We start from the raw sequence: 57,671 nt of genomic DNA, 5'->3' as shown, positions 1-57,671 counted from the left end.
AGGATGTTTCCCAGGGCCGCGATGATCCGGCTGTTGCCGCCCTGGATGCAGTAGGCCTCATTGCTTTCACCCAGCACTTCCACGTTGTCTCCGTCCACCCTTGGCAGGGTATAGAGTAACTGGAGCGCGGAGGCATGCTCCGGTTCGCTGCCGAATTCAGTGCGGATGGAGGTCTCGACCAGACTGCGCACCCAGGGTTGGGGAATCAGGTCGCGATGGCGATCCAGGTAAGCAGTCACCGACAATTGATCGAAGACCGCGAGATGGCGGTGCGGGTCCTCGTTCACCAAGGCGGCGTCGGCCGCGATCTGTGCCGCCAGGGGCCCCAGCAGCCGGGCCAGTTCGGCCGGGTCGCGGCGTGCCCCGCCGAAAAAAAAGGCGGTATTGGGGTAGCGGCTGCTCGCCGGGGACTCGGCGCGATTGTAGACCTTGAGCCCGAATTCCCGCGCCAGATCGAGCATGTCGGTGTGGGCTGAATTGATGAACTCACCGCCGAACTCGGTCACCAGGCCGGTGCCGACCGCATCGGCGCGCGACAGGATGCGTCCGCCGAGTCGCTCGGCGGCCTCGTAGAGATGGACGTTGACGCCGGCTTTCAACAGCCGGTGCGCGGCATTCAGGCCGCTGAGCCCGCCGCCGACGACCGCCACGCGATGGACCTTGTAGCCCCGTGCGGACTGCGGCCCGCCCGGTCCGGACGGGTCGCCCAGCGCGAGCGCCGGTGCCGCGAGTGCGGCGGTGCCGAGAAAGCGGCGGCGGCTCCAGCACGCCCCCGCGCCGGCGCCGGGGGCGTCCGCGCGCGCTCCCGACAGGTGTTCACGCCGGGCCGCATGGAGTGCGCGCAGCAGGGTACGGTAGACTGGGGTATGGGCCATGGAAAGGATTCCCCAAGGGTCAGGCGATCCCGCGGTGCCGCGGCGGCGGGCCTCCGCTGCGGATTATTCGCCGGCGATTGTCATCTCACCGATCAGCCAGGAGCCGGTGCGGGTGCTGCCGGGGAAGTCGCAATCGTTACCCACGGCGACCAGACCCGCGAACATCTCCTTGAGATTGCCGGCGATGGTGATCTCCTCCACCGGAAACTGGATCTCACCGTGCTCCACCCAGAATCCGGCGGCGCCGCGTGAGTAGTCGCCGGTGACCGCGTTCACGCCATGACCCATGAGTTCGGTGACGAAGAGTCCGGTCCCCATGAGCGCGAGCATCCCCGCCCGATCCAGTTCACCCATGTCGATGCTGAGGTTGCGCACGCCGCCGGCATTGCCGGTGGTCGGTAACTTCAGCCGGCATCCGGAATAGGCATCCAGCAGATAGGTGCGCAGCACGCCCTCGCTCACTAAATCCTTGGACCAGGTGGCCACGCCGTCGCCGTCGAAAGGTGCGCTGGCGAGCCCGCGCGGCAGCAGGGGCTGCTCGTGGATGCGTACGAAATCGGGGAAGATGGTTTCATTCAAGTGGTCGAGCAGGAAGCTGGAGCGCCGGTAGAGGCTGCCGCCGGAGATGGCGGACACCAGGCTGCGCAGCAGTCCGGCGGCCACCTCGGCGCGGAACAGCACCGGGGCCTTGCGGGTGTCGATCTGACGGGCGCCCAGGCGGGCGACGGTGCGCTCCGCGGCGCGCTCGCCGACGCCGCGGGCCGGGTCGAGATCGGCCGCGCAGCGGGCGCTGGTCCACCAGTAATCCCGCTGCATGGCATCCCCGTCCTCACCGACCACGGCGCAGCTCAACCCGTGGCGGGTGCTCGGATAGCCGCCGATGAAACCGTGGCTGTTGCCATAGACCTGGAGCCCCATGTGGGTGCTCAAGGACGCCCCCTCGGAGTTGACGATGCGCGCGTCGTAGGCGCGAGCGGCGTCCTCACAGTCGGCGGCGATGCGGATGGCCTCATCGACGCCGAGCGGCCAGGGGTGGTAGAGATCCAGGTCGGGGATCGTGCGGGCCATCAAGGCCGCGTCGGCCAGATGGGCGCAGGGGTCTTCCTGGGTCTGAGCGGCGATCGTGCAGGCGGCGGCGACGGTATCGCGCAACGAGGCCGGGCTCAAATCCGTGGTGCTGGCGGAACCCTTGTGATGGCCGAAATAGACGGTGATGCCGAGCCCGTTATCGCGCGTGTGCTCGACGGTCTCCACTTCGCCCAGACGCACTGAAACCTCCAGGCCGGCGCTGCTGCCGACCGAGGCTTCGGCGGCACTGGCGCCGCGGTCTTTGGCCTCCCGCAAAAGATCCTCGATGTGCTGCTGCAAGCGCGCCAGGCGCTCGGCCGTGTCCTCGGTGGCGGTGATGGTCATATCAAATCCTTAACGGTAACTGGTGTCAGGCCGGCGTCAGGCAGTGGTCCCGCCGACCGTGAGGCTGTCGATGCGCATGGTCGGCTGGCCAACGCCAACCGGGACACTCTGGCCCTCCTTGCCGCAGGTGCCGACGCCGGCGTCGAGCGCGAGGTCGTTGCCGATCATGCTGACCCTGGTCAAGACGTCCGGCCCGTTGCCGATCAGGGTCGCCCCTTTCACCGGTCGGCCGATCTTCCCGCCCTCGATCAGATAGGCCTCGCTGGTGGAAAAGACGAATTTGCCGGAGGTGATGTCCACCTGTCCACCCCCGAAGTTTACCGCATAGAGCCCCTTGTCCACCGAGGCGATGATCTCCTGGGGGTCGCGGGTTCCGGCCAGCATATAGGTGTTGGTCATGCGGGGCATCGGCAGGTGGGCATAGGACTCGCGCCGTCCGTTGCCGGTGGAACGCACTCCCATGAGCCGGGCGTTGAGCTTGTCCTGCATGTAGCCGCGCAGAATGCCGTCCTCGATCAGGACAGTGTTCTGACTGGGGGTGCCTTCATCGTCCATGTTGAGCGATCCGCGCCGGCCGGCCAGGGTGCCGTCGTCGACGACCGTCACCCCGGGGGCGGCCACCCGCTCGCCCACGCGGCCGGCGAAGGCCGAGGTCTCCTTGCGGTTGAAATCCCCTTCCAGGCCATGGCCGATCGCCTCGTGCAGCAGGATGCCCGGCCAGCCGGCGCCCAGCACCACGGTCATGGTTCCGGCCGGGGCCGGTTCCGCCTCCAGGTTGGTCAGGGCCAGACGCACCGCCTCGCGGGCGAATCCCAGGGCGCGGTCCTCCAGCAGTAGCCAACCCAAGTCGGCCCGCGCGCCGCCGCCGCTGCCGCCCTGCTCGCGGCGGCCGTTCGCTTCGGCGATCACGCTGACGTTCAAGCGCACCAGCGGGCGCACATCCGCCGCCAGGGTGCCGTCATCGGCCAGGACCATGACGATATCCTGAACCGCCACGACGCTCGCGCTGACCTTGGTCACCCGCGAGTCCATGCGCCGCGCCTCCGCATCCACCCGTTTGAGCAGCGCCACCTGATCCGCATCGGGCAGACTCACCAGCGGGTTGATGGGCTCATAGAGCCGATGAACCGCCGCCTGATTGGCGATGCGCACCTGGGCGTGCTGGCCGGCGCCGGCAATGGCACGGGCGGCCTCGGCGGCCTGTGCCAGGGCCGGGAAGGTGATTTCATCGGAGTAGGCGAAACCGGTTTTTTCGCCGGAGATGGCGCGGATGCCCACGCCTTGCTCGATACTGAAATTGCCGTCCTTGATGATCCCATCTTCCAGCACCCAGGATTGCAGGCGGCTGTTCTGGAAGTAGATGTCGGCGGCATCCAGCGCCGAGCCCGCGAGCAGGCCGAGCAGCCGGTCCAGGTCGTGCTCGGTGAGTCCGGCCGGTGCCAGGATGCTGTCGCGGGCGATGGTGATGGGATCGTTCATAGGATGAGTCGGACTCGCTGTCGGTAAACTGGTCATGGCGCCGTTGCACCCCGCTCGCGGGGTCAGTCGACGCATCTTCACTTAACCCTCAATCGTGCGGGTCTGGAGCGCGCATTTCAAACGGCGGTGCGCGATGCAGGGAAAGGAGCGGCGCACGGCGGCTTGATGTTCCGCATCCACGAAACCGTGGATGACGCCAACTTCTCGCGGCAACAGTGCCAGGATACTGCCCCAGGGGTCCACGATCATGCTGTGCCCGTGGGTTTCCCGGCCGTTGTCGTGAACGCCGACCTGAGCGGAGGCCAGGACATAGACCAGGTTTTCGATGGCCCGTGCCCGCACCAGCGTCTCCCAATGGGCTTGACCCGTGACGGCGGTAAAGGCCGCCGGAATGGCGAGGACCTCCAGACCCGCGTCGAGCATCTGCCGGAACAGTTCCGGGAAGCGCAGGTCATAGCATACCGCCAACCCCAGCCGGCCGCAGGGACTGTCGATCACCAGCGGCTGGTTACCGGGCGCAAAGGTCGCTGATTCCTGGTAGCACTGCGCGATCCCAGGCACGGACACGTCGAACAGATGAATCTTGTCGTAGCGGGCAACCCGCTGACCGTGCGCATCGAAGACGAGACAGGCCGCGCGCACCCGGTCGGCCTCAGGTCCCGCCAGCGGGATGGTGCCGCCGACGAGCCACACCCGCTGCTGTGCGGCGACCCGTGACAAAAAGGACTGGAGCGGACCCTGGCCGTCCGGTTCCCGCAAGTCGCATTGGTCCTCCGCGCGCATGCCCATGAAGGCGAAGCACTCGGGCAGCACCACCAGGTGCGCGCCGGCCGCCGCCGCCTCCTTGATCAGCCGCTCCGCCTCCAGGAGATTGGCCGCGACATCGCGGCCGGTCGCCATCTGTACTGTCGCCACCTTGCATTCGCTGCTCATGGGGTCACTATCGTTGTCGTAATCGTAATCGTAATCGTAATCGAAGCAGCGATTCATTCCGGGCATGAGCAGCCCGCTGTCGATCGGGTAGAATAGAGAAGAAAGCCTCTCACAAAGACACAAAGATAGCGAAGCATTTCATGGCTTCTTATCTCTCTGTTTCTTCTTCGTGTCTTTGTGTCTTTGTGAGAGCGTCTTCTTTTTCGGTGAGAGCCCGTGGCCGGGAGGTCGGGGTGAGCGAGAGCGAACCCCAACGCTTCCCTAGTAGCGAAATGCCCGGAGAGCCCCGTAGCCCCTTGAAAGCAAGTTCAGGAGACGATGGGTTTCAACGGGTTGGCGAAGTCGCCGCCAGTGTCCGTTCCTCACCGCATCCTACAATCCAGCCCGCCAATCGCCCGAATAACTGAGTACGTGCGAGTCGACACTAGCATGGTGGCATGTTGTGTTCAATCGCCACCGAATGGCTGGGCCGGACATACGGACGGGGTGCGCGTCAGCGGGACGGTGATCGACCGCGCGGTGGCAGGCGTCGGCGTGCCGACGGGATTGACCCGCCGACCGGACACCTGAACAATGCCCAACCGACCCTGGTGTTTCCTATCCATCCGCATCTCGACACCGAGCGTGACCCACTTGGACACAACCGACGCCGCCACCCAGCCCGCTGCCCCGCCGGAACCGGAGCCGCTGCGCAGCGTGCATACCGCGAGCTTCCCCGAGCTTTTGCGCACGCTGGGCTGCTCGCTCCTGATCACGACCTATCAGGCCGGCAAGCTCATTGTCGCGCGCAATGACGGCGGGGTGCTCAACACCCATTTCCGTGCCTTCGCCAAGCCCATGGGATTGGCCGCCAACCCGCGGCGGTTCGCGCTGGGCACCGCCCGGACGGTCGAAGACTATGTCAACATGCCCGCGGTGACCCGCCGGCTGGACCCTCCGGACCGGCACGACGCCTGTTACCTCCCGCGGCATAGCCATGTTACCGGAGACATCGATATCCACGAAATGGACTGGGACGCCGGCGGCCAACTCTGGTGTGTCAATACCCGGTTTTCCTGTCTTTGCACCCTGGACCGCGACAATAGCTTTGTCCCGCGCTGGCGGCCGGCCTTCGTGTCGGCGCTGAGCCCGGAGGATCGTTGCCATCTCAACGGACTGGGCATGGCCGACGGGCGCCCCCGCTATGTGACCGCGCTCGGGGAGGCTGATGCGCCTCAGGGCTGGCGCGACAACAAGGCCGCGGGCGGGGTGTTGATCAACGTGGAAACCGGCCAACGGGTCTGTCGGGGGCTCTCCATGCCGCACTCACCGCGGTGGCACGCGGAGCGGCTCTGGGTGCTCGAATCGGGCAATGGGAGTCTGGCCACCGTCGATCCCGACTCGGGCCGGCTGCACACCATCGCGCAAGTGCCCGGCTTTACCCGGGGCCTGGATTTCTTTGGGCCATTCGCCTTCATCGGGCTGTCGCAGGTCAGGGAGAGCGCCATGTTCAGCGGCCTGCCGCTCACGGAGCGGCTGAAAGAACGTACCTGCGGCGTTTGGGTGGTCGACATTCGTAGTGGACAGGTCGCCGCCTTCCTGCGCTTCGAGGCGGCGGTGCAGGAGATCTTCGCCGTCAAGGTGTTGCCCGGCATTCGGTTTCCCGAGATCCTGGAGCCCACGGACGAGCGCATCGCGGCCTCTTACATGCTGCCTGACGAGGCGCTGAAAGACGTTCCCGCGGAGCGCCTGAGCTAGCAACTCAGCCGCCGCACCTGACCGGCCTTCCGGCGGCCGGAACGACGACTAACGCGGGGTGCGATGCCGCGTCTCACCGATGCCCTGCTCATTCAAGAAAGGAGTTATCACCGCTTGGGCGCGGCTTGGTGGTTGGCGGGTTCGGGCGGACCGCCGCGGCGGCGCCGGTCTTCTCTCCCTGAGAGTCGCCCGCTCCGGCATTCGCGGCTCCGGGCTCCGCGCCCCCTGCGAACGGCTCCCACCCGATCCGGGTGAATTGCGGCTTGGCCCAGGGACCGGTCATCCGGTATTGATAGCTGCCCAGCCGGTCGAGGGCGCCGCCGGAGACGCGGTCGAGCAGGTAGACGGCCGCCCCCACCACCGGGCCGCCGGCGACGGTACTCGCCAGGGCGACACTGGTACCGATGCTGGGTTCGACGGTGACCGTCTGGTCAAAGGTGCGGGCGCGCAGGTCGGTGAATCCGCTGACGCTGATATCGCTGGCTGGGCCATCGATCTCAAAGCGTTCCAGTCGCGCCTGGGCGTCGGCGATGTCGATGCGGCCCAGAATGCTTTCGAAGACGAACCCTTGCTCATAGAGATCGCTGAAGTCCAGCGTGAGACGGCGGCCGATCTCCCCCAGGTTGAGAAAGCCGAGCACCCGGCCGACGCCGGGCTCGACCGCGAGCAGCCGTCCGGGGCCGATATCCAACTCGATCCGGCCCTGGGAGCGCGCCAGATCGAAGGATTCGAAACCGCCCGGCCAGCCGAGGCGCAGGCGTGCGTTCACGGCGGCCGGGCTCAGTCCAGCCGAATAGTCCAGGGCGTGCAGCAGGGGGCCGGTATCCGCTGCCGCGAGGTCGAGGGACAGCCGGCTGCGGCCGCCCGCGGGGCTCTCCATCCAGTCGGCATCCCCTGTCACCTGGGTCTCGCCGAGGCCGTCGAAGCGGATGCGCGAGCAGCGCAGCCCGGCCACGTCGGGCCGCAGGTCCAGGCTCAGCCGGCCGAGCCGGGCCTCGCCCCAGCGCAGGTCCGCCACCCGCAGATCGACCGCGGGCAGGCGGCGGGCCGGGGTCGCGGGGCCGGTATCCTCCGCTGTCTTGGCGGGCAGCAGGGCCTTCAGGTCCAGACGTTCCAGATCCAGATTCAAGGGAGCGGCGGACCCGGTGACCGGCAGACGGATGTGCCCCGCGGCTTCCTTGGCGTCCAGCTGCAAGTCCCAGTGCGTGGCGGCAAGCCGGGCGGTCTGGACCCGGGTGTCGGTCAGACGCGGCCCGCCGAGGTCCAGGGTAGTGATGCGCAGATCGACGGACAGCGGGTCCAGGCGCGATCCGGCGTCCGCGTCCGGCGCGGCACCGAGCGGCGGGCCGACCCGCTTCCACCAATCGGACCAGGTTGGCAGGCTCAGCTCCGTCACCGTGCCGTCGATGACCAGGCCGCGGGCCGGTGTCGGCGACTGGTCGGCGGCGGACGCCGCCGCGTCCGGCGGCGTGCCCAGGGTCACCCGACCGCGTTCGAGTCGCGGTGTGGCCGGCCCCAAGCCCAGGTCGAGGTCCAGGGCCAGCCCATCCAGACCCCCCTGGATGGTCAGACTGCGGCCGGGGACCAGCGCGCCGGTCAACTCCAGAACGCGCAGTTGGTTCGCGGTCTTGCCGAATGGCGGCGGCAGGTCAAGCCCGAGGCCGCGCAAATCCGCGTGCAGTCGCAGCGCAAGCGGCTGGCCGGGTTCCTGGAGATCGGCGTTGCGCAGATCGACATCCAGGTCCCAGTCCAGGTCGCCGGAGGCCAGGCGCCAGGCGGTGGTCGGGAACCGGGCGGCCAACTCGGTGACCGGCATCCGCCCGTGCGCACGGATTTCGGTGGCGGCCGATTGGGCCGCGCCGGGGTTGCGGGTGGCGATGGCGACGGTGACCGGCCGTCCCCAGAGCTTGGCGCGGATGGCCTCGGTTTGCAGTGAGTTGCCGGTAAAGCGCAGTTCGCCGTTGAGTTCGCTCAGCGCCACCGGGGTGCCGGTCAGGCTGAGGCTGGCCGGTTCGAGCCAGGACAGTCGCCCGTCGACGCCCAGGATGCCGCCTTTGATCAAAGGGACGTCCAGGTCCAGGACGAGTTGCGAACGGCCCTGGACCGCGAAGACGCGGGCGAGCGGTCCCAGGTGTCGTGCGAGAGGGCTTTCGCCGAGGAGACGCAGGCCGTCGGCGAAGGGTCCAGCCCCTTCGCCGTGGATCAGCATCCGCGTCGGCCTCCAGAGGTCGGGGATAGCGGTGCGTCCCTGGGTCAAGACGGTGTCGTAAATGCGCCCATTGTCCATCCGGATATCGAGCCCCTGATTCAGGAACCGCAACTCCCCGGCGGCCGCGACGATGGGTGGCCACCCGAGCTGGTAGTCGAGCACCAGGTCCTGGTAGTCCAGCAGCAACTCGAAGCGCCCTTCCTGTTCACGAAAAGGGTATTTCTTGAGCGGGCCACGGATCAGGAGATCGGCTTGGGGCACCCGTCCCGCTGCCAGGGCGCGGGTGAGCCAGCGGGTGAGTTCCGGTTTGATCACGCCGACCGGCAGATAGCGCCGCACCTGGGCGACATCGGCGTCGGACAGGTGGGCGCGCAGGTCGAGGACTGGCCCGGTCGCGGGGTCGGCGGCGGGTGCGGGCCAATCCAGGGCGAGGCGTGCACGTCCGGACAGGTCGGCGTTCTCCAGCACCAGATGGCGGCCTTGCACCTGCACCCCGCCGGCGGGATCGTGCTGCCAGGTCAGGAACCCGCTGAATTGATCCAGGTGGATGGGTTGATCCAATAGTGGCCGCAAATCCAGGTCCAGCGCGGTGCTGCCGAGTTGCAGGCCGCCGCCGTCTTGATCCGCCCGCAGGCGAGCGCTCAGGCCGGCGAAACCGGGGAGGCGCGCGCGCTGCTCCAGGGCGAGTCCATGGCCCAGGGCCGCCGCCCGCCAGGTCGGCGGCTCCCCCGGCGTGACCGCGAGTTGCAAGGCCAGCCGTTCGATCCGGCCGCGCGGGCCCAAGGCCGCGAGCAGATCGCGGTTCAGGGGGGACGGCCACGGCGAGGCGCGCAGCAGTTTGGTGATGGTTGCCAGGTCGAACTCGGCGGCAGTCAGGTCCAACGCCGGCAGGTTGCCCTGAGCGGACAGCCGCAGGTCGAGGTCCAGGTCGTGGAGCGCGGCCCCGTCGACCCGCAGTTCCAGGTCAGCGACCCCGATCCGCCAGCCGTCGGCCAGCGGGGCGACGCGGATCAGTCCGCCAAGTTGCTCCACGGTGACCGCTGCCGATCGAGCCGCGGACCGGCGCGCGGAATCAGCAGGCGCTGACGCCAGGTCCGCAGCCGTGCCGGTCGCTCCGGGGGGCGTCAGCGTGAGGCCGCTGACGTCGATGCGGTTGATACTCTCGGTGAGCGCGCCCGCACGAATCTCGTTCCAACTCTCCAATCGGACGTCGGCGGTGTGCACCCAATCCGGATCGACCAGCGTCCGGGGCAGCCAGGCGGCCGGATCCGCTGCCGCCAGGTGGAGATAGACACGACCACCCCAGCCTCGCAAATCCCGCGCATCGCCTTGCAGATCGGCGAGTACCCGCACGCGGGTGGCGGGCGGATGCGTCGCGCCGGAGTCCGCGGGCGCGGTCGGTGCCTGGGCGATCAGTTCCAGTTGGTGGGTCAACCCCGTGTTGTGCAGACGCAGCCGCACGTCGGTGAGGCGGATCCCCTCGCTCCCCAGTGCGTCGTCGCGGATCAGGACCTCGCTCTCGGTGAGATTGAGCCGTCCCTGGTCCAGGAACAGTTCCAGGGTCCGCGGGTCATCGGTGTGGAGCGCGCCCAGTCCAGCCACGCTGACCCGCCCGTCCGGCTTGCGCTCGATGATGAGCCGGGCGCCCACCAGGGTCAGTGCGTGAATCTGGGGCTTCCCGGTGCGTAACGACGCAATGGGTTCCAGGTCCAACTCCAGGGCCTGGAGACGCAGGAGGTCGCTGCCGTTCTCAGGGCAGGTGAGCGCGGCGTTGCCGAGCACCAGCCGGGGAAACCAACCGGACAAGCGCAGGGTCAGCGTCTCGACCCGCAGCGGGTAACCGAGCCGTTGCGACAGCGTTTGTACGATCGCGTCGCGGTAGTGATCGGTGATCGGCAGTGCCAGGCGCAAGGTCGTCATCAGCAGCGCCAGCAGGATCAGGCCGGCCAGACCAATCCACGCGAGTCGGGTGAGCAGGTGGTCAGTGAAGTGCATCATCGGGGCGGGTCGCAGTTCATCACCGTGCGGTGTCGGGTGGCCGGGAGGTCCATCATCAATGGGTACCGCGCGCCTCATCAATAGTCGAAATTCCAGTCAACGCGGCGCTCGACCGGGTCCAGGAGGACGCGTTTGGCCCCCGCGTTCTCCAGCGGGCCGGACCCCACCACCAGTTGAATGTCGGCACGCCGCGCGAACCAGCGCGTCAGTTCGCCGGGGGCCGGCAGGCTGATCCGCCGCTCCGCGCGTGCCATCAGTTCCAGCAGTTCGCGGCGGGCGGCGTCATCGGGTTGCGCGGCCAGGGTGTGGGCGATCGGTTGCGGGCAGAGCAGGAACAAGCCGGCCGCGGCGCGGTCCAGCGCGAGACGGGTGATCAGGCGTGCGCCGGGCTCGGCGAGGGTGGCGGCAAACACCAGCGTACGATCCGGATAACGCGCGGCCAGCCGGTCCAGCACCTGCTCGGCCAATCGCTGCAAGCCGGCGGCGACGGCATCCGCGGGGAGCGCCGTGTGCGGCTCGGGGATGCCCAGGATCAACATGCGGACCACCCCGAGTTCCGAGCGGGCCAACAGGGTCGGTACACCGCGCACCGCGAACCGGTCCAGGTCTTTCATGGGTTCGCTGAGATCCCGGTAGGGGATCAATTGCGGGTGATGTTTGCGGGCGTTATCACGCACCGGGGCATAGCTCCAGCCGTCCAGATGGCGATCCGCGGCCCAGCGCAGATGCTCGATGACCGCCAGCCGCTCGGCCTCCAACGGGGCGAAGGCGAAGGATCCGCCCCGTTCTTCGTGCACGGCGCGGCAGTCCATCACGGCGAGTTTTGCCCAGATATGATCCGCCTGATGCCGATTGGCATCCCGGTAGGAGGCGGTGAGTGCGGGCCAGGGCCGGCCGGCCGGCTCGCGCTCCGGATCGCGTCCTTGCGCGGCAATGCTGTCGGTGTAGTGTTCGTGAATGGTTTGGGCGAGCGCGTCGCCGCGACCGTCCAGGAGCACCTGGGGACGGCACGCCTCGTCGAGATAGGAAAAGGGAAAGGTCTGGCCATCCCAGTCCGCCAGGCTGCCGTCCGGGATCGCGTCTCCGACCTCCAGCAGGATCGGCGGGGAAACCCCCTGGTCCGCGGCGAGCCGTCCGGCGAACCACTGGGCGAGGGCGATGGCGTCGTCCGGCCCGGCGGCGGACGCAGCGGCGCACACCAGGACTTGGGTGACCGGCGGCAGCGCGGCGGGACCTCCCAGGTCCGCAGCAATCCAGCGCAGGTCCGCCACCTGGCCGGCCTGTGGATAGGCACCGGCAAAACGTGCCTGGATAGCGGGGTCAGTGCCGATGATGGTGATCGCGGGCCGCTCCTCGCCGTAGGGCATCAGCCGCAGCGCCTGCACTACCAGGGCGCGTGCCGGGGGCGCGAACCCGACGACCAGCAGGTGAGGGCGCTGGTCGAAGCAGGGGTCCAGACCGCAGTGCAGTGGCCAACGCTCCAGCAGCACCCGCGCGGCGCGATCTTCGATGGCGAAGGTCTCCAGCGTGATCGGCCCGGCGGGGTCCAGCTCCGGCAAGGGCGGCGGCGGGTCGGCCTGAACCATGAGGATCAACCGCAGCGGGGCGGGCCGGCGACCGCGCCCGCGACTGCTGCCCAGGCGGTGGATCAGGCCGGCAACCAGGCTTTCCGGTTCCGGCGGATCGGCCAGGACCAGGGTCCGGCAGGCGCCTGATTTGAGATCGGTCAGCTCGGTGAGGGCGACGGCACGGACGCGCCGCCCCGCGCGGCGCAGACTGTCGAACACCCGGCCGGCCAGGGGCGAGGCGCCGGCGACCCACACCGGCGCCTCACCGAAACGCTGCAAGAGCTTCATTCCGTTGGCTTAGTGTCGCGGTGTGTCGCGTCTTCAACGCCCGTCGACAGTGACGCGGTGACCTGGGTCATGGCCGCGGCTGGTCGGCGGGGGCGGTTCTTGGCGTCGCGGGTGCGGCGCACACCAGCCGCGCGCCAGGAGTCCGGATCGGCGGCGAAGGCCCGCCAATCGCCGCCCTGGATCACCCGCCGATCACGCCGCCGTCCGCGGTACAGATAACACCAGGCGCGGCCATAGGCGGTCGGGATCAGTTGGCGGTCGTAGAGCCTGGGATACTCTTCAAGCCGGTCGAGCCGATGCAGCCCGGCGGTGTCGACCCGAAACACTTCGCCCTGGATGGCGCTGCCGCCGCCGCGCACCGCGCCCGGATAGGCGCCGACCCGCAGCAGGGTGAAACAGGGTGCGGTGCGGTGCGGGCCAAGCCACTCGGCGCCGCTCAGCAAGTGGTGATTGACCTCCCCGCGCAGCAAGGTGCCATAGACGAATACTTGGTGATCCATGAGCGTGCAGTAAACTATTGATCGGGCCAATGACAGCAATTGCCCGAGTGGTCACTCGGTCAGGTCTCGATGCGCGTGCCCAGGACCTCCAGGAACTTGCGCATCCACTCGGGGTGGGCCGGCCAGGCCGGGGCGGTGACCAGGCGGCCGTCGGTATAGGCGTTGGAGAAGGTCTCGTTGACCTCGCACCAGAGTGCGCCGGCGCGCTCCACATCGGGTCGCACGGCCGGGTAGGCGGTGCAGCGCTTGCCGTCCAGGACCCCGGCCGCCGCCAGAATCTGCTGGCCATGGCAGACCGAGGCAATCGGCTTATCCGCGGCGGCGAAATGGCGCACGATTTCGATGACCCGCGGGTTCAGCCGCAAGTATTCGGGGGCCCGGCCGCCGGGGATGACGAGCGCGTCATACCGCGCCGGATCGACCAGTGAGAAGTCCGTGTTGATCGCGAACAAGTGCCCAGGTTTCTCACTGTAGGTCTGGTCGCCCTCGAAATCGTGGATGGCGGTGCGGACCCGGTCGCCCGGTTGCTTATCGGGACAAACCGTGTGGACCTTGTGTCCGACCATCTGCAACATCTGGAGCGGGACCATCGCCTCGTAGTCCTCGACGAAGTCACCGACCAGCATCAGTATCGTTTTCGCCGCCATGGGACTGTCCTCCGGATTGTTTTGGGTTGGTTGCAGCGAAACTATAACATCGCCTCCCGTCCTCACGCTGGATCGGCGCAGGCCGGCGTCGGCAGCGCGGCTGATGGCGGGTGCGCTGCGCTGATCCACCCGACGAAACCGGCTCCACTGTGGGTGAATCAGGCGCGCCGCTCGGTGTCACGGACCCGGCACGTCGGTCGCGCGTGCCGGCCTTGATCGTAATCCCGGCCAGCGGGGTGCGTCGTCAGGGCTTCCAGCCCTGACGGTGTCAGGCCAGGATGGCCTGACTACGCACCCGGCGAGCCCAAGTGGCCGGAATCTTGATCAAGGCCCGCGCGCCGCATCCACCAGGGGGCGCGCGATGCGGCCCAAATTTGGAATAGCCGGCGCCCGCTGCAGCGCCTTGTCGGTCGTCGGAGCGAGGCGTAACATGGTCTCGAAATGCGATGTCAGTTATATGATTTTCTTAATATTTATAAGAGGCAGCACCTGAGTGAGCACGCCGAACAAGTCCCTGAAGAGCGAGCGCCCGCTGCGGGTCGACGGCGCATTTTGGCTCGACGTGAATGATGTTGCTTTCCTTGGGGAAGAGCGCATCGCCCTGCTGGAGCAGATCGGTGAACGCGGTTCCATCACCCAGGCGGCCAAGGGCGTCGGCGTCAGCTACAAGGCCGCCTGGGACGCCGTGGATGCGATCAACAACGCGTCCCCCAAACCCTTGGTGGAGACTGCCACCGGCGGCCGGGGCGGCGGCGGTGCCCGGCTGACCGACGAGGGTCGGCGCCTGATCGCGGCCTATCGCACCATCGCCGGCGAGTATCGGCGCTTTCTGGACGGCATCAACGCGGCCATGGGCGACTCGGGCGCGGCGCTCGACCTGCTGCGGCGGCTCGCCATGCGCACCAGCGCCCGTAACCAGTTTTTCGGCCGGATCGTCGCGGTAACCGCGCGCACCGTGGATGCGCAGATCGAAATCGAGATTCAGGGCGGCGACCGCCTCAGCGCGGGGGTCACGAACGAGAGTGTCGAATCCCTGAGCCTGCGCCCCGGGCGCGCGGTCTGGGCGCTGATCAAGGCGGTCGCCGTCGGCATCGGCCGCGCACCGGACCCGCAGGCCCGGCCCGGCACCAATGCCCTGTGCGGCCTGGTCCAGCGCATCACCCGCGGTGACGGGCCGGCCGAGGTCGTCATCGCCTTGCCGTCCGGTGTCACGGTCCGCGGAGTAATCACCGCGGACCTGCTCGACCGCCTGGAAATCGCCGAGCAAACCCCCGCCTGCGCCATCTTCCCGGCCTCCAGTGTCATCGTTGGGGTGGATAACTGAGTAAGGAGTCGGGGCGTCCCGCCCCGACAAGCTAGGGCCGCTCGGGACCAATGAGGGCGGCGACGCTATCGGCATCACACCTGGTTTGATTCTTGTATTGTTTTCGGTCGGCGGCGGTCGGCGACCGACCGCCGCGGCGTCCCGCAACACGAGGTCGACGATGCACCGGCGGCTGAGTCGAGCACGGTGCGGCTTGCGCGAGCAGTGGTACCGGCCAGCCGCTGCCGCGGGGCGGCCAACAACCAACGTCAAGAGGTCAAAACCCCATGGAACTCCAAGCGCGACCAACCGGGTTCGTCAGTCTTCCCCCGCGGGCCTCCTCCACGACGGCTGTCGACACGGCCCTTGAGCCCGCGTCCGATCGGGCCGCGGCGCCCTCAGTTGGTGCAAATCTGTCGGTGCAGGCTGATCAGACCCTGCTGCGTGTTGCCCGCGATCCGACGGATCCGCTGACCCTGGCTTTCGCGGGTGTGATCGGGCGGGCCCTGGCCGCCGGTCAGTGTCCGTTGATCCGCGGATTGCCGGAGTCGGACTTTCGCCGACTGCTGGACACCTACTTCCCGGCGACCGAGCTTAAGAATGGCGATCCCGGCCGTGACGCTGCCGCGCTGGACGAACTTCAGGATCTCTTGGATCTGCTGTTGGAGTTCCGGCGGGAGCCGAGCGAGCGGCTCACCTGGCTCAGCCACGCGATTGCGTCCGCGGCCATGCGGGACAATCACCTGTGGCAGGATATGGGGCTGCCGAACCGGCCCTTGTTGACCCGGCTGATGACGGAGCACTTTCCGGAGCTGGCAAAGCGCAACGTTGGGGACATGAAATGGAAGAAGTTTTTCTATCGTCAACTTTGTGAGCGCGCCGAGGTGCCGATCTGCAAGTCGCCCAATTGTGCTGACTGCGTCGATTACCAGGTGTGTTTCGGCCATGAGCATGGCTCAACCTGAACCGCGTCGTCAGCGCTGAAAGGAACATCAGCCACCCCCGAAGATAAATGTCCCCCGTGGGAGCGGCGTCCCGCCGCGATGCGGTGCCGCGGTGACCCTTAACGCTGTGGCTACGCGCCGGGTCCCGTCGCGGCGGGACGCCGCTCCCACAGGGTCGCTGCGCGACTTTCACGGTCAAGCCCTGAGATCCAGTCTTTTTGCGGCGGGACCAACGATCGAGCCCTCAGAACGAACTGTGCTTGCGCCCGGAAACCGCGATAATCGCCGACAGGATCGGCCTGCTCCGCTCAACCACGCGGGAATCAAGGTATGCGATCATTCTTTCGCGTTAACGCGCGCTCATGCGCGGCTACACGTGCTTCATCCGGTGTTCAGGTGCATTTTGTCGGAGGTCGTATGCGACTGTCGGGACTGCTGCGGACCAAATCGATCAACGCGGATCACAGCCTGGGCGGGCCGGCGCTGCGCCCGGTGCTCGGTCCGGTGGACCTGACTCTGCTCGGGATCGGTGCCATCATCGGCGCCGGCATTTTCGTGCTGACCGGGGTCGCCGCGGCGACTCAGGCGGGACCGGCCATCATCCTGTCCTATCTGGTGGCGGGAACGGCCTGTGCCTTCAGCGCTCTGGCCTATGCGGAACTGGCCGCGTCCATCGGCGGCTGCGGCAGCGCCTATGGTTACAGCTACGCGGGCCTGGGCGAGATCGTGGCCTGGATGATCGGCTGGGACCTGATCCTGGAATATTCGGTCGCGACCTCGGCGGTCGCCATCGGCTGGTCGGCTTATGCGGATAATGCACTGGAGGCGGTCGGGCTGGCGCTGCCCGCTGTCCTGCAGCAAGGTCCGCTGGAGGGCGGTTGGATCAACCTGCCGGCCGCGCTCATCGTGCTGACGCTGGGCGTGTTACTGAGCATCGGGGTGCGCGAAAGTGCGCGGGTCAATGCGGTGATGGTGTTGGTCAAGCTGTCCGCCATCGCGGTGTTCGTCATCGTCGCCGCATCCCATGTGGAGCCGGCCAACTGGAGCCCCTTCATGCCCTTCGGCTGGAGCGGCGTGATGGGCGGGGCCGCGTTGATTTTCTTTGCCTATATCGGCTTCGATGCGGTCTCGACCGCGGCCGAAGAGGCGCGCAATCCCCAGCGTGACCTGCCGATCGGCATTCTGGTCTCGCTCGCGGTGTGCACTGTGATCTATATTCTGGTCGCCGGACTGCTGACCCTGGTGGTCGCTTACCCCACGCTGAACGTGGGCTCACCGGTGGCGGATGTGATGCTGCGCCTCGGCTATCCCTGGGCGGCCGGGGTGATCGCGGCCGGAGCCATTGCCGGGCTGACCACGGTGATGCTGGTGCTCTATTACGGGCTGACACGAGTGTTTCTGGCCATGTCGCGCGACGGGCTCCTGCCCCCGCTCTTTGCCCGGGTCAACCCGCGCACCGCGACCCCGGTCCGCGTGATCCTGCTCAGCGGACTGTTGATGGCGGCCATCGCGGGGTTCACCCCGATCGGGCAGGTGGCCGAACTGGTCAATATTGGCACCCTGGCCGCTTTCTTTCTGGTGTGCCTGGGCGTGATCTGGCTGCGTTATACCCATCCGGACCTGCCACGCCCCTTCCGCACCCCTTGGTCGCCGCTGGTCCCGCTGCTCGGTGCCGCCGCCTGTCTCTACCTGGCGTTGCAACTGCCGCTGATCACTTGGCTGCGCTTCGGTCTATGGTTGGCGCTCGGGCTCGTCATCTACTTCGCGTACTCGCGCCGGCATAGCGCGCTGGCGGTGGCGGAGTCGGGCGCGTAGAGCCGTCGTACCTGATTTGGTGTAGGGGCGGGTTTGAAACCTGCCCCTACGGCCGCAACGACGATCGCGGCCGCCGCGAGGACGCCATCACCCCGCGCTTTACCGCGACCGCGCCCTGAGTCCATCATCGCCGTTTGGCGCTGGGCCGGCCGCGCGGTGTGGCGGCGGAGCGGTCCCGCGCAATCCCTGTCGATCTCAAGAAAATCTGGAGAATCCGTATGCTGGACAAGAATCTGCTGGAGATACTGGTATGCCCCGTGACCAAGGGGCCGCTGATCTATGATAAGGCGCGCTCGGAGCTGATCTCCTGTTCCGGCCGTCTCGCCTATCCGGTGCGCGACGATATCCCGGTGATGCTCGAAGAAGAGGCGCGTCCGCTGACCGCCGAGGAGGCGGAAGCGTATCGCAAGGGTGGGGTCGCCGAGGCGGGTTGAGGGCGCGGCGGCGCTGGAGGGGCCGGGCCGGCTTGTCATCGCGGCCGTGTCGGATCAGCGGTGTGGCCTCCTCAATGCACGGTACAAACCATGCAGGGATCGAACGATCGCACGATATGTTGGACGCTGATGGGGGTGCGTTCGCCCGGGCGCACCGGGGCGCCGATCAGGGCTTGTTCGAGCGCGCCGGGGATGTTCCCCCGGTCGCGGGGCGAGAAGTTCCAGGTGGTTGGGGCGATGATCTGATAGCTGTGGATGCGTCCCTTGCGCACCCGCAGCCAATGACCCAAGCTCCCGCGGGCGGCCTCCACCAGACCGGCGCCCTCCGCCTCGTCGGGCAATTCGCCGTGGCTGCAGAAGGGTTCGCCCGGCACCAGCCGACGTATCCAGTCGTCCATGGCCAGGGTCACCCGGGCCGTTTCCAGCAGGCGTGCGATCACGCGATTCTGCACATTGCCGCCACTGTGTGCCACCAGATCGCGGATCAGTGGATGCCCGTCGACCATCTGGCGGGCCAGGGCGCCGACCTCGACCACCTGTCCATCCAGTCGCGGCGCCTTGCACCAGGTGTAGCCATCCGGGCGGTCCAAGTCCGGCAGGGTGACCCCCTGGGACGGATGCAGGGGCGCCTCGCCGCCCAGCATCCGGCTGTGGCTCAGATCCTCGGTGATGGTCGCGAGATCCAGGTGCCGCGGGCCCTGGTCCCACAGGCCGTAGCGCAGGAGCCGCCGGGCGCCGATCAGATAGTTCCCGAAGCTCATGAAGCGGTCGGTCGCGCGGCCGAGCCGGTCCAGGCCGAGCCGGCGGGAACAGTGCAGGAAGTGTCTGAAGTCGCTGCCGTGCGGCGGCCGGGCAGCGGCCCAGCGTTCCAGGGCCGCGCCGCTGTCCAGGGCGACGATGGCGTCGAGTGGATCGCCGAAGGTCCGGGTCTCCAGGAATCGGCGGAAGGCACCGAGAATGGCCAGCAGCCGCAGCCGCTCCTGGGCCTGGACCGGCCGGGTGGAGCCGCCCGGTTGCAGGCTCAGCGAGTGCGGCCACTTGCCGGCCAGGAGACCCAGCAGATGCAGGAACTGCGCGCGTGCGGGCGGCCACTCGCGGGCCGCCGTGCCGCTGTGGGCGCGGAAGCGCGCCGCCGCTGGTCCGTACCAGGGCTCGGCGGCATAGACCGCGCGCGCGAAGTCCGGCATGAAGAAAAGATAGAAATGGGTGAGATGATCGGCCAGGTTCTCGGCGGCCAGGATGAGATTGGTGGCCAGTTCGCCATTGGGCGGCATCTGCAGGTTCTTTGCATCGGCCAGGGCATAGGCGGCGGCCATGGATTGCGAGACGGAGCAGATGCCGCACAGGCGTGGGGTCAGCGCCAGGGCGTCGCGCGGGTCCTTGCCTTGCAGGATCTGCTCAAAGCCCCGGTACAGGGGCGCGTTGGCCCAGGCCTGGGTGACCTGCCCGTCGGCGATCTCGAGCCTGACCTCGAGATCCCCCTCGACCCGGTTGAAGGGGCCGACGGTGATCAGTGCCACGCGGGATCACCGTGATGGCGCGGTTTGTCCATTAGGGGACGCCTTTGGTGTTTCGGTCGTTGTCGTTGTCGTAATCGTCATCGAGTTTATCGCAGCGCCCAGGCTGTCCTCGCAGGTGTTGATCATTGATCCGGCAAGGCTTCGGGCGTCGTGCACTGGAGGTCGAGGCTTCAGCCGGACGAGGGCCACGCAGACGCGGTGTCGACCGGCTAACGACCATGGCGCCCGCGCCACCCCGGAACATGAAAGTCTGCTCGACCGCTGCGTAGTCAGGGCTTCCAGCCCTGACCGTTCCNGTCCCGACGCCGTCAGGCCAGGATGGCCTGACTACGCACTTTCACGGTAAAGCCTCGGCCTCCGGTCGTCCGGCGGCCGGAATGACGACCAAGGCCCTCTCGTACCTCGCGGCTTTGCTGTCCGAGTTGCATCGGTTCTCCGACTGCGATTACGACAACGATGGGATGCGTCGTTTCGGGTTGCTTCTAACGGCTAACGCGGCTTGGTGCCGCGCACCGCGGGCGGGACGGCGAGATGGTCCGTCACCGCGTTGCGGCGCAGGCGCTCCGGGGTCGCCGCCTTGGACAGTGAGGCCAGGGCGACGAACCAGGCCTTGGGCATGTCGGAGGGCAGGCCGATGGGAATGCCGGCAATGCTGGGGGTGTCGGCAAAAGCGTGGCCGGGTTCCTCAAATTCGGGGGCGGTGCAGTTGATGCACGCATAGCCGCCGCGGGTGCAGGAGCCCTGTCCATTCCAGAGTCGGGTGTTGCAGTCCCCATGCGCCTGGGTGCCCAGGCAGCCCAGGTGCTCCATCATGCAGCCCAGGTCGGAGGGGCGGCGGGCGCTCGCCTTGTATTCGTAGAACTCGTTGCGGGTACAGCCGTGATGCACCAGATGGTCCGCATACATCCGCGGTCGGCGGTAGGGGTCCAGGTCGTCCGCGGTCAGGCCGTCCAGGGCCAGGGCCATCAGGGTCTCGGTGACCCAGTCGGGGTGGGTGGGGCAGCCGGCGACATTGATCACGGGCAGGCCGGACCCCGCGCGGTAGTCCGTCCCCAGCAGGCCGCCGGGACGGGTGCCCTCGAATTGCAGGCCGCAGGCCTCGGTCGGGTTGGTACCGGCGGCCGTCACCCCGCCGAAGGCGGCGCAGGTGCCCACCGCGACGGTATAGCGGGCGCGGGCGGCGAGCTGCCGCACCCAATCGATCAGCGGCCGGTCGCTCCCCGCCAGCACATGAAAGCGGCCCGTACCCCGCGGTCCGCGGAGCATGGCGCCCTCGATGCACAACACGTCGAATGCGCGGGTGCCGCTGATCGCGCCATCCAGCAAGTCCAACACCTCCTCACCGCTCGCTTCGCTGAAAGACGGGTGCCAAAGCAAGCGGATGCCCGCGCCGTCCAGCGTGGCAGTCAGGTCCGGTGATTCGGCGCCCAGCAGCGACAAGGTGCAGCCGCCGCAGCCGCCGGACTGGAGCCAGAGGACCACGAGTTCGGGTGTCATGGGGTTGGTGTCCGGGTTGCGCATCGGGTGAGTATTGTCCGTCACTGAACGCGAATAAACGGGGAGAACGTGCGTGTTGGACCTCATAGCCAAGGCTGAAGCTTTGAACTCCAGCGGGTTCAGTCGTCGGCTCCGGGCTTGCGGAGGTAAGCCATGGGATGTTTCGTCCCCTCAGCCCATCGGCAATTCCATCCGAAAGGCCGCGCCGCCTTCCGCCATCGGTTCGAGGATGAGGGTGCCGCCGTGGTCGGTGACGACGCGCAAGCTGATGGAGAGTCCAAGTCCGGTACCCTGACCGACCGGCTTGGTGGTGAAGAAGGGGTCGAAGACGCGTAGGCGGTCGGTGTCGGAGACGCCCGGGCCGTTGTCATGCACCCGCAGCACGGCCGTGGCGCCGCTGGCGGTCAAGTCCACGCCAATGTGCGGCTCAGGGCGCCCCCGCACCGCGTCCAGCGCGTTCTGTACCAGGTTCATCACCACCTGATGGATTTGACCCGGATGACCGCGGACGCTCAGGTGCGGCGGCAGGTCCAGGGTGATCGCCTGGGTCTGCCGGCCGGTGTCCTTGGCACCGCTCTGGGAGACCCAGTGCACCGCGGTACGAACCACATGGGCGAGGTCGAAGTCCGTGTGTTCGCCCTGCGCGCCGGACGAGAAGCGACGCAGATCCTGCACCAGATCGCGCACCCGCTCCGCGCCCTCCAGGGTGCCTTTGAGCAGCGGGTCCAGGTCGGTGAGGATGCGCCCGATGCGCAGTTCATCCCACAGGTCCTGCAGCTCGGGCGACAGCCCCGCGGCCTCGGCCCCGGTGATGAAACGGCCCAGCCGCTCACGATAACGGGCCAGTGCGTGAATGTTGCCGTAGACGAAGCTGATCGGGTTGTTCAGCTCATGGGCCACCCCCGCCACCAGTCGACCCAGCGAAGCCATTTTCTCCGCGCTGATCAGTTGCTGCTGGGCCTGCTTGAGGTCCGCGTGAGCCCGGTTCAGGTCCTCATAGGCCTGACGCAGCTCCCCGACCGGCCGGCCGATCAGCACCATCCCGACCAGTCGGCCGCGGTGGTCGTAGCGCGAGGTGCAGTTCATCGCCAGGGGCGCGGGTTGTCCGTCGCGACCCGCGAGGAGCAGTTCACAGTCGTGGATGGCCTTGCTGCGAATCTTCTCGCCGAAAGTTCGCGCCAGCGGCAAGGACTCCGCCGCGAGCAGGGACAGGAAGGTCCGTCCGCGCAACTGCGCCTCGGGCACGTCAACCAGCGTCTCCAGCGCGGCGTTGACCTGCTGGATGCGCCCGTCCACGTCGCAGACGATCAGCACGTCCGTCATTGCCGCCAGGACGCTCGCGATGAACTGCTGGGCTTCCTCCAGTGCGCTGTTCTTTTCCTCCAGCTCGACCTGATGGCGGACCAGATCCGCATAGGTCTCGTCCATCTTGCGGATGACCTCGATCCACAGGGCCTCACCGGCCGCGTCCTCGTGTTGAACGGCAGCGGTAGGGGCCGTGTTCGCATCGGCATCGGCTTTCGGGGTCATGCTACACTCGAACCCATGCTGCTCTCAGTCAAACACCGCTTTCTGTTCGTCCATATCGCCAAGACCGGCGGCACCAGCGTGCGCGCCGCGCTGGAGGGGTTGCGCTGGGCGGACCCCTGGTATTGGCCGATGTTTCTGTGCAGCCGCTTCAGTCACCTGAGCGGCCACCGCCTCGCCACCAAGCTGCCGCGCCACGCCAAGGCCATTGCCGCCAAGGAAATGTTGCCCAAGGAGTTTTTCGACCAACTGTTCAAGTTCGCCTTCGTGCGCAACCCCTGGGACCTGCAGGTCAGCTCCTTTCACCACATCCGGCGGGAACGCCCGCGCTATCTCGGCGGCAACGAGACCTTCGACGCCTTCCTGCGCTGGAAGTTGGACCCCGAGCGTCCCTACCAGTATCACGTCGACACCTCGATCGAGTTGCAGAGCGATTATCTGATCGATCTCCACGGCCGGACCATCGTCGACTATATTGGTCGGTACGAACGTTTGCACGCGGACTTCGCGACCGCCTGCGCCCGCATCGGGATCAAACCCCCCGACTTACCCCATGCGCGTGAGGCCAGCGATCGGCGCAAGGACTATCGAAGCTATTACACGGCTGAGACTGCAGAATTGGTTGCGCGGCATTTCAAGACGGACATTGAAATGCTCGGCTACTCGTTTGATCCTCAGGAATAATCGGCCTGGAGTGCTCTTGATCATCATGCCGGCTGGCGATGATCGGTCAGCACAGTGGACCCCACAGTGCGGCCACCTGGATCGAACTTGCGAAGCGCACGACACCATAGAATGGTAAAGACCGCGCGCGATAGCGACTGGCATACACCGTATCTGGCTATAATGCGTCGGATGACGCTGCGGCAATCCTCACGCCTCCGTCAATTCCCGCAACGCAGCTGGATGCCGCTGCGCCACTTTGAGCAGCGTCCTGGCCGCACCGCTCGGCGGCCTTGCTCGTAATCCCGGCCAGCGGCCTGCGTAGTCAGGGCTTCCAGCCCTGACGGTGTCAGGCCAGGATGGCCTGACTACGTACCCGGCGAGCCCAAGTGGCCGGAATCTTGATCGAGGCCCGCTCGGCTGGCGCCGACCTTGCTCCCACTTCTGTGCAGGCGCGGCGTCGACCGGCTAAAGCCTCGGCCTCCAGTGATCGTGCGGCCGGAACGACGATCAAGGCCCTCTCGCCAGCGGGTCCAAGCTGCTACAGCCTTCGTACCTGATATCCAGACAGACCCTTGGTGTAGGGGCGGGTTTGAAACCCGCCCCTACGTCCGGTTATCACGTCCGAATGCTATATGCATTTCGCTTCATGCCCCGCTCGCCGTCGCCGGCGAGCGGGCGCAGATCCGCTTCCTGGCATTCTTTGCCGTCCGCGGCCTCAGTCGCGCGGTACCAGATCCCGATAGGCGTGCCAGGTGGCGTGCCCAATCAGCGGCATGGTGATCAACAGACCGATATAGTAGGTCAGGATGCCGAGCCCCACGAACATGACGATCAGCGCGGCCCACAGGCTCAAGGCCTGCCAGTTCTTGCGGACGGCCGCCATGCTGGTGCGCATGGCGGTCACGACGTCGACCGGACGGTCCATCAGCATGGGCACGGTCACGACGCTGATGCAGAAGGTGAAGGCGGCGATCAGTCCGCCGCCGATGACGCCGGCCGCCACGAAGGTGTTGTTCTCCCCGGACAGGAAGAGGGTGGGCAGGAAATTGGCCCAGTTCGGTACCGGGTTGTCGTAGAAGAGCGCAAAGATCAGGATGGCGGCGAGCATCCACACCAGCAGCACGAACACCAGGATCAGGGCCATGGCCGCGAGTTGCACTTCGTTCTGTCGCCAGGCTTGCAGTGCCTGGCAGAACTCGACCGGGCGGTCGGCCTCGAGATTTGCACTGATCTGGTAGAGGCCGATCCCCAGCAAGGGGGCGATGAGGAAGAAGGCGGCGGCCAGCGCGGGGACGATGAAGAACAGGTTCTCGGCCAGCAGGCCCAGGGTCATCAGTACGCTGACGATCACGAACACGGCACCGTAGGCAAGGCTGAACCGGGGTGCCTCCCGGAGATCGGCCCAGCCCTTGACGACCCACTCCCAGGGACGTTCCAGGCTGATTTCGTTGATGCGGGGGGTGTCTGTCGGCATTGCGCCGGCGGTCGCTGCTTGGGTCATTTAAGGTGTCCTCCGAGTGTCTTTTTTGTGAAGATCTTGGGCGATCGGAACCGTTGAGGTGAGCGCGCTGTGTCCGGTTCCCGGCAATCCGGGAATGACGGACCACTTACCGTCGGGCCAGCGGCGCGGTTAGACTCTCGGGTCTATGCAATCTAAAACCAATCCTGATCTCAATACAACCACCATCGGAGCCCCGCCATGTCGATTCCACACATTCAAGAGGTCGCAGACCAGATTTACTGCATCGAAACCGGTCTCTACCGTCACGGCCTGGCCGCGTGCTATCTGGTTCGCTCGGGCGACCGGCTCGCTTTCGTCGACACCGGCACCGCGCACACGGTGCCGTCCCTGCTCAAGATCATTGCGGACATGGGCCTGACCCCGGCGCACGTCGACTATGTGATGCCGACCCATGTCCACCTGGATCATGCGGGCGGCTCGGGCGACCTGATCGCCGCCTGTCCCGCGGCGCGACTGGTGATCCATCCCAAGGGCGCACGGCACATGATCGATCCGGCCCGGTTGCTGGCGGGGGCCGGCGCGGTCTATGGTGCCGAGGCCTTCGCCCGTGATTTCGGGGGCCTGACCCCGGTGCCCGAGGAGCGGGTGATCGTTGCCGAGGATGGGATGCAGGTCGATCTGGCCGGCCGCATCCTGACCTTCATCGACACGCCGGGTCACGCCAATCATCACGGCTGCATCCACGACGCCCGGACGCGCGGCTGTTTTACCGGCGATACCTTCGGTATTGCCTACCGCGAGTTCGATACGGGGGGCGCCCCCTGGCTGTTCGCCCCCACCACCCCGGTCGCCTTCGATCCGGAGGCGTGGCTGCAAAGCCTCGATAAGCTCATGAACCTGAATCCGAAAGCCATGTACCTGACGCACTACGGGCGGGTCGATGCGCCGGAGCGACTGGTGGACGACGTGCGCCGGAGCATTCATGACATGGCGGGGATCGCCCTGGCGGAGGAGGGGCGCGATGACCCCGAACGCCTCACCCGGCTCAAGCGGGCGGTATCGGCGCACCTGACGGCCAGTGCCCGCGCCCACGGAGTGGATTTAGAGGACGTGCGGATCGACGCCTTGCTCGCGGTCGACACCGAACTCAATGCGCAAGGTCTGGAGGTCTGGCTCAAGCGGCGCGAGCGGCAGGCCGCGGGAGGGTGATTCCGGATGGGTCCCGGCCAGCTATTCCAGACTTGGGCGGCATCGCGCGACCCCTGGTGGATGCGGCGCGCGACCGACGTGCCGGGTCCCTGACACCGAACAGCGCGCCTTATCCACCCTACAGCGGAGCCGGTTTTTGTAGGGTGGATAAGCGCAGCGCATCCACCATCCACCATCCACCATCCACCTCGCCGCCGCCACTCCGCCCGCGGCGGCTACCCAAACTTGGAACTGCTTCGGTCCCGCCGCCTCCATCGCATGGGCTTACGAAAAATGGTAAAATTTCGTGGTCCCTTTTTCCGGGTGATGTGGCCGCCACGGCCCCCCGTATGCTGATCGTCTGGTCTGCCGGTCGCCGCATTCCCCGATTATCCCAGAAGAACTTACAAGGCAGAGCATGAGCTACCATTCCATCGTAATGGTCAAACAGGTTCCTGATACGGCCAATATCTCCGGGCAGGTGATGAAGCCGGACGGCACTGTCAATCGCAGTAAACTTCCCACCATTTTCAATCCTGAAGACAAGGTGGCGCTGGAATTGGCACTGCAATTCCGCGACCGCTTCGGCGGCACCGTGCGCGTGATGACCATGGGGCCTTTGAAAGCCTCGGATCTGCTGCGCGAATGCTTATATATGGGTGCCGATGAGGCGTTTCTCATCAGCGACCGGAAATTCGCCGGCGCCGACACCCTGGCGACCTCCTATGTATTGGCGGAGGCGCTCCGCAAACTGGGCAACTACGATATCATCTTCGCCGGCCGGCAGGCGATCGATGGCGACACCGCGCAAGTCGGTCCGCAGACCGCTGAAAAGCTGAGCCTGCCGCAGATCACCTATGCGGAAGCGATTCTCAATGCGGAAGGGTCGACGATCACCGTCAAGCGCAAGGTGGATAACGGTTTCGAGGTGTTGGAAGGCACCCTCCCGCTATTGCTCACAGTGGTGAAGGATGCGGCCACGCCCCGGCCCTTCCGGGCCAAACGGGTCATGGCTTACAAGAATGCCCATACCCTGCTCGAATTGGAAAAGATGACCGAGGGCAATTCGTTGCTGTATATGGATCAGCTCAAGGAGGAGTATGTGTCCAAGGGGCTGTTTATCCCCACGCTGACCGCCGACGATCTGGATGTCGACCTGAACCGGTGCGGCCTTGGCGGGTCGCCGACCAAGGTGCACAAGATCGAGTCGGTGGTGTTGGGCGGGAGCGCGCATGAAACCATACCGCCCACCAAGGACGGCATGTATGCGCTGATCGATAAACTGATGGAAGACCACATCTTCGGATAAGCCCCTATGAATGAGAATAAACTGGTCTGGGTGTTCATTGAGCAGCGCGACGGCAAACCGGCCGATGTGAGCTTTGAGTTGCTCTCCAAGGGCAGAAAGCTGGCGGAAAGCCTGAATGGGGAATTGCAGGCGGTGCTCATCGGCCACAATATGCAGGCCGTCGCCGAAGAGACTTTTCACTACGGCGTCACGGACGTCCTGCTGGCGGATCACCCGGATCTGAACCACTACAACACCTTGCCCTACAGCCGCATCATGAGCGAGCTGGTGGACCGGTATCAGCCGCGGATCGTCTTGTTTGGCGGCACCTTCATCGGCCGGGATCTGGCGCCGCGCGTCGCCTCCCACACCCGCAGCGGATTGACCGCGGACTGCACTGATCTGCAAATCTCGGACGTCACCTATTTGCGCAAGGATTACTCCCAGCTCCTGCTGCAGATTCGCCCGGCCTTCGGCGGCAACATCATCGCCACCATCATCTGTCCGGATTCGCCGGTGCAAATGGCCACGGTGCGCGAGGGGGTGATGGAGAAAATCCCGCTGTCGCAGCCGGTCGCCGGACGCATTACGCCCGTCTACTATGAGCCTGACGCCGCCGACCAACTGGTGCGGATCATTGCCCGGCACCATGAGGAGAGCAAGGTCAATCTCAAGGCTGCTCCGATCATCGTCGCCGGTGGCTACGGGATGGGTAACTGGCAGAATTTCCAGATTCTCCACGAACTGGCGCGGGTGATCGGCGGCGAGGTCGCGGGCACGCGTGCCGCGGTGGACGCCGGTTATATCGACCACGTCCGGCAGGTGGGGCAGACCGGGGTCACGGTGCGGCCCAAGCTGTATATCGCCTGCGGCATCTCCGGGGCGATTCAGCACCGGGCCGGGATGAGTGAATCCAACAAGATCATCGCCATCAACGCCGACCCCGACGCGCCGATCTTCGGTGTCTGCCATTATGGAATCGTCGGCGATGTGATGGAAGTGATTCCCAAGCTCATCGACGCCTACAAGCACAAGTTAAAGTAGCCGAGCCATGGCCAACTATTTCACCGATAACACCGATCTGCTGTTTCATTTCGACCGCCTGCACCTGGAGGAGGTGGTTGACATCGCCGAGCACGGCTACACCGAGGCCACTCGCTACAACTTCGCGCCCACCGACTACCAGGATGCCTTGGATAATTATCGCAAGGTCCTGGAAATCGTCGGCGACATCACGGCGAACAACGTGGCGCCCCAGGCGGCCGCCGTCGATGAAGAGGGAAGTCATTTCGCCGACGGCAAGGTGACCTATGCCAAGGGCATTCAGGCGGCCCTGGAAGATCTGACCAAGGCGGAGCTGATGGGGTTCACGCTGCCCCGGCGCTATGGGGGTCTGAACATCCCCACCACCATCTACACCATGGCGATCGAGATGGTGGCCCGCGCCGAAGCCTCGTTGATGAACCTCTTCGGTCTGCAGGACATCGCCGAGACCATCAACAAATATGGCGATGAGGCGCAGCGTCAGGAATTCCTGCCGCAATTCGCCAGCGGTGCGGCCACGGGGGCGATGGTACTGACCGAACCGGACGCCGGCTCGGACCTGCAGGCCGTCAACATGCTCGCCTATCAGGACGAGGACGGACAGTGGCGTCTCAAGGGCGTCAAGCGCTTCATCACCAATGGCAATGCGCAAATCCTGCTGGTCCTGGCCCGCTCCGAGCCCGGCACCAAGGACGGGCGGGGCTTGAGTCTGTTCGCCTGCTACGGCAAAGATAATGTCGTCGTGCGGCGGATCGAGAATAAGCTTGGAATCCATGGCTCGCCGACCTGCGAGTTGCAGTTCAACGATACCCCGGCGCAGCTCATCGGCAAGCGCAAGTTCGGGCTGATCAAGTACGTCATGGATATGATGAACGGTGCGCGTCTCGGCGTCGCCGCTCAGGGTCTGGGTATCTCTCAGGCCGCCTATGAGGAAGCGCTGCGCTACGCCAGGGCGCGCGAACAGTTCGGTAAGAGTATCTATGCGATCCCCGTGGTCGCCAACCTGCTGATGGAAATGCGGGTGACGTTGGAGAGCGACCGTTCCCTGCTCTACGCCGCCTGCCATTGGGTTGATCTGCGCAATAAACTGGAAGAAAAGATCGATGTGCTCAAGGCCGAGGGCAAGGATGCGACGGTCGAGAACGCCAAACTCAAGGAGGCGACCCGGGTCGCCGCGCTGCTCACCCCCATGGCGAAGTATGTGCTGAGCGAGAACGCCAACAAGATCACCTATGACGCCTTGCAGATTCATGGCGGCACGGGTTACATGAAGGAGTTCAATGTCGAGCGTCTGACCCGCGATGCGCGGATCACCAACATCTACGAGGGCACCTCGCAACTGCAAATCGTGGCGGCCACCGGCGGCGTCATCGGCGACATTCTCGGCGAGCATTTCACGACGTTGGAACAGAAGGAGAATTCCGGCAATCTGGCGCGCCTGGCGGATGAATTGAAAGAGATGCGGGTGCTGTTCCTCGACGCCCTGAAGTTTGTCGCCGACAAGACCGACAAACAATTCCAAAGCATCGCGGCCAAGGAATTGGTGGAGATCTACAGCTATCTCTACACCGGCTGGTTGCTCATGGATGAGGCGGCGCAGGACAGCCGCAAAGTCTTCATCGCCCGCCGTTACATCATCGGCGCCGCGGCCAAGACGCGCAGGAATTACGAGGTGATCAAGAAGGATCTCTTCGCTGATCTACTGCACGCGGACGACATTCTTATCTGATGCCGGCGGTTGTCGGGAAGGTCGGCGGTGGGGCCTTCATCCGGATTTGTCCACAGATGACACAGATATTCACAGATGAAGAAAAACATCTGTGAACATCGGTGGAACGGATTTTTGAACTAGGGCGTCGGCGGAAACCGGCTCGCGCGATGATCAAGGCGGCCGTGGGCCTTGATCGTCGTTCCGGCGACTGGAGGTCGAGGCTTTAGCCGGTCCGGCGCGCAAGCATCACTGATTTTCTTTGAGATCTCGGGAATTGCCACCGGCTAAAGCCTCGACCTCCAGTTGCGGACGGTCCGCACAGCGGACTCTATGGTAACACCGTGACCTGTAGGGTCCGCTGTGCGGACCGGCGACCGGGCAGATCGCGCGGTGGCCGGGTTTATGATCAAGGCCTTTGCAGAATATAAAACGTATAGCCATAACAGTCGCTGTAGCGTTCAAACAGCGCCATCTCCTGCTCGGTTTCCCGAATGACGGCTTGATTCATGCCGGCCACATCCGGTCGGCGCATGCGCTCACGTAGTGGACCATAGTAGTGTTCCCACCAGGCATTGCTCGGCAGCCTTTCGGTGAAAACGACACTGAAGCCGGCGGTTTCGGCGCGACCGATGTTCTGCTGCTCCGTGCCCATGGTCGGATACGCCGATTCCCAGAACCGACGCGCCGGGTCCGGCACGGTGTCGCTGAACCAACTCATCTCCGATACAACGGCGACGCCGCCCGTGGATACGATGGGGTGCCAGGCCCTCAATGCCTGCTCGAAGCCCAGGTTATACGCTGCACCCTCGGACCAGAGGAGATCGATCGAGGCGCGTGGCCAGTCCAGCGTCGCCATATCGGTACAGACGGCTTCGACCAGATGGTCAAGGCCCGCCGCGGCGGCCTTATCCCTCAGTTCCTCGATGAAGTCGGGTGCCGCGTCGACTGCTCTGACCAGGCTGCCGTAGTGCTTCGCGAGTAGCAGTGTCGCGGCGCCGGATCCGCAACCGAGGTCGGCAATCCGCGGGTGCGCCGGCAAGGTCGGCAGCCGGCACAACAACTGTCGTGTGAGTTCCGGGTCCCCTGGTCCTTGACGCGGCAGCCCGCGATGAAGGTCAATCAGGGCGGCGATGTACTCGGCGTGGGTTGGCTCACTCATGAACGAGTAAAGAATCAATTAATAAGCGAATACAATGGTTGGCTTAGATCGTCGTTCCGGCCACAAGAAAAACGGAGGTCGAGGCATACCGCGAAAGTCGCGCAGCGACGCTGTGGGAGCGGCGTCCCGCCGCGACGGGGCCGGGCGTGCAGCCGCAGCGTTAGCGGTCACCGCGGCACCGCATCGCGGCGGGACGCCGCTCCCACGGGGGATATAGCGGTCGTTTATCCCAATCCCAAAATATTAAACCCGGTATCGACATACAGGATATCACCGGTGATGCCGCTCGCCAGATCCGAGCACAAAAAGGCGGCCGCGTTCCCCACCTCTTCGGTGGTCACCGTGCGCCGCAGGGGCGTGTGTTTCTCCACCTGATTGAGCATCGCGCGGAAGTGCGAGATGCCGGCCGCGGCCAGGGTGTAGATCGGTCCGGCGGAAATGGCGTTGACCCGGGTGCCGGTGGGGCCGAGGGAAGCCGCCAGATAGCGGACATTGGCCTCCAGGCTCGCCTTGGCGAGCCCCATCACGTTGTAGTTGGGCACGGCCCGCACGGCGCCGAGGAAGGTCAGGGTGAGGAGCGCACCATTGCGGCCGGCCATCAGGGGCCGGCTGGCTTTGGCCAGGGCGGAGAAGCTGTAGGACGAGATCTCGTGGGCGGTGGTGAAGCCCTCGCGGGTCAGGGCGTCCACGTAGTCCCCTTCCAACTCGTGCTTGGGGGCGTAGGCAATGGAGTGGACCACGGCGTCCAGCCCGTCCCAGCGTTCCTCCAGGGCCGCGAAACAGTGGGCAATCTGCCGGTCGCTGCCCACATCGAGCGGCAGCGCGATGTCCGAGCCCAACTGGGCGGCGAACTCCTCGACCCGGCCCTTGAGCTTGTCGTTCTGGTAGGTCAGCGCGATCTGTGCGCCCTCGCGGTGCATGGCCTCGGCACAACCCCAGGCGATGGAGCGGTTGCTGGCGACGCCGGTCACCAGGATGCGCTTGTCTTGAAGAAATCCCATGGGTCATCAACTCCGGTAGGGTAACGGGCGCACGCGGCGCCTGAATCTTGGGCTTTCGTGCGGCGGGGTGCCGTGCGATTATGGCAACCCCATGGCGACCTGCAACACTACAGAAACTTGGCGGCCGGTGAAAGTGCGAGGGGTCCGGGCGACCGGACGCGACTCGTGCGGCACACTGGTCCTGATCCGCTGGGCCTGGCTATTGCTGGCCGGGTGGATGCTCGTCGGCTGTGACCAGGGCCCCTGGAACGACCCCTATCCGGCCGGCCAGGGCCTGACCAACACCGTCTACTCCTCATTCGACGAGCGCCCAAAACACCTGGACCCGGTGCGTTCCTACAGCGCCAACGAATATGCCTTTTTGGCCCAGATCTACGAGCCGCCGCTGCAATATCACCTGTTGCTGCGGCCTTATCAACTGGTGCCCCTGTCGGCCCTGGAAGTTCCGGTTGCCCAGTATTTCGATGCCGCCGCCAACCCGTTGCCGGCCGACGCGCCGCTCGCATCGATCGCCTACAGTGACTATCTGATCCGTTTGCGCCCCGACCTGCGCTTCCAGCCGCATCCCGCTTTCGCCCTGAATGCGGCCGGCGACCCCCGCTACCTGCGGCTCACCGAGCGTGATCTTGACGGCATCAACCGCCTGGCGGATTTTCCGCAGACCGGCACCCGCGCCGTGACCGCGGACGACTTCGCTCACCAGATCAAACGGCTGGCCGCCCCCTGGCTGCACTCGCCGATCGCCGGGGTGATGCAGGAGCACATCCAGGGTTTCAAGGACCTGAGTGAGCGGCTGGCCCTGATCGCGGACAAGGACCCGATCGCCCGGGTTCAGGCCCTACGCGAGGCCCGGCTCAGCGGGGTGGAAGTGGTCGATCCCCACAGTGTGCGCATCCGCATCAACGGCAAGTACCCGCAGTTCACTTACTGGCTCGCCATGCCCTTCTTCGCCCCCATGCCCTGGGAGGCGGAATTGTTCTACGCCCAACCCGGCATGAAAGAGCGCAACATCGTGCTCGACTGGTACCCGGTCGGCACCGGTCCCTTCATGCTGACCGAGAACAATCCCAACCTGCGGATGGTGTTGGCGCGCAACCCGAATTTCTGGGGCGAGACCTATCCGGCCGAAGGGATGCCGGGCGACCGCGAGGCCGGGCTGCTGGCCGATGCGGGTCGGCCCATGCCGCTGGTGGATCAAGCCATCTACAGCCTGGAAAAGGAGGATATTCCGCGCTGGAATAAGTTCCTCCAGGGCTATTTCGACAGTTCCGGCGTACCCTCCGATTCATTCGATCAGGCGGTGCGCTTCGGCGGGGACGGTGGACCCCAACTGACCGATGAGATGCAGGACAAGGGGATCGACCTGCTGACCTCGGTCGAGACCTCCATCTTCTACATGGGGTTCAATATGCTCGACCCGGTGGTGGGCGGCTATACCGAGCCCGCGCGGCTGCTGCGTCAGGCCATCTCCATCGCGGTGGACTATGAGGAATTCGTCTCTATTTTTGCCAATGGCCGGGGGTTGATCGCGCAGGGGCCGCTGCCGCCCGGTATCTTCGGTCACCGCGAGGGTGAGGCTGGCATCAATCCGATGGTCTACGAATGGCGGGATGGGCGCCCGGTGCGCCGCGGTTTGGATCAAGCGCTGGCGCTGATGGAACAGGCCGGGTTTCCGGGCGGACGTGACCCTAAGACCGGGCGGGCTTTGAGCATCAATTACGAGGCGGTTGCCACCGGCCCGGATGACAAAGCGCGGTTGACCTGGATTCGCAAGCAGTTCGAAAAGCTCGGGATCGATCTGGTCATCCGCTCCACCGACTACAACCGCTTCCAGGAAAAGATGCGCAACGGCACCGGGCAGGTCTATATGTGGGGCTGGAATGCGGACTATCCGGACCCGGAGAACTTCTTCTTTCTGCTTTACGGCCCCAACGGCAAGGTCGAGCATCAGGGGGAGAACGCTTCCAATTACAAGAACCCGGAGTTCGATCGGCTCTTCGATCAGATGAAGTTCATGCCCGACGGCCCCGAGCGTCAGGCGGTGGTCGATCAGATGGTGGAGATCGCCCGCCGCGATGCCCCCTGGGCCTGGGGCTTCTATCCCAAGGCGTTCAGTCTGCATCATCAGTGGCTGCACAATGCCAGTCCCAACAGCATGGCCAACAACACGCTGAAATACCGGCGCATCGACGCCAAGCTGCGCGAGCGGCTGCGCGCGGAGTGGAATCCGCCCGTCCTCTGGCCGTTGGGAGTCATCCTGGGTGTGATCCTGATCCTGGTGCTGCCGGCCCTGTGGATGGTGCGGCGGCGTGAACGGAGCACCGCGCTGTGATTGCCTATATCCTGCGCCGATTGCTCTATGCCGTGCCGATCCTGATCGGGGTCAATCTGCTGACGTTCACGCTGTTCTTCGTCCTCAACTCACCGGACCAGATGGCACGGATGCACCTGGGTGAGAAGCGGGTCACCCCGGAGGCCATCACCAACTGGAAACAGGAGCACGGCTATGACAAGCCGTTGCTGTTCAATGAGGCTGCGAGCGGACTGGCACGGGTGACGGACACCATCTTTTTCGAGCGCTCGGTGCGCCTTTTCGCCTTCGACTTCGGCTCATCCGATGACGGGCGCGACATTGGCTATGATATTTCCCAACGCATGTGGCCGAGCCTGGCCATCGCGGTGCCGGTGCTGCTGGTGGGGCTGGCGCTCAATATCAGTCTGGCGCTCTTCATCGTCTTCTTCCGGGCCACCTATCTGGATATCGGCGCCGTGGTGTTGCTGGTCGCCATGCTGTCCATCTCCGGGCTCTTCTATATCATCGGGGGTCAGTATCTGCTGAGCAAGGTCTTCCATCTGGTGCCCATCTCCGGCTATGACACCGGTGTGGAGGCATGGAAGTTCCTGGTGCTGCCGGTCATTGTCGGCGTGATCGGCGGCGTCGGGTCAGGGGTGCGATGGTACCGCACCCTGTTCCTGGAAGAGGTCTCCAAGGACTATGTGCGAACCGCCCGCGCGAAGGGTCTCACCGAGCGGCGTGTGCTGTTCCGGCATGTCTTGGGCAATGCGTTGATCCCCATCCTCACCGGCGTGGTGGTGGTGTTGCCGCTGCTCTTCATGGGCAGTCTGATCACCGAGTCATTCTTCGGTATTCCCGGCCTAGGCAGCTACACCATCGACGCCATCAACAATCAGGACTTCGCCATCGTGCGCGCCATGGTTTTCCTGGGGGCCGTGCTCTATATCCTGGGGCTGATTCTCACCGATATCTCGTATACGTTGGTCGATCCGCGGGTGCGCTTGCAATGAATCGAGAAAGCGGATTGCGGTCGGGTGTCTTTCGGCCTCGATCAAGATTCCGGCCACTTGGGCTCGCCGGGTGCGTCGTCAGGCCATCCTGGCCTGACACCGTCAGGGCTGGAAGCCCTGACTACGCACGCCGCTGGCCGGGATTGCGATCAAGGCCTGTTTTTCGTCATTGCCGGGGGCTCGTGCCATGCCCCTGATGCCGGTGATCCTCTGGACCGATGCCCTGGTTTTCCTGCTGGTAATCAGCGCGATCGGGTTCGGGCTCTATGCCGCGCGCCATGAGCATCTGCGCGCGCCCTGGCGGCGGGTGGCGCGTTCGCGGGTGGGCATCGGGACCCTGGTGGTCCTGAGCTTTTACGTGCTGATCGGCCTGCTCGACACGGTGCACTTCCGTCTGCCGCTGGCCGACCAAACCGCCGGTACCGAGACCGGCGCCGGGACCAAGTTCGGCCCGGACGTCTTGAGTCTTTTCGACGCCTGGGCGGCGCCCCTGCGTGAACGCCAGGAAAAGACCTACTCCGCGCCTTTCGCCACCCACTTGTTCGTCAAGGAGGCCATCACGCAGCCCGACGGCAGCGTGATCCGCGACTATCCCCGACTGAACTATGGCGGTCGGCACCTGAAGGACCCGACACAACGCGGCTGGGACATTCTGCGTCTCACCTTGCGCGGTCTGGCGGAGGGCCTGATCGTCTGGGGTCTGATCGCCGCCCAGGTCGTTTGGAGTACGGCACGGGGGCAGGGGATCGGCTTCATGGCCGCACGTGATGTCTTGCTGGCCGGCGGTACGGCCTTTCCCTGGCGGACCGCGCTCGGCACCCTGGCCGTCATGCTGGTTCTCGGCTTCGTCGCCGGTGAATTGGCACTGCGATATCACATTCTGGGCACCGACAAAGTGGGCGAGGATGTCTTTTTTCAGGCACTCAAGTCCATTCGCACCGGCCTCGTCATCGGCACACTCACCACCCTGGTGATGCTGCCCGCGGCCATCCTGCTGGGGATCATGGCCGGCTATTTTCGCGGCTGGGTGGATGACATCATCCAATACCTCTACACCACCCTGAACGCCATTCCCGGCGTGCTGCTGATTGCCGCTGCCATCCTCATGCTTCAGGTCTACATGAGCAACAATGCCGATCAGTTCGAGAGCCTGGTGGAGCGGGCGGATTTGCGGCTCTTGTTCCTGTGCCTGATTCTGGGTGTGACCAGTTGGACCGGGCTCTGCCGGCTGTTGCGCGGTGAAGCGCTCAAGCTGCGCGAGGCGGACTATGTGCGTGCGTCATCCGCGCTGGGAGTTGGTCACTTCGCCATCCTCGGCCGGCATATCCTGCCCAATGTGCTGCACATCGTCATGATTACCCTGGTGCTGGATTTCAGCGGCCTGGTCCTGGCGGAGGCGGTGCTGTCCTATGTCAACATCGGGGTGGACCCAACCATGAACAGTTGGGGCAACATGATCAACAGCGCCCGCCTTGAACTGGCGCGGGACCCCATGGTCTGGTGGTCGCTCACCGCCGCTTTCGTCTTCATGTTCGCTTTGGTGCTGGCGGCCAACCTCTTTGCCGATGTAGTGCGTGACGCCTTCGACCCGCGGCTGCGGGGGGTGCGTTAGTTTCATGGCAACGCGCAAACTCATCAGTTTCGATTGGGCCATGAAACGGCTGCTGCGCAGCAAGGCCAACTTCGGCATCCTCGAAGGCTTCTTGAGCGAGCTGCTCCGCGAGGACGTACAGATCGTAGAGGTCTTGGAATCAGAGTCGAACCGCGACACCGCTGACGACCGCTCCAACCGACTGGATCTCAAGGTGCGCAACCACCGCGGTGAACTGGTGCTGATCGAGGTCCAATACGAGCGCCGGCACGATGACTTGTCGCGGATGCTCTACGGGAGCGCCCGCGCGCTGGTCGAGCATCTGGATGTCGGCCAGTCCTCTGCGAACCTGGTCAAGGTGATCTCGGTCAACATCCTCTATTTCGATCTTGGACACGGGGAGGACTACGTCTACCATGGCACCACGCGCTTTTGCGGTCTGCACAAGCACGACGAACTGGCCTTGAGCCGCGCCCAACGCAAACTGTTTCCGGGGCGTGAGCGCACCCACGAACTGTTCCCCGAGTATTATCTGATCAAGGTCGAGCGCTTCGACGACATCGTCCGCGACACGCTCGACGAATGGATCTACTACCTCAAGCACCAGTCAATTCAGGACGGTTTCTCGGCCAAGGGCTTGAGCGAGGCCAAGGAGAAGCTCGCCGTGCTCGGGCTCGCGCCGGCGGAACGCGCCGCCTACGAGCGCTGGCAGGAGGACCTGCATCTGCATGCGAGCCTGGTCGCGTCGAACTTTGTAGTTGGCAAGATCGAGGGACGCGAGGAACGCACCCTGGAGATCGCCCGAGCGATGAAGGCCAACGGCGTCGCCGCGAGCGTCATCGCCGAGTCTACCGGTCTGGCCCTTGAGGTCGTTGCCGGCCTTTAAGAGAGAACGCAAAGACCGCTCACTGATGCAGCAGTTCCAAATTTGGGTGGCCGCCGCCGGCAGCGAGCTGGCGGCGAGGCTGACGGTGGATGCGCTGCGCTTATCCACCCTACAAAACCGGCGCCGCTGTAGGGTGGATAAGGCGCGCCGCTCGGTGTCAGGAACCCGGCGCGTCGGTCGCGCGCGCCGCATCCACCAGGGGCCGCGCGGTGCCTCCCAAATTTGGAATTGCTGTCACTGATGGCCTGGCCTTGATCATCGTTCCGGCCAAAGCGACCATTCGGATTTGTCCACAGATGTCACAGATGTTCACAGATGAAGAGAATCTCTGTGAACATCTGTGACATCTGTGGATCAGCTTTCCGCCCCAGGGTCTGGCCGGAACGACGACCAACGCCGATGGCCCAGATCGTCCGCTCCGCTGCTACGCATGCCGCCGGCACCAATCACCGACCATCAAAAGATCAGTGTGATTGATACGGTTCCTTCGTCACCGCACCCTACAGCCCTCGGCGTCGCAATCGGGGGTCGGGGTCGCGCCATGAAATCCGATTTCGACTACGACTACGAAGACCGGTAGAGCGGTGCCCGCAGGGCGACCCGCCAATCCCCTCACTTCCGACCCCATCGGCCCTCACGCGTTACTCAGCCGCCGAGGATGTAGCCCACATCGATCGGCACTGCCTCGAAAGGCGGTATTGCGACCCGTGTGGCCTCGGGTCCGGTCACGGTCAGGTCGGCAATGATCCGATACGTGGCGCCGTCCAGCGCATAGGCGACAAGGGTGCGCTCCTCGGGCCAGATCAGCCAGTAATAAGGCACCCGGTGGCGTTGCAGGAGGAGCAGCAGGGTGAGAGTGTCCTTGCGTTCGTGGCCGGGGGAGACAATTTCGCACACCCAGTCCGGTGTCAGTTCCACGATACCGCTGGGGCGTTCCGGCAGGCGTTCGCGGCGCCAGCCGGCGAGGTCGTGGCTCGGGCACTGGTGGGCCTCGTACAGGACACTGATCTCGGTGGCGATCCACCAGCCGCCGGGGCCGGTGGGGCGCCGCAGCGGATGTAGCTCGCCGACCAGATTGCTCTGCGCGAAGGCGTGCTCGGCGCGCGCCATGGGCCGGCGGACGATCTCGCCGTCGATGAGTTCCACCCGCTCGTCCGGGTGGGCGAGAAGGTCGGCGAGCGTGGCCAGTTTCAGGGCTTCCATCGGTGTACCTCGCACGGTGGCAGGCGTTGGCGCGGGGTGCGCCAGGTGCCGGTCGAAGGAGCGCGCGGCGCGGGCCGCAAGGTCAGTTTAAGCGCAACCATGCAACCATGATCGGGGCGCGATGACAACTGAGGTGGCTGGCCCGTCGTGCGCAGGTGGCGCGGTGCCGCACTGGATCGACGGTCAGGTCAGCCTGGCTAACACCCCGACACCGGCAGGCCGCCGTTGGCGCGCAACCCGAGTATCCGGACAGCAGGATCGAGCGCACGATCGCCGCCGGTCGAGTCCCTTGACCGATTTCGGGGCAGCAAACACGTCCTCAGCGGATTGTGGTCGCGGCAGCTGTCGCAGAAAGACCGCGTGGTCTATCGATTCGACGCGGACGGGCTCTTTATCTTCGCAATCGGCGGCCATTACGGTGACCATGGTCGAGTTCAGTCCGGAAACACATCCGGATGGACTGTGCCCGGGAGACATCGACAGTCCGTATCCACTTTTTGTACAAAACCGTGATCCAAGTCACACTGATTCCCTTGTAAAACTTTCATGTGTGGACGAACATAAGCACAGACTGACGGGGTTTAGCCGCCAACCGATTCGGGCATCTCAGGAAAAACCCGCGCCGCCGTGCCGCGGGGGAACGCTTCGCTGGGTCCATGTGGAGCGGCTGACAAGGCGGTGGCGGGGATCTGAGGTGCTTGGTCGGTAAGCGGAATTCAGTCTCGCACCCTAAGTGGCCCGTAGCAGGCTAGCACGCAACGAGCCTGTTTCGACCTAGAACACGTTATGCGCGGCCAAAACCCGCAGGCCGCTCTGGCGCGGACAGTGTTATTCGCCGTTTGTCACATTGAGTACATGAGCAGAATGCTTCCTGACCTTAGCCAAGTTGTCAACCTGTCACGTAGCCAACTCGTCAGCGAGGAGGATGTTAAGAACAAAGTAGTTCTACCGCTTCTTCGGGCACTCGGGTATGAAGACGCGGATTTCAACTTTGAAGGACGCACCGGTCGCGGATATGTTGACGTCGTGCTGGATCATTTCCCTATTGGAATCATTGTCGAGACCAAGGCTCCGGGAAAGCGCCTTGACAGCTACTTGAGCCAACTAGAGTATTACGTGTTCGTTAAACACTCCCATGATCGGAAGGCGACCATGGCCATCCTTACCGACGGAGAGGTGTTTCGCGTTTATGGCGTGACAGAGGCTTTCCGCGCGGGAACATTGCAAAGCTGCGAGATAATCGAGGAGTTCCATCGACGGCAACTGTTGACTAAGGAACTTCGCGAGCGCCTTTGGGGGGTTTTGGCGCGAGAGAACAATGAAAATGGTAATGCGTTAGCAGCAATACCAACATACCTCGAGAAACTTAAAGAAAAGCGAGAACAAGCAGAATCTCGTGCAACAGAATTGTCCGAACTTCGAGCCGAGCGGCAAAGAATCGATGCGCGAATCCGCGAAATCGAGGTGCTTAGTGGTGCTACCGGAGCGGCGGCGTTAGAGTTACTGCCGCGGGGTGTACAGGGCAGTTCGCATAATGACTGCTCCAGTTCTCCGGCTAGCACGCAAACAATCCAAGGCCAAGCGATTCTAATTCGGTTAAATGATCTGCGAAAGGAGCATAATCCAGTAGCTGTGATTCTCCCCGGATTGGAAGAGATCTCTCTAGAACGATCAAAGGATACGCCTTTCACTCAAATGTTCATCAAAATTGCACAGTGCCTTGACAAAGCGCAACTCCTTCCCCCAGGAATCCTAAGGCCGAATCCACGTAATGCGGCCCTCATTACGGACCATTCAGAATCTACAGACTCAGGAGCCACGCGACCACTACCAAGCGGGCGACACCTCAATATCCGGCACAATCGACATCAATTTATCGCGTGCATCAAAGAACTCATTGTCTTAGCAAAAATCGAACCTCAACATGTTCAGGTGCGTATACAGCCAACTGGAGAATAGCAGGGCAACCGGGCAGGAAACCGAGGACGGACCAGAATGGCGCTCAGTTGAGAATCGCCTGGCGATATCAGCGACTTGTGCGAAATCCCAGATCCAAGTTTCTGGAGAATCAGCGACAGTCCGCCAGATTTTTCCGGGAGAATAAGGGGCCAAGAATAAGGGGCCAGGTTCAATTGCGCTAAGAGACGAAAGCAATTGAGCCTGGCCCCTGTTCTCTGGGGAACGCTTCGCAGGGTCCATGTGGAGCGGCTGTCAGGGCGCTGGCGGGGATCTGAGCTGCTTGGTCGGTTCGCGGAATTCAGTTGAGCACCCTAGTGGCCCGTGGCAGGCTAGCACGCAGATGGTCCGTTTAACACGTTAGGCTGGAGAACACACGAGCATGCGAGTCTTTATAAGCTCAACAGTCTTTGATCTATTGGACGTGCGGGCAGAACTTGCTGAGCTACTGGGGGGATACTAGGGACGGGGATACTAGGGGGATACTAGGGACAGACGGGGGATACTAGGGACAGACCACGGTTTCGAGACTTGATCGGCAGTTCGATCTGATTCGCGTCCGGGGGGCTCTTTTTTCGGTCGCCCCGATTTGCCGGGCCATGTACGCCGCCCAATCATCGCGGCGATCTGCCGCTGGAAGCGATCACTGCCCAAGGCAAATCCCCCCGTTGGTCGCGTCGCGTAGCGCCGCAATCTCGCTCTCAGGGATCGCGTCGGCGAACAGACTGCGGTAGCGCGAGCGCCGCTCAGCGTCGCGTTCGCCCAGCGCCAGATAAAGCGGGTGCGCAGCGACAACGGGGTCGGTGAGTCCGAGCGCATTGCAGTGGTCGCTCGACCAGGGGTATTCTTCTGCGGTGGGCACCCTGCGCGCCCGAACCGGGTTGACTTCGATGTCGCGCCGGCAAGCAATGAGGTCGCTGTCGGCTTCGATAACCGAGAAGCGGAAGCGGCCCTCGAAACGCCTCCCTGTTCGGTGGTCGGTACGGTTGATGTACTGAACGTAACGCTGCCCGAGACCCTTCATCAGCCGACCCGGTCCGCGGTTGGTTTCCGGAGTCGCCGGCAGATGAACATGGTTGGTCATCAGGTCAGCGTGAACGCGAACCGACTCTGCACGTTTACCGTTGGTCGCGAACGGCGCGTAGTGACACGACAGTCACCTCGGTCTGTCGGCACATAGGCTTTTCGGGCCCTTCGAAGGTCACGACTTCGTCCGCCGCCCCGACGGCGGCTGCCGCAAGATGCAATGCATCAAGGGCGGAGAGATCGTGGCGTCCGGCCAGCACGAGCGCGTCCTGGACCAGTGCACCGGTCACCGGGATATCCTCGGCGACCGATAAGATCACCTGCATGAAAGCGATTTCGACGGTCCGACGGTCATGGCCCGGTTTGGGTAGAACCTCCAAGCGGACGAAATCGCTGGTGAGGAGCTGGCGCTCTGGGCCATCCAATATGGCACGCGCCCAGCCGCGGGACTCGGCATCGCCGTTCCAGGCCGCAATCAGGATATTGGCCTCCAGATAGGTGCGTCGCTTAGTCATCGCGCTCGCCACGGCGTCGCTCGGCCTCCGCCGGCACCGCGTCCCAGGCCATAGGGTCGGGGAGATCCCCGGTTTGGGCCGCCTGCGCGCGCAACGCCTCCAGTTGGCGCCACAAGTCGGTGCGCGGTGCCGTGCTCTCGTCAATCGGGGCAATCGGCGCGCTTTGGGTTGACGCCAGGGCAATCTCGGGTGGGTCTATGGTGACAGCCAGACGGTGCCGGCCAGGAGAGACGCTGGGCGGCAGGCCCAACACAACACCACGGTGTTTGTCTACTTCGCAATCGAAGGTGAATGTCTGCACGCTCGTCCCTTGGTAAGATTCGCTGTAAGCAGTTGAGCGCGATAGGCTGCCTTGACCGCGCCCCGATCATAACTTGTCGCGACACAGGCCGCAAAGAAACCGAGGACAGATCCTGAGGTATCCCCACTTCATCCGCAGTCAGCCGGTATTCAGACCCAATTTTCGATGGTTAATCCACTGACTCGGCTGAATTCCTCAACATTGTTCGTGACCAGTGTACAACCAAGGTGGCGGGCATGGGCGGCAATCAGCAGGTCGTTGGACCCGATGGGTGTCCCTCTGGACTCCAACGCATTGCGGATCTCCGCATAGACACCGGACGCCTCTTGCGGCCAATCCAGCACCAGACAATAGGCTAGAAAATCAGCCAGGGCAGCGGCGCTGTCCTCCCGTCGCTGACTCTTCTGAATGCCGAATTGAAGCTCCGCCAAGACGATCGCGGAGATCCCAAGCTCCCCGATAGCCACCCGCCGCAGCCGCGCCTGCACCTGTGGGGGATGGTGTTTCATGACGTAGATGCAGGTATCGGTGTCGAGCATCCAGCGCATCAGAGGACGTCCCGGGTCTGGGATGGAGGGTCGTCAATCGCGTCGGGAAAATCCTGCGTCAGCCGCTGCCCCCGCGCAAAATAGTCATCCCAGGAGCGTGGCTTGGGGGTGAGGACGAGACTGTCGCCGTCGCGGCGAATCAGCACCTCGTCGGCGTCGATCTCGAGGTCGCGGGGCAGCCGCACCGCTTGGTTGGTCCCGTTGCGAAAAAGCCTGGCGGTGCGTGGCGGGTCGGCGCCGACGTTGGGTGAAGCAGCGGAATGGTCGATCATGGACGCTCATTGACCTATGTTGCTCGCATATGTTTAGTCTAGCGTTGGTTCGGCGCGGACGCCAGTCGGCTTCGCGAAGAAAGGCATTCGATCGGGTTGCGGCGGGCCGCGCGCAAGCCTACCGGGTGGGCGCGGTCGGTAAACACCGGGGCGACCTTGTGATGATTCCATATGACATCACTGATGATCTGACCGTTACTCCTGTCACCGTTCACGCCACAACGAAGCAGCAAGTGGCATACCGAATCAAAAGCGGAAGGTATAGTGGACCCCTGCGACGGGCTGGAGGATTTGCGGCCCCACAATCTGCTGACTTACAAATCAGGCCAGGAGAGCCTGGACGCGTGGGCGATCGAGGAGCTGATCGGCCATTACGTCAACTACCGCAAGGCGTTCGCGCCGCGGGAGCCGGTCGGTGCGTTCGGGCTCTATGCGGTCACCACGCGCCGTCCCCGCGTCCTGGCTGGGCAAGTGGCGCTTGAGGCGGTCAAACCCGGGGTCTACCGCCTGCCGGTCGTGGGCCGCACCGTGACCCTGATCATATTGCGCGAGGTGGAGCCCTGTCCGCGCAACGCATTGTGGGAGATCCTCAGCTTCGAGGCGGCGAAGGTCTTCGCCGGGGCCGACACCTACCGCTGGCGCCGGGACGACCATGTTCCGATACTTGAGCAAATTTACCAGCGCTACCGCGAGGTGGGTATCTCGATGGCCTATACGTTTGAAGATTTTAAGCGCGAGTGGACACGCGAAAAGTTGGCTGAAATGACGCCGGAGGAGCGGCTGCGGGGGTTGCCGCCGGAGGAGCGGTTGCGGGGGTTGCCGCCGGAGGAGCGGTTGCGGGGGCTGTCGCCGGAGGAGTTGGTTCGCAGTCTGCGCCCCGAAGACCGGCTACTCGGACTCAGCAACGAGGAACTTGTTCGGCTAAAAGACCTGCTGGAGCGCCGGACATCCGGCCAGCGCTAACCCTTGCGCTGTCTGCCTGCTCGTACGATCAGCTATTGGGAAAAGGCGGGTCCGAGGCCGTCCCATCCGCGGCAAGCGGCACCGCCGGGACCGTGACGTCGGGGGCCGCCGCCGGCACGACGGCCACCTGCAAATAAGCAGGCGAGGTGCCAAGGTAACGGGTGAAGCCGACCTTATCAGCCGCCCCGGTCCGTGGTCGGTTTCCGGCGTCGCCGGCAGATGAACATGGTTGGTCATCAGGACGTCAGCGTGGACGCGAAGCGGCTCGGTTGCCGCGAGAGTCATCGACGCGGCGAACAACGCGCGGTCATCTGACTCGGAACAGCGTTTCGGGGCAACCTCTAGGAGCATATAGCAAAAATGATCGCCGACCATCAGCCACCGAACGTCACGGCCAGCGACGACGCCGACTTCGTGGTCATCAGCGCCGAGGATTGGGAGTGCGAGCAGGAAACGCGCTAAGTCCTGCAAGACCGCTCACTGATGGCCCAGATCGCCCGCTCCGCTGCGACGCACGCCGCCGGCACCGGTCACCGACCACCACAGGATCAGTGCGATTGATGCGGTTACTTCGTCACCGAACCCTGCTGTCCGATAAGCAATCATCACCCGGCGGGGCATTGGCCATCGCCGCCGGTCAGCCTTTGCTGCTTGCTTAGTCCGCGGGGCCTTGGTCATCGTTCCGGCCACTGGAGGTCGAGGCTTTAGCCGGTCCGGCGCGCAGACACCAATGATTTTTTTTGAGATCTCGGGAATCGCTACCGGCGAAAGCCTCGGCCTCCAGTTGCGGACAGGCCGACTCCGGCCGAAACGATGATCAAGGCCGTCCGCGGCGAGAATGACGACACATCTGATCTGGAACGCGACATGAACGCACAATTGGTGATCGTTGATCCGGAACGTCACAGCGGCACCCCCGTTTTTGCGGGGACGCGCGTGCCAATCCAGATTCTGTTCGACCACTTGGAAGCCGGCGACCCGTTGGAGGTTTTCTTACAGGATTTCCCATCGGTCAGCCGGGATCTGGCCATCGCGGCGCTGGAAGAGACGAAGGCCGCCTTGCTCACTGATGCGCATCCTGCTTGACGAAGACGTTCCCCGACGCCTAGCACCGTTGCCGATTGGGCACGAGGTCATCACGGTGCCGCAGGCCGGCTGGTCGGGGGTCAAAAACGGCAAACTCGATGCAGCGTCAAGAATCCGATTGACAAGTCAGCAGAATGCATATACATTTTGCCGATGATCGCTTGGGATGAGTCAAAGCGAAGGGAAAACCTTCATAAGCACAAGATTGATCTATCCGATCTGGAGCCGGTTTTTGACTATCCAATGATCACAACTGAAGACAACCGTGAAAGCTACGGTGAACTGAGGCTGCAAAGCCTGGGCATGTGGCAAGGCAAAGTTGTCTTTCTGGTTTGGACTCCGCGCGGCGATGACGTCGCACATTTAATCTCTTGCCGCTATGCCGACCGCAAAGACGCCGATGAGTACTTCCGCTCGATTTAGCCCGTCTGAAATTGAAGCTGCAAAGGCAGCTGCGCCTACCTCGTCAGCAGATAATGGCAGAGTCGATTGGTGCGATGCAACCGTTACTGCGGGTGGCGGCGTGGCAGCCACCATTTCAGCGTTGCGGCGAAATCGAGGACCAAACAAACGTCCCCCGAAAGAGCAGGTCGCTATCCGGCTGGATCCTGAAGTTGTCGGTGCTCTTCGGGCTAGTGGTCCGGGATGGCAGACGCGAGTTAACACAATCCTAAAGGAATGGCTGGCCACCCATCCAGTTAAAAGCTAACCGTCGAAGGCGGAGTGGTCACTGAGGCTAACGGGAGGCGAACGGGGTCAGTAGGCCATCGAACGGCTGGACCTAGCCACGGGAAACCGGAGACAGACTCGAATGGCGCTAAGCTAAGCACGAGACCAACTTAAAACAGTGACTTAGTCGGTTGGCAAGAGCAATAGGGGACAGCCCACGATTAATTATCCTTTTCCATTTGGGAGCAATCGGGGAAAGACCACAGCTAACTTTATTTGTCTGGTTTGGCAACTCCGCCTGAAGGTTCACATCAGATAATTCGAAAAACACTGAATGAAGATTTATTTGGACGTTTGTTGTCTCAATCGCCCCTTTGACGACCAAACACAGGACCGGATTCACCTGGAATCGGAAGCGGTCATCGCTATTCTGAAGAACTTGGAAGCCGAAAACTGGATATGGATCAGCAGCAGCGTTGTGTTGTTCGAAGTGAATCAAGCTCCAAGCCTGGACAGGCGGCGTCGTTTGTTAAAGCTTTGCGAACAAGCCACTTCCATCATAACGCTGGATGAAGAAATATTCGCCGCCGCCGCGACTCTGAAGAGCGTCGGCTTTAGGTCATATGACGCCCTGCACTTGGCTTGCGCCAGAAAAGCTGGCGTAGACGTTTTCTTGTCGACAGATGACAAGCTGATTAAAAGGGCGGCCCGGAAGAAAGCGACAGTAAGCGTTAGGGTTTCTAATCCTTTAACCTGGCTACAGGAGATTATTTAGATGAACGCGCAAGGAATGACATTGGATCAAGTGAGGGCCATTGGCATAGATGCCCTGAGCCGGAGCCTCGGGCCTGTTGGCATGATAAGATTCTTGCAGCAAACGGAAACGGGGTGGGGCGATTATACAACCGAAAGAGAAAAATGGCTCAGCGATCCAGACTTAAGAGAACTGTTCACTGCGATCAAGGCTAGCGAAGGATCAACTCGGCACGCCGAATGACGCCGCCAGAGCGCAACGCCTATGAAAAAAAGAGAAATTCCGGGACAGTACGGCCTGCCAAGGCCGCATGTTCTAGCGGGTGAGCGTCCCGCCTGGGTCATCGTGAGCCGCGAGCCCAGTGTATCGCGCCTTGCGGCGTAGCCGGTAACGGACGGGTCGATGCGTAGGCTGATGCGCAGGCGAGGTGCAAAGGTCACGGGTGATGCCGACACTGAAGGTGTTGAGCCCCGAACGTTTTTGTTGGCGAGTGCTGACGGTTTTGTCCCGCCGGTAGGCAACGAGGCGCTGCGCGATAGCGAGCGGCGCCGGTACTCCCCGGGGTCCGAGGCCTTGTCGAGGCCTGACATTGAGAAGACGTGGTCACCAGGGAGATTCAAGCACCGGTCCCTGCGATGCGGGCACCCATGAACACGTGTAAGAGCGAGGACATGGGCAGCGGTGCTTGGAAGTCGGAGCCATCCATCGCCGCGTCGATGCCGGGGCGGCCTTGGTCATAAACCCGGCCGCCGCGCGATCGGCACGGTCGTCGGTCCGCACAGCGGACCCTACAGGTCACGGCGTTACTGTGAATTTCTCAACATTGTTCGTGACCAGTGTACAACCAAGGTGGCGGGCATGGGCGGCAATCAGAAGGTCGTTGGACCCGATGGGTGTCCCTCTGGACTCCAACGTATTGCGGATCTCCGCATAGACACCGGACGCCACTTGCGGCCAACCCAGCACCAGACAATAGGCTAAAAAATCAGCCAGGGCAGCGGCGTTGTCCTCCCGTCGCTGACTCTTGAGCAAATTTACCAACGCTACCGCGAGGTGGGTATCTCGATGGCCTACACGTTTGAAGATTTTAAGCGCGAGTGGACACGCGAAAAGTTGGCTGAAATGACGCCGGAGGAGCGGCTGCGGGGGTTGCCGCCGGAGGAGCGGTTGCGGGGGCTGTCGCCGGAGGATCTGGTTCGCGGTCTGCGCCCCGAAGACCGGCTACTCGGACTCAGCAACGAGGAACTTGTTCGGCTAAAAGACCTGCTGGAGCGCCGGACATCCAGCCAGCGCTAACCCTTGCGCTGTCTGCCTGCTCGTACGATCAGCTATTGGGAAAAGGCGGGTCCGAGGCCGTCCCATCCGCGGCAAGCGGCACCGCCGGGACCGTGACGTCGGAGGCCGCCGCCGGCACGACGGCCACCCGCAATAAGGCCGGGAACGCCGCCGTCTCTGCCGTGGGAGCCGAGGTCGTGGCGAACCGCGGGGAATACCTGCTGTGCCGCACAACCGATGAGTATAAGGGGCGCACCACGAGCTACTACACCTGCCGGGAGCGCCGCTGCATTGGTCAAGAGCTTGCGGGACAGCAACTGCAATGAGCGCAGGGTCGCGCGAGGTCGCCCAAATTTGGAATTGCTGGGTGGACGCGGCTAGTCTTGCGTTGTCGCAGCGAGCGTAGCGAACTCGACCTTGTCATAGATCTCGGCCAGCGGCAATGCGGTGTCAAAGGCCAGTAACGGAATGGAGCCGCGTGGATCGTCGTAGGTCGAGAGCAGCCAGTCGCCGCCGGGTTGGCGCAGGAAGAGTTCGGCACTGATTCGGTGCTGAGACAGTAGCAGATAGGCCCGCAGGCTGGGGAGTGATCGGTAGTAACCGAACTTGTTCCCCCGGTCATAGGCTTCGGTGCTGTCGGAGAGGACCTCGACGATCAGGCCGGGGTTGATGATGACATCCCGGTGGTCGTCCCAGAACAGCCGCTCTCCGCAAATCGCCATAACGTCCGGGTAGGTGCCGAGGTTGGCGGACTCGATCCGGACTTTCATGTCGCTGGTGTAAACATAGCAGGGACGGCCCTTGAAGCGGTTGCCCAGTTCGCGCAGCACGTTGCCGCAGATCAGGTTATGGGCCTCGGTGCCGCCCGCCATGGCGAAGACCTCGCCGTCCACATATTCAGTGCGGCCCTGGTCCGCCGCCCGTTCGGCGGCGAGCCAGTCCGCAAAATGGAGTTGGAGTTTGGGTTGAACGGACATGGTTTAAGTTCCTGGTCGGGGCGGCAAGATGTTTGATCGGCCGCGACGCTTGATGTCTTGAATCCGGGCTTCGCCTGGCGTCACACCGTCTGGGCTGCTTCCGGGCCGTCCGGCGCCGGACGTGTGGGATGACCTCCGAACCAGGTCACATAGAGGGTCGGCAGAAACACCAGCGTGAGCAGCGACGCGACCAGCAGCCCCCCCATGATGGCATAGGCCATGGAGCCCCAGAACACCGTCGGCGCGATCGGGATCATGCCGAGCACGGTCGAGAGCGCGGTCAGCATGATGGGGCGGAAGCGCGAGACGCTGGCCTCCACCACCGCGTCCCAGATCGTCTGGCCCGCGGCCCGCTCGGCCTCGATCTGGTCGATCAGGATGACCGCGTTCTTGGCGATCATGCCGATCAGGGCCAGAATGCCGAGAATGGCGACGAAGCCGAGCGGTTTGCCGGACAGCAGCAGCGCGGCGACCACGCCAATCAGGCCCAGCGGCACCAGACTGAGCACGATGAACAGCCGCGCAAAGCTCTTGAGCTGGAAGATCAGCAGCGAAAGCATTAGCAGGATCATCAGCGGCACCACCGCGAAGACCGAAGCGCGCGAATCGGTACTCTCCTCGACCGAACCGCCGAGTTCGATGCGGTAACCCGTGGGTAGGCTGGCGTTCAGTTCGGCGATGGGCGTCTCCAGGTCGGCGACCACGGTCTCGGGCATCGCGCCCGGTGCCACGTCGGCCTGGACGGTCAGCGTCGGCACCCGGTCGCGCCGCCAGACCAGCGGAAAGTCCTGACCGTACTCGAAGATAGCGAACTGGCTGAGCGGGATGGTGCGTCCATTGGCCAATGACACCGGCAGGGTGCGCAGGGTCTCCACAGAGAGGCTTTGCCCGCCCAGTTCGCGCGCCACCACATTGACCAGATAGATGTCGTCGCGGACCTGCGTAATGGTGGTGCCGGAGATCGTGGTGTTGAGTGCGGTCGACACCGCCTGACTGCTCAGACCGAGCTGGCGGGCCTGATCCTGGTCGATACGGATGCGCAGTTCCCGCTCCGGCTCCATCCAGTCGAAGTTGACCCGGCGCGTCCCCGGATGGGCGGCCACGCGATCGGCGAGCTGCATGGCGATGTCGCGCAGCTTAATGGGGTCCGGACCCAGGACGCGGTACTGCACCGGCCAGCCGACCGGCGGCCCCAATTCCAGTGGCGAGACCCGTCCCACCACCTGCGGAAACTGTTCTGCCAGCAATTGTTCCAGCCGTGGTTGCAGCCGCTCGCGGGCCTCGATGTCCTTGGTGACGATCACCGCCTGGGCGAAGAAGGGATTGGCCAACTGCACATCGAGCGGCAGATAAAAGCGGATGGCGCCCTGGCCGATGTAGGTGCTCCAGCGTGCGATCTCGGGCGCGAACTCGGGGTCATCGCGCAGGACTTGCTCGAAGGTATCGACCAGCCGCTCGGTCGCATGGATCGAGGCGTTCTGCGGCAGCCGTAGATCGACCAGCAATTCGGGGCGATCCGAGGACGGAAAGAATTGGCGCGGGACCTGGCCCAGACCGATGATCGCCGCGACGAAGATCGCGAGCGTCAGGGCGATGGTGAACCAGCGGGCGCGCATCGCGAGCGTCAGCAAGCCCCGGTAGATCGCCACCGTGCGGTTCGGCTTCTCCGCTTGACCGGGCTTGGGCGGGCGCAGCAGCACCATGCCGATCAAGGGGGCGAAGACCATGGCGACGAACCAGGAGGCGATGAGCGCGATGCCGACCACCGCGAAGATCGAGAAGGTGTATTCGCCGGCGGAACTCTGGGCGAAGCCGATCGGCACGAAGCCGGCGATGGTGACCAGAGTGCCGATCAGCATCGCAAAGGACAGGTGCTGGTAGGCATAGGTGGCGGCGGCCACCTTGTCGTCGCCCGCGGCTAGCCGGCGGCTCATGGCGTCGATGGTGGTCATGGCGTCGTCGACCATCAGCGCCAGCGCGATGATCAGGGCCCCCAGCGAGACGCGCTGCAGGTCGATATCGACGATGTCCATCAGCGGAAAGACCACCGCGAGTGTGAGCGGAATGGCCACGGCGACGACGGTCCCGGCGCGCACCCCGAGCGCGACGAAGCTCACCACCAGCACGATGGCGATGGCCTGCCACAGCGATTCGGTGAACTCATTGATGGCCAGGTCGACCGTCAACGGCTGATCCGCCACCAGCCGCGGCTCGATGCCGTGCGGCAGGTCGGCCTTGATCTTGTCGATGGCGTGCGCGACATTGCGGCCGAGCGCCAGGGTGTCGCCGCCGTCGCGCATGGCGATGGCCAGGCCGATGGCGGGTTCGCCGTTGATGCGGAACATCGGCTGGGGCGGGTCGCTGAAGCCGCGGCGCACCTCGGCGATGTCACGCAGCCGCAGCATCCGGTCACCGATGGCGAAGGTGACCTCGGCGATGTCCTGCTCGGAGCCGAAGGCGCCGGTGACCCGCAGGGCAATGGATTCGTCGCTGGTGCTCAGCACGCCCGCGGGGCTGACGATGTTCTGCGCGCGCAAGGCCGCGATCAGCGTACTCGGGTCGAACCCCAGCCCGGCGAGCCGCTCGGCCGAAAAATCGATGAAGATGATCTCGTCCTGGGCGCCGAGGATATCGATCCGCGACACGTCGGGGACTTGCAGCAGTTCGGAGCGGACACCCTCGACGGCATCGCGTAACTCCCGGTGCGTGAAGCCGTCGGCGGTGAAGGCGTAGATGATCCCGAAGGTATCGCCGAACTCGTCGTTGAAGAAGGGGCCGACGATTCCCTGCGGCAGGGTGTGGCGCATGTCGGCCACTTTCTTGCGCACCTCATACCAGGCGTCCGCGACCGCTCGGCCTTGGGTACTGCCGATCAGATCGACGAAGATGGTCGTGGTGCCGGCGCGGGTGAAGCTGCGCAGGTTGTCCAGGTTCGGGACCTCCTGCAGGGTGCGTTCGAGGCGCTCGGTGACTTGCTTGATCGTCTCGTCCAGGGTGGCGCCGGGCCAGACCGCCCCAACCACCATGGTGCGGAAGGTGAACGGCGGGTCTTCCGCGCGGCCGAGCTGGTAGAAGGAGCTGATCCCGGCGATCAGCGCGGCGAGCATGATAAAAATGGTGACCGAGCGGTTGCGGATGGCCCACGCGGAGAGGTTGAAGCCGGTCATGGTTTCGCCTCGGGTTTGGCCTGCTCGACGGGGACCGGGCTGGGAGCCGGGGCCGGGCTGATTGCGGCGCTCTCCCCGAGCAGCCGCACCTGCTGGCCAGGGCGCAGGGTCTGGACGCCCGCGGTCACCACCAGTTCGCCGGGCTCCAGACCCTGGGAGACCAGCACCCGGTCGAGTTCATAGCGCACCACATCGACGTTGCGCAGCGCCACGGTGTTCGACTCGGGGTCCAGCGTCCAGACCGCCGGTGCGCCGCCGGTCGCGGTCAGCGCCGCGGTCGGGATCTTGATGCCCGCGGTCCCGCCAAGCGCGATGGCGCCGGTGACGGTGGAACCGAGCCGCATCGCCTCCGGCGGGGTGGCGAGACCCACTCGGACCTTGAAGGTTCGCGTCACCGGGTCGGCCTGGGGCGAGACCTCGCGGACCCGGCCGGTGGTGGTGACCCGGGGGTCGCTGCTCAGGGCAACGGTCACCGTGTCCTCGGCCGACGCGGCTTCGATCACCCGCGCCGGTACGTCGAAGACCGCATCGCGCCCACTCTGGCGGGCGAGCCGCACGATCATGGCGCCGGCCGCGACCACCTCACCGGGTTCGGCCCCACGGGCGGTGACGGTGCCGGGTCCATCGGCGACCAGGGTCGTGAAGCCGAGCTGGTTTTCGGCCGTGTTGACCTGGGCCTGGACGGCGTCCACCTGGGCCTGGGCGGCGTCGCGCGCTTCCACCGCGCGATCGAACTGGGCGCGGGCGACGAAGCCGCGAGCCAGCATGGGCTGGTAACGTTGCACGGTGTTGCGGGCCTCGACCAGGCGCGCCCTGGCGCCGGCCAGATTGGCGCGGGCCGCGTCCACGGCGTGACGCTCGTTCACCGCGTCGAGGCGGGCGATCACCTGACCCGCCCGCACCCGATCGCCGACGTTGACGGTGCGCTCGATCAACTGGCCGCCCACCCGGAAGGCGAGGGCCACGTCGTCCTGGGCCTGGATGTTGCCGGTCAGGGTCACGGTCTCGCCGCCGGGCAGCTTTTCGACGGTCAGCACCCGCACCGGGCGGACCGGTTCGGGCACGGGTTGGATCTCTTCGCTCGGTTGGCAGGCCGCCAGGACTGCGGTCAGGACGAGGGTGCCGGACCAGCGGCGTCCGGCCCGGAAGGCGAGGTGCGTCGTGCAGCAGTGGATGGACATGTCTGACACTTCCTAGAGAACACCCAGGTGAGTTGAATCGCGTGCGGAATCGTAGCCTAATTCCGTTACCTGTTCCTACCATTCCCGCATCGGCTGCAGCCCGCGGCTGGATCGATGAACTGTAATACCATGTGCCTAGCCATCCTGTTTCAACGCCCGGCGGGTCGACTCGCGGGACTCTGCATCGGTCTGCTGCTCGGCGGCTGCCAAGCGCTGGTACCGTCTCAGACGCCATCGATTGGTCCGCGTTTGGACGCCGCGGTGCAGGTGCTGGCCGCGCCGGGCAGCAGCGAGCGGGCACGCGCCGCTGCCGCGACGGACTATCGGGAGCTGGTCGCCAGCCGTTTGCCGAGTCTGCTGGAGGATGCGGCCCGGCCGTCCGACATCTTGGGCCCGACGGTGCCGGCGCAGCAGGTGCCGCCGGGCGTTCAGGCGCCGGATGCCTTCACCGATCTGCGGCCGGTGACGCGTCCGCGGGTCACCGTTCCCGGCTTGCATCGGTCCGGCCTGGGCTTGCCGACCATCGCCCGCCTCATGTCCACCGATCCCAACGCCCCGCGGGCGGGCTACCAACTCCCGCGGACGCTGATCGCACTGCCCGCGGACCCCGCGGCGACCTGCTGCACCGCGGCACTGGTGCAGCCGGACCAGATCCGGTCGGTGCGCACGGCCCACGGCCAAACGGCTGTGGCGATGGACCTGGAGGCGCCCCTGGATGCCACCCGCGCGACCGGGCCGAGCCTGCTCTCGGGACTCGTCAACCTGGTGCGGCCGGGCCGCTTCACCGGACAGCCGCGCATCGTCTTTCTGGAACCCTTCGATCCGGTCAAACGTCCACTGGTGCTGGTCCACGGGCTGATGTCGACGCCGCAGGTCTGGGCGCCGCTGGTCAAGGGCCTCCTCGCCGATGATCAGGTCCGCGCCAACTATCAGTTCTGGTTCTATTACTATCCAACGGGGAAACCGGTGCCGATTTCCGCGCTCCAGTTGCGCCAGGCGCTGGACGATGCCGTGACCCGGTATCGGCCCAAGCAGCCTATGGTCCTGATCGGCCACAGCATGGGGGGCATCCTCTCTCGCGCCCAGGTGTCACGGGTGACCGTGGAGGACGCCGCGACCATGGTTCCGGACATCGGGACCCTGCCCGATTACAGCGCGACGCGCCGCGCCCTGGTCTTCGCGCCGCGGACCGATGTGAGCCGGGTGGTCTTCATGTTCACCCCGCATCGGGGCAGCCGGCTCGCGACCAGCGGTCTGGGTGCCTGGGGGACGCGCTTGATCCGGCTGCCCGACACGCTGTTGCGCGAGTTCGGCGCCCTGGCCGACAGCCTCGTCGGCTCCTATGGCGGGCGTCTGCCGAACAGCATCCATGGGTTGTCGCCCGAGTCGGCCTTTCTGCGCGTCCTGGATGCGACCACGCCGCAGGTCCCGGCCCATACAATCCTCGGCGACCGTGGGCGCGGCAACCTGGCGGCCAGCTCGGATGGGGTGGTCACCTATCGCAGCGCCCATCTGCCGAGTGCCCAATCCGAGGTCGTGGTCCCCAGCGGGCACAGTGGCGTCGGCCATCCGCTTGCGATTCGTGAGCTGCTGCGCATCCTGCATCAGGAACTCAAAGCAGGATCAGCGCCACCCCAGCCACCATCAGCGCGCCGGCCGGCAGCCGCCGGATGAGACCAGTCTCCCGAAAGAGCAGGGCGCCATAGAGGATGCCGAACAGCAGACTGACGCGTTTCACCGCGATCATATAGGCCACCTCGACCTGCGCGATGGCCAGGAAGTGGGTGTAGGCCATGATTCCCATGAGTGCGGCGACCGTGAGGACGGCCCAGGGCCGACGGGCGAGCTTGCGAAACATGCCCGGCCGCGGCACGGCAAAGACCAGCGTGACCGTGAGACCCAGCACCCCGAAATAGAATGGCCCGAACTGCTCCGGCGCCATGTACTGCATGGCGCCCTTTCCCATGGTGGAAGTCAACGCGAAGATGGCCGCGGTCGCCAGCATCATCCGTGACCCCGGTTGCTCGACAACGGCCCGGAAGGGCTCGCCCCAACTGCGCCAGTCCTGGGCTTGCGCCCGCTCGCCATTGAGCAGCCAGGCCCCGGCCACCACCAGGAAGACGCCGCCGGCCCCTTGCAGGGTGACCGCCTCGCCGAGCAGGACCCAGGCGATGCCCATGACGAACACCGGGGTAAAGGCCAGGTAAGGCAGGGTGAGCGATAACGGATGGTCGCGGATGGACTTCATATAAAACAGCATGGCCAACAGTTCCAGCGGCACCAGCGCGGCCAGCCACCACCAGAAAGCGGCCGGCAGCCCCGTGAGCGGCGGCAGGTCCCACAGCAGCGGAGACAGCAGCAGCCCGGTCAGGCCGAGCCGGACCACCGCCAGTTCACGGGCCGAGAACTCTTGGAGCCACGCCTTGGTCGCCGCATCCGCACTCGCCAGGGCAAGCGCGCAGAGCAGGGTCAGCGGCAGCCAGTGCAGCAGCATGTCGGCCCGACCGTTGGGTTCAACCTGTGAAAACCTGTAGATCGCTTTCCGGCAATCGCCCTAGGTGCGGTCATATGCGGACTGCTGATCGTCGCTCGTAGCGGCGTGTGCAGGATCGGGCGGCAGGGCGGCGGTCAGCACCTCCGGCCCGGCGCCGGGTCGATGGGCGTGCTCGCTGATGTGTCGACGCCAGGCACGGGCGCCGGGTTGGCCCTGGAAGAGCCCCAGGAGGTGCCGGCTCATGGCTCCCAGCGGGACACCGGTTTGAAGTTGCCGCTCGACATAGGGAAGAAAACGCTCGAGTACCTCGTGGCGGGTCGGAACCGGGGTTGCAGCGCCATAGATCAGGCGGTCCGCTTGGGCCAGCATCCAGGGGTTCTCGTAGGCCGCCCGGCCGATCATGACACCGTCCAGATGATTCAGGAAACCGGCCGCCGCGTCCAGTGTCAGAATGCCGCCATTGATGGCGACGCTCAGTGCCGGAAAGTCCGCCTTGAGTCGGGCAACCACATCGTAGCGCAGCGGCGGGACCTCGCGGTTCTCCCGCGGGCTCAGACCCTGGAGCCAGGCCTTGCGGGCGTGCACGATGAGCGCGTCGCAACCGGCCGCGGCCACGGCGGCGACGAACGCGGCCAGTTCCTCGTAGCTGTCCCGATCATCGATCCCGATCCGGCACTTGACTGTCACCGGCAGCGCGACCGCGTCTTTCATGGCTGCTACACAGTCCGCCACCACCTGGGGTTCCGCCATCAGGCAGGCCCCGAAACGCCCGTTCTGCACCCGATCCGAGGGGCAGCCCACGTTGATATTCACCTCGTCATATCTCCAATCCGCTCCCAGCCGGGCGCATTGGGCCATGGCCCGCGGGTCCGCGCCGCCGAGTTGGAGCGCCAGCGGGTGCTCCGCCGGGTCGAACCGCAGGTGCCGATCCTGATCGCCGTAGATCAGGGCACCGGTGGTGACCATTTCAGTGTAGAGCAGGGTGTGTCGGGTGATCAGCCGCAGGAAATACCGGCAGTGCCGATCCGTCCAATCCAGCATGGGGGCAACCGACAACCGCGACGCNTTGAATTTGCTCGGATCGCCCGTCGTTGCTGGATTTCCTTCCGCNTTATTCGTCATCATTTAGCACTATTCAGCATTATTCGTTTGCGTTCGGTGCGACGGGAGTGCTACAAGCCGCGCCTTGTAGCACCGACACGAGCNAGCACACCCATGGCTACCATCGTAGCGCGCCAACGCGCCGACGGCACCACCGCCTACACGGCACAGATCAGGCTGAAGCACGGCGGGAA

Annotated in this window: 49 protein-coding genes (1 of these 49 running past the window's edge); 23 read left to right on the top strand and 26 right to left on the bottom strand. The window is 64.6% G+C overall.

The annotated features are described in order from the left end of the window. From A39O_RS31675 to A39O_RS0102555, 4 genes are all read right to left on the bottom strand, one after another. On the bottom strand, positions 1–875 hold the 5' portion of the coding sequence (locus tag A39O_RS31675) for a flavin monoamine oxidase family protein (protein ID WP_020503155.1). 754 nt of this gene lie to the left of the window's left edge; the window shows 875 of its 1,629 coding nt (coding positions 1–875); the start codon lies at positions 873–875; its stop codon lies off the left edge, out of view. A 63-nt stretch (positions 876–938) separates the two neighbouring features. Continuing rightward, the gene (gene pmbA / locus A39O_RS0102565; RefSeq protein ID WP_020503154.1) at positions 939–2,288 is read right to left on the bottom strand and encodes a metalloprotease PmbA; all 1,350 of its coding nucleotides are present in this window, start codon (positions 2,286–2,288) and stop codon (positions 939–941) included. Between the two features lie 36 nt (positions 2,289–2,324). Next, positions 2,325–3,767 (bottom strand): metalloprotease TldD, encoded by a 1,443-nt coding sequence (tldD, locus tag A39O_RS0102560; protein ID WP_020503153.1) that lies wholly within the window; start codon positions 3,765–3,767, stop codon positions 2,325–2,327. Between the two features lie 81 nt (positions 3,768–3,848). Next, positions 3,849–4,700, bottom strand: a complete 852-nt coding sequence (locus A39O_RS0102555; protein WP_026199109.1) for a carbon-nitrogen hydrolase family protein — start codon at positions 4,698–4,700, stop codon at positions 3,849–3,851. Between the two features lie 624 nt (positions 4,701–5,324). On the opposite strand from A39O_RS0102555, the gene A39O_RS0102550 reads away from it, so the two are divergent. Beyond that, positions 5,325–6,437, top strand: a complete 1,113-nt coding sequence (locus A39O_RS0102550; protein ID WP_020503151.1) for a TIGR03032 family protein — start codon at positions 5,325–5,327, stop codon at positions 6,435–6,437. Between the two features lie 88 nt (positions 6,438–6,525). Here the strand turns inward: A39O_RS0102550 and A39O_RS0102545 are convergent, their stop codons facing one another. The 4 genes from A39O_RS0102545 to A39O_RS0102530 form a co-directional block, all read right to left on the bottom strand. After that, complete coding sequence (locus tag A39O_RS0102545) at positions 6,526–10,641, bottom strand: YhdP family protein (protein WP_169338394.1); 4,116 nt, start codon at positions 10,639–10,641, stop codon at positions 6,526–6,528. Between the two features lie 80 nt (positions 10,642–10,721). Then, positions 10,722–12,500 carry a RyR domain-containing protein gene (locus A39O_RS0102540; RefSeq protein WP_020503149.1) on the bottom strand — a complete coding sequence of 593 codons (1,779 nt, stop codon included), beginning with the start codon at positions 12,498–12,500 and terminating at the stop codon, positions 10,722–10,724. After that, on the bottom strand, positions 12,497–13,000 hold the full coding sequence (locus A39O_RS31670; RefSeq protein ID WP_020503148.1) for a gamma-glutamylcyclotransferase family protein: 504 nt from the start codon (positions 12,998–13,000) through the stop codon (positions 12,497–12,499). Before A39O_RS31670 ends, A39O_RS0102540 begins: the two co-directional genes overlap by 4 nt. A 59-nt stretch (positions 13,001–13,059) precedes the next feature. Beyond that, entirely contained in the window at positions 13,060–13,647 is a 588-nt protein-coding gene (locus A39O_RS0102530; RefSeq protein WP_020503147.1) for a DJ-1/PfpI family protein, read from the bottom strand. Between the two features lie 493 nt (positions 13,648–14,140). On the opposite strand from A39O_RS0102530, the gene A39O_RS0102525 reads away from it, so the two are divergent. The 4 genes from A39O_RS0102525 to A39O_RS0102510 all read left to right on the top strand — a co-directional run bounded on the left by A39O_RS0102525 (position 14,141) and on the right by A39O_RS0102510 (position 18,143). Then, positions 14,141–14,971 carry a TOBE domain-containing protein gene (locus A39O_RS0102525; RefSeq protein WP_020503146.1) on the top strand — a complete coding sequence of 277 codons (831 nt, stop codon included), beginning with the start codon at positions 14,141–14,143 and terminating at the stop codon, positions 14,969–14,971. A gap of 266 nt (positions 14,972–15,237) precedes the next feature. Beyond that, a complete protein-coding gene (locus A39O_RS0102520; protein ID WP_020503145.1) occupies positions 15,238–15,915 on the top strand; it encodes a nitrogen fixation protein NifQ in 678 nt (225 codons plus the stop codon). A 396-nt stretch (positions 15,916–16,311) separates the two neighbouring features. Next, positions 16,312–17,709, top strand: coding sequence for an amino acid permease (locus A39O_RS0102515; RefSeq protein ID WP_020503144.1), 1,398 nt, complete (start codon positions 16,312–16,314; stop codon positions 17,707–17,709). 218 nt (positions 17,710–17,927) lie between these two features. Then, a complete protein-coding gene (locus tag A39O_RS0102510) occupies positions 17,928–18,143 on the top strand; it encodes a Trm112 family protein (protein WP_211211526.1) in 216 nt (71 codons plus the stop codon). A gap of 71 nt (positions 18,144–18,214) precedes the next feature. On the opposite strand, the gene A39O_RS0102505 is transcribed toward A39O_RS0102510, so the two are convergent. The 3 genes from A39O_RS0102505 to A39O_RS0102495 form a co-directional block, all read right to left on the bottom strand. Continuing rightward, positions 18,215–19,663, bottom strand: a complete 1,449-nt coding sequence (locus tag A39O_RS0102505) for a nickel-dependent hydrogenase large subunit (protein ID WP_020503142.1) — start codon at positions 19,661–19,663, stop codon at positions 18,215–18,217. A gap of 489 nt (positions 19,664–20,152) precedes the next feature. Continuing rightward, positions 20,153–21,184, bottom strand: coding sequence for an NADH-quinone oxidoreductase subunit B family protein (locus A39O_RS0102500; RefSeq protein WP_020503141.1), 1,032 nt, complete (start codon positions 21,182–21,184; stop codon positions 20,153–20,155). A 147-nt stretch (positions 21,185–21,331) separates the two neighbouring features. Then, on the bottom strand, positions 21,332–22,690 hold the full coding sequence (locus tag A39O_RS0102495; protein WP_020503140.1) for a sensor histidine kinase: 1,359 nt from the start codon (positions 22,688–22,690) through the stop codon (positions 21,332–21,334). Positions 22,691–22,705: 15 nt separating this feature from the next. Between A39O_RS0102495 and A39O_RS0102490 the strand changes: the two genes are divergently transcribed. Continuing rightward, positions 22,706–23,371, top strand: coding sequence for a sulfotransferase family 2 domain-containing protein (locus tag A39O_RS0102490; protein WP_020503139.1), 666 nt, complete (start codon positions 22,706–22,708; stop codon positions 23,369–23,371). 697 nt (positions 23,372–24,068) lie between these two features. Here A39O_RS0102490 and A39O_RS0102485 read toward each other — a convergent pair. Beyond that, positions 24,069–24,854 carry a DUF2189 domain-containing protein gene (locus A39O_RS0102485; protein WP_020503138.1) on the bottom strand — a complete coding sequence of 262 codons (786 nt, stop codon included), beginning with the start codon at positions 24,852–24,854 and terminating at the stop codon, positions 24,069–24,071. A gap of 198 nt (positions 24,855–25,052) precedes the next feature. Between A39O_RS0102485 and A39O_RS0102480 the strand changes: the two genes are divergently transcribed. The 4 genes from A39O_RS0102480 (at position 25,053) to A39O_RS0102465 (ending at position 30,064) form a co-directional block, all read left to right on the top strand. Continuing rightward, a complete protein-coding gene (locus tag A39O_RS0102480) occupies positions 25,053–26,024 on the top strand; it encodes an MBL fold metallo-hydrolase (RefSeq protein WP_020503137.1) in 972 nt (323 codons plus the stop codon). 397 nt (positions 26,025–26,421) lie between these two features. Further along, the gene (locus A39O_RS0102475; RefSeq protein ID WP_020503136.1) at positions 26,422–27,312 is read left to right on the top strand and encodes an electron transfer flavoprotein subunit beta/FixA family protein; all 891 of its coding nucleotides are present in this window, start codon (positions 26,422–26,424) and stop codon (positions 27,310–27,312) included. A 6-nt stretch (positions 27,313–27,318) separates the two neighbouring features. After that, positions 27,319–28,335 (top strand): electron transfer flavoprotein subunit alpha/FixB family protein, encoded by a 1,017-nt coding sequence (locus tag A39O_RS0102470; RefSeq protein WP_020503135.1) that lies wholly within the window; start codon positions 27,319–27,321, stop codon positions 28,333–28,335. A 7-nt stretch (positions 28,336–28,342) separates the two neighbouring features. Further along, positions 28,343–30,064 carry an acyl-CoA dehydrogenase family protein gene (locus tag A39O_RS0102465; RefSeq protein WP_020503134.1) on the top strand — a complete coding sequence of 574 codons (1,722 nt, stop codon included), beginning with the start codon at positions 28,343–28,345 and terminating at the stop codon, positions 30,062–30,064. 388 nt (positions 30,065–30,452) lie between these two features. Here the strand turns inward: A39O_RS0102465 and A39O_RS0102460 are convergent, their stop codons facing one another. Both A39O_RS0102460 and A39O_RS0102455 read right to left on the bottom strand, forming a co-directional pair. Next, positions 30,453–31,205 (bottom strand): class I SAM-dependent methyltransferase, encoded by a 753-nt coding sequence (locus A39O_RS0102460; RefSeq protein ID WP_020503133.1) that lies wholly within the window; start codon positions 31,203–31,205, stop codon positions 30,453–30,455. Between the two features lie 224 nt (positions 31,206–31,429). Next, entirely contained in the window at positions 31,430–32,206 is a 777-nt protein-coding gene (locus tag A39O_RS0102455; protein ID WP_020503132.1) for an enoyl-ACP reductase FabI, read from the bottom strand. 217 nt (positions 32,207–32,423) lie between these two features. Between A39O_RS0102455 and A39O_RS0102450 the strand changes: the two genes are divergently transcribed. From A39O_RS0102450 to A39O_RS0102435, 4 genes are all read left to right on the top strand, one after another. Next, complete coding sequence (locus tag A39O_RS0102450; RefSeq protein ID WP_020503131.1) at positions 32,424–34,538, top strand: ABC transporter substrate-binding protein; 2,115 nt, start codon at positions 32,424–32,426, stop codon at positions 34,536–34,538. Continuing rightward, on the top strand, positions 34,535–35,512 hold the full coding sequence (locus A39O_RS0102445) for an ABC transporter permease (RefSeq protein WP_020503130.1): 978 nt from the start codon (positions 34,535–34,537) through the stop codon (positions 35,510–35,512). Before A39O_RS0102450 ends, A39O_RS0102445 begins: the two co-directional genes overlap by 4 nt. A 187-nt stretch (positions 35,513–35,699) precedes the next feature. Continuing rightward, entirely contained in the window at positions 35,700–37,124 is a 1,425-nt protein-coding gene (locus tag A39O_RS0102440) for an ABC transporter permease (RefSeq protein WP_020503129.1), read from the top strand. A gap of 4 nt (positions 37,125–37,128) precedes the next feature. Further along, entirely contained in the window at positions 37,129–37,989 is an 861-nt protein-coding gene (locus A39O_RS0102435) for an Rpn family recombination-promoting nuclease/putative transposase (protein WP_020503128.1), read from the top strand. Positions 37,990–38,634: 645 nt separating this feature from the next. Here the strand turns inward: A39O_RS0102435 and A39O_RS0102430 are convergent. Continuing rightward, a complete protein-coding gene (locus tag A39O_RS0102430) occupies positions 38,635–39,192 on the bottom strand; it encodes a Uma2 family endonuclease (RefSeq protein WP_020503127.1) in 558 nt (185 codons plus the stop codon). A gap of 864 nt (positions 39,193–40,056) precedes the next feature. On the opposite strand from A39O_RS0102430, the gene A39O_RS40210 reads away from it, so the two are divergent. Beyond that, complete coding sequence (locus A39O_RS40210) at positions 40,057–41,151, top strand: hypothetical protein (RefSeq protein WP_157639573.1); 1,095 nt, start codon at positions 40,057–40,059, stop codon at positions 41,149–41,151. Positions 41,152–41,791: 640 nt separating this feature from the next. Here A39O_RS40210 and A39O_RS31665 read toward each other — a convergent pair. From A39O_RS31665 to A39O_RS0102405, 5 genes are all read right to left on the bottom strand, one after another. Continuing rightward, on the bottom strand, positions 41,792–42,232 hold the full coding sequence (locus A39O_RS31665; protein WP_020503125.1) for a hypothetical protein: 441 nt from the start codon (positions 42,230–42,232) through the stop codon (positions 41,792–41,794). Between the two features lie 34 nt (positions 42,233–42,266). Beyond that, the gene (locus tag A39O_RS0102415; protein WP_020503124.1) at positions 42,267–42,689 is read right to left on the bottom strand and encodes a PIN domain-containing protein; all 423 of its coding nucleotides are present in this window, start codon (positions 42,687–42,689) and stop codon (positions 42,267–42,269) included. Next, entirely contained in the window at positions 42,682–42,990 is a 309-nt protein-coding gene (locus A39O_RS31660) for a hypothetical protein (protein WP_157639572.1), read from the bottom strand. The genes A39O_RS0102415 and A39O_RS31660 overlap by 8 nt, the downstream gene beginning before the upstream one ends. Positions 42,991–43,139: 149 nt before the next feature. Further along, positions 43,140–43,538 (bottom strand): type II toxin-antitoxin system tRNA(fMet)-specific endonuclease VapC, encoded by a 399-nt coding sequence (gene vapC, locus A39O_RS0102410; protein WP_020503122.1) that lies wholly within the window; start codon positions 43,536–43,538, stop codon positions 43,140–43,142. Then, a complete protein-coding gene (locus tag A39O_RS0102405; RefSeq protein WP_020503121.1) occupies positions 43,538–43,810 on the bottom strand; it encodes an AbrB/MazE/SpoVT family DNA-binding domain-containing protein in 273 nt (90 codons plus the stop codon). Before A39O_RS0102405 ends, vapC begins: the two co-directional genes overlap by 1 nt. Before the next feature lie 264 nt (positions 43,811–44,074). Here A39O_RS0102405 and A39O_RS36120 point away from each other — a divergent pair, with 264 nt between their 5' ends. The 5 genes from A39O_RS36120 (at position 44,075) to A39O_RS0102370 (ending at position 47,303) form a co-directional block, all read left to right on the top strand. Then, entirely contained in the window at positions 44,075–44,773 is a 699-nt protein-coding gene (locus A39O_RS36120) for a hypothetical protein (protein WP_020503120.1), read from the top strand. Positions 44,774–45,586: 813 nt separating this feature from the next. Next, positions 45,587–45,859 (top strand): DUF433 domain-containing protein, encoded by a 273-nt coding sequence (locus A39O_RS0102385; RefSeq protein WP_020503116.1) that lies wholly within the window; start codon positions 45,587–45,589, stop codon positions 45,857–45,859. Between the two features lie 153 nt (positions 45,860–46,012). Continuing rightward, the gene (locus A39O_RS0102380) at positions 46,013–46,282 is read left to right on the top strand and encodes a BrnT family toxin (protein WP_020503115.1); all 270 of its coding nucleotides are present in this window, start codon (positions 46,013–46,015) and stop codon (positions 46,280–46,282) included. Continuing rightward, on the top strand, positions 46,239–46,568 hold the full coding sequence (locus A39O_RS0102375) for a BrnA antitoxin family protein (RefSeq protein ID WP_322786424.1): 330 nt from the start codon (positions 46,239–46,241) through the stop codon (positions 46,566–46,568). Before A39O_RS0102380 ends, A39O_RS0102375 begins: the two co-directional genes overlap by 44 nt. A 294-nt stretch (positions 46,569–46,862) precedes the next feature. Further along, positions 46,863–47,303: a type II toxin-antitoxin system VapC family toxin gene (locus A39O_RS0102370; RefSeq protein WP_020503113.1), complete on the top strand. Its 441-nt coding sequence runs from the start codon at positions 46,863–46,865 to the stop codon at positions 47,301–47,303. A gap of 774 nt (positions 47,304–48,077) precedes the next feature. Here the strand turns inward: A39O_RS0102370 and A39O_RS37530 are convergent. Next, positions 48,078–48,323, bottom strand: coding sequence for a type II toxin-antitoxin system VapC family toxin (locus tag A39O_RS37530; RefSeq protein ID WP_245561741.1), 246 nt, complete (start codon positions 48,321–48,323; stop codon positions 48,078–48,080). A 24-nt stretch (positions 48,324–48,347) separates the two neighbouring features. Between A39O_RS37530 and A39O_RS0102360 the strand changes: the two genes are divergently transcribed. After that, entirely contained in the window at positions 48,348–48,578 is a 231-nt protein-coding gene (locus tag A39O_RS0102360; RefSeq protein ID WP_020503111.1) for a hypothetical protein, read from the top strand. A 92-nt stretch (positions 48,579–48,670) separates the two neighbouring features. Continuing rightward, a complete protein-coding gene (locus A39O_RS0102355; RefSeq protein ID WP_245561739.1) occupies positions 48,671–48,883 on the top strand; it encodes a hypothetical protein in 213 nt (70 codons plus the stop codon). A 51-nt stretch (positions 48,884–48,934) separates the two neighbouring features. Here the strand turns inward: A39O_RS0102355 and A39O_RS0102350 are convergent, their stop codons facing one another. The 3 genes from A39O_RS0102350 to A39O_RS0102340 form a co-directional block, all read right to left on the bottom strand. After that, the gene (locus A39O_RS0102350; RefSeq protein ID WP_020503109.1) at positions 48,935–49,534 is read right to left on the bottom strand and encodes a Uma2 family endonuclease; all 600 of its coding nucleotides are present in this window, start codon (positions 49,532–49,534) and stop codon (positions 48,935–48,937) included. Between the two features lie 80 nt (positions 49,535–49,614). Further along, entirely contained in the window at positions 49,615–52,701 is a 3,087-nt protein-coding gene (locus tag A39O_RS0102345) for an efflux RND transporter permease subunit (protein WP_020503108.1), read from the bottom strand. Beyond that, entirely contained in the window at positions 52,698–53,882 is a 1,185-nt protein-coding gene (locus A39O_RS0102340; RefSeq protein WP_020503107.1) for an efflux RND transporter periplasmic adaptor subunit, read from the bottom strand. Before A39O_RS0102340 ends, A39O_RS0102345 begins: the two co-directional genes overlap by 4 nt. A 129-nt stretch (positions 53,883–54,011) precedes the next feature. On the opposite strand from A39O_RS0102340, the gene A39O_RS36115 reads away from it, so the two are divergent. Then, positions 54,012–55,556 carry an esterase/lipase family protein gene (locus A39O_RS36115; RefSeq protein WP_020503106.1) on the top strand — a complete coding sequence of 515 codons (1,545 nt, stop codon included), beginning with the start codon at positions 54,012–54,014 and terminating at the stop codon, positions 55,554–55,556. On the opposite strand, the gene A39O_RS0102330 is transcribed toward A39O_RS36115, so the two are convergent. After that, complete coding sequence (locus tag A39O_RS0102330; RefSeq protein WP_020503105.1) at positions 55,495–56,376, bottom strand: EamA family transporter; 882 nt, start codon at positions 56,374–56,376, stop codon at positions 55,495–55,497. The genes A39O_RS36115 and A39O_RS0102330 overlap by 62 nt on opposite strands. A 60-nt stretch (positions 56,377–56,436) precedes the next feature. Then, positions 56,437–57,498 carry a tRNA dihydrouridine(20/20a) synthase DusA gene (gene dusA / locus A39O_RS31640; protein WP_085954678.1) on the bottom strand — a complete coding sequence of 354 codons (1,062 nt, stop codon included), beginning with the start codon at positions 57,496–57,498 and terminating at the stop codon, positions 56,437–56,439. Between the last annotated feature and the right edge of the window lie 173 nt (positions 57,499–57,671).

The sequence above is a fragment of the Lamprocystis purpurea DSM 4197 genome (assembly GCF_000379525.1).
Classification (GTDB): Bacteria; Pseudomonadota; Gammaproteobacteria; order Chromatiales; family Chromatiaceae; genus Thiodictyon; species Thiodictyon purpureum.
Note: the sequence above shows the minus strand (reverse complement) of the source record. Positions and strands in the feature narration are given on the sequence as shown.

Coding starts and splice junctions, on each gene's coding strand:
- pmbA (WP_020503154.1), bottom strand. CDS start 2,288: ATGACCATCACCGCCACCGAGGACACGGCCGAGCGCCTGGCGCGCTTG.
- tldD (WP_020503153.1), bottom strand. CDS start 3,767: ATGAACGATCCCATCACCATCGCCCGCGACAGCATCCTGGCACCGGCC.
- A39O_RS0102555 (WP_026199109.1), bottom strand. CDS start 4,700: ATGAGCAGCGAATGCAAGGTGGCGACAGTACAGATGGCGACCGGCCGC.
- A39O_RS0102545 (WP_169338394.1), bottom strand. CDS start 10,641: ATGCACTTCACTGACCACCTGCTCACCCGACTCGCGTGGATTGGTCTG.
- A39O_RS0102540 (WP_020503149.1), bottom strand. CDS start 12,500: ATGAAGCTCTTGCAGCGTTTCGGTGAGGCGCCGGTGTGGGTCGCCGGC.
- A39O_RS31670 (WP_020503148.1), bottom strand. CDS start 13,000: ATGGATCACCAAGTATTCGTCTATGGCACCTTGCTGCGCGGGGAGGTC.
- A39O_RS0102530 (WP_020503147.1), bottom strand. CDS start 13,647: ATGGCGGCGAAAACGATACTGATGCTGGTCGGTGACTTCGTCGAGGAC.
- A39O_RS0102520 (WP_020503145.1), top strand. CDS start 15,238: ATGGAACTCCAAGCGCGACCAACCGGGTTCGTCAGTCTTCCCCCGCGG.
- A39O_RS0102515 (WP_020503144.1), top strand. CDS start 16,312: ATGCGACTGTCGGGACTGCTGCGGACCAAATCGATCAACGCGGATCAC.
- A39O_RS0102510 (WP_211211526.1), top strand. CDS start 17,928: ATGCTGGACAAGAATCTGCTGGAGATACTGGTATGCCCCGTGACCAAG.
- A39O_RS0102500 (WP_020503141.1), bottom strand. CDS start 21,184: ATGCGCAACCCGGACACCAACCCCATGACACCCGAACTCGTGGTCCTC.
- A39O_RS0102495 (WP_020503140.1), bottom strand. CDS start 22,690: ATGACCCCGAAAGCCGATGCCGATGCGAACACGGCCCCTACCGCTGCC.
- A39O_RS0102490 (WP_020503139.1), top strand. CDS start 22,706: ATGCTGCTCTCAGTCAAACACCGCTTTCTGTTCGTCCATATCGCCAAG.
- A39O_RS0102485 (WP_020503138.1), bottom strand. CDS start 24,854: ATGACCCAAGCAGCGACCGCCGGCGCAATGCCGACAGACACCCCCCGC.
- A39O_RS0102480 (WP_020503137.1), top strand. CDS start 25,053: ATGTCGATTCCACACATTCAAGAGGTCGCAGACCAGATTTACTGCATC.
- A39O_RS0102475 (WP_020503136.1), top strand. CDS start 26,422: ATGAGCTACCATTCCATCGTAATGGTCAAACAGGTTCCTGATACGGCC.
- A39O_RS0102470 (WP_020503135.1), top strand. CDS start 27,319: ATGAATGAGAATAAACTGGTCTGGGTGTTCATTGAGCAGCGCGACGGC.
- A39O_RS0102465 (WP_020503134.1), top strand. CDS start 28,343: ATGGCCAACTATTTCACCGATAACACCGATCTGCTGTTTCATTTCGAC.
- A39O_RS0102460 (WP_020503133.1), bottom strand. CDS start 31,205: ATGAGTGAGCCAACCCACGCCGAGTACATCGCCGCCCTGATTGACCTT.
- A39O_RS0102455 (WP_020503132.1), bottom strand. CDS start 32,206: ATGGGATTTCTTCAAGACAAGCGCATCCTGGTGACCGGCGTCGCCAGC.
- A39O_RS0102450 (WP_020503131.1), top strand. CDS start 32,424: ATGCTCGTCGGCTGTGACCAGGGCCCCTGGAACGACCCCTATCCGGCC.
- A39O_RS0102440 (WP_020503129.1), top strand. CDS start 35,700: ATGCCCCTGATGCCGGTGATCCTCTGGACCGATGCCCTGGTTTTCCTG.
- A39O_RS0102435 (WP_020503128.1), top strand. CDS start 37,129: ATGGCAACGCGCAAACTCATCAGTTTCGATTGGGCCATGAAACGGCTG.
- A39O_RS0102430 (WP_020503127.1), bottom strand. CDS start 39,192: ATGGAAGCCCTGAAACTGGCCACGCTCGCCGACCTTCTCGCCCACCCG.
- A39O_RS40210 (WP_157639573.1), top strand. CDS start 40,057: ATGCTTCCTGACCTTAGCCAAGTTGTCAACCTGTCACGTAGCCAACTC.
- A39O_RS31665 (WP_020503125.1), bottom strand. CDS start 42,232: ATGACCAACCATGTTCATCTGCCGGCGACTCCGGAAACCAACCGCGGA.
- A39O_RS0102415 (WP_020503124.1), bottom strand. CDS start 42,689: ATGACTAAGCGACGCACCTATCTGGAGGCCAATATCCTGATTGCGGCC.
- vapC (WP_020503122.1), bottom strand. CDS start 43,538: ATGCGCTGGATGCTCGACACCGATACCTGCATCTACGTCATGAAACAC.
- A39O_RS0102405 (WP_020503121.1), bottom strand. CDS start 43,810: ATGATCGACCATTCCGCTGCTTCACCCAACGTCGGCGCCGACCCGCCA.
- A39O_RS0102385 (WP_020503116.1), top strand. CDS start 45,587: ATGATCAAGGCCGTCCGCGGCGAGAATGACGACACATCTGATCTGGAA.
- A39O_RS0102380 (WP_020503115.1), top strand. CDS start 46,013: ATGATCGCTTGGGATGAGTCAAAGCGAAGGGAAAACCTTCATAAGCAC.
- A39O_RS0102375 (WP_322786424.1), top strand. CDS start 46,239: ATGCCGACCGCAAAGACGCCGATGAGTACTTCCGCTCGATTTAGCCCG.
- A39O_RS0102370 (WP_020503113.1), top strand. CDS start 46,863: ATGAAGATTTATTTGGACGTTTGTTGTCTCAATCGCCCCTTTGACGAC.
- A39O_RS0102360 (WP_020503111.1), top strand. CDS start 48,348: ATGGCCTACACGTTTGAAGATTTTAAGCGCGAGTGGACACGCGAAAAG.
- A39O_RS0102350 (WP_020503109.1), bottom strand. CDS start 49,534: ATGTCCGTTCAACCCAAACTCCAACTCCATTTTGCGGACTGGCTCGCC.
- A39O_RS0102345 (WP_020503108.1), bottom strand. CDS start 52,701: ATGACCGGCTTCAACCTCTCCGCGTGGGCCATCCGCAACCGCTCGGTC.
- A39O_RS0102340 (WP_020503107.1), bottom strand. CDS start 53,882: ATGTCCATCCACTGCTGCACGACGCACCTCGCCTTCCGGGCCGGACGC.
- A39O_RS36115 (WP_020503106.1), top strand. CDS start 54,012: ATGTGCCTAGCCATCCTGTTTCAACGCCCGGCGGGTCGACTCGCGGGA.
- A39O_RS0102330 (WP_020503105.1), bottom strand. CDS start 56,376: ATGCTGCTGCACTGGCTGCCGCTGACCCTGCTCTGCGCGCTTGCCCTG.